This is a genomic window from Streptomyces sp. NPDC097129 (genome assembly GCF_055668065.1).
Window position 1 is genome coordinate 223,806 of the sequence record NZ_JBVOQE010000006.1, and the last position, 56,987, is coordinate 280,792.

At 72.3% G+C, this 56,987-nt stretch carries 52 protein-coding genes and 1 tRNA gene (2 of these 53 cut by a window edge); 33 read left to right on the plus strand and 20 right to left on the minus strand.

The features are described from left to right. Together AC0B9F_RS19495 and AC0B9F_RS19500 are read right to left on the minus strand one after the other, a co-directional pair. Positions 1–1,176, minus strand: partial view of an MFS transporter gene (locus tag AC0B9F_RS19495; protein WP_472004187.1) — the 5' portion only. The gene continues 117 nt to the left of window position 1, outside the view; 1,176 of the gene's 1,293 nt are visible here — the first part of the coding sequence; its start codon is at positions 1,174–1,176; its stop codon lies beyond the left edge, outside the window. A 269-nt stretch (positions 1,177–1,445) separates the two neighbouring features. Then, a complete protein-coding gene (locus AC0B9F_RS19500) occupies positions 1,446–2,966 on the minus strand; it encodes a potassium/proton antiporter (RefSeq protein WP_472004572.1) in 1,521 nt (506 codons plus the stop codon). A gap of 193 nt (positions 2,967–3,159) precedes the next feature. Between AC0B9F_RS19500 and AC0B9F_RS19505 the strand changes: the two genes are divergently transcribed. Continuing rightward, a complete protein-coding gene (locus tag AC0B9F_RS19505; RefSeq protein WP_472004189.1) occupies positions 3,160–5,991 on the plus strand; it encodes a penicillin acylase family protein in 2,832 nt (943 codons plus the stop codon). Positions 5,992–6,053: 62 nt separating this feature from the next. Here AC0B9F_RS19505 and AC0B9F_RS19510 read toward each other — a convergent pair whose 3' ends face one another. Then, positions 6,054–6,653, minus strand: a complete 600-nt coding sequence (locus AC0B9F_RS19510; protein ID WP_472004574.1) for a 5-formyltetrahydrofolate cyclo-ligase — start codon at positions 6,651–6,653, stop codon at positions 6,054–6,056. Positions 6,654–6,766: 113 nt separating this feature from the next. Between AC0B9F_RS19510 and galU the strand changes: the two genes are divergently transcribed. From galU to AC0B9F_RS19545, 7 genes are all read left to right on the plus strand, one after another. After that, positions 6,767–7,669: a UTP--glucose-1-phosphate uridylyltransferase GalU gene (gene galU / locus AC0B9F_RS19515; protein ID WP_472004191.1), complete on the plus strand. Its 903-nt coding sequence runs from the start codon at positions 6,767–6,769 to the stop codon at positions 7,667–7,669. Positions 7,670–7,674: 5 nt separating this feature from the next. Then, positions 7,675–8,997, plus strand: a complete 1,323-nt coding sequence (gene glp / locus AC0B9F_RS19520; RefSeq protein WP_472004193.1) for a molybdotransferase-like divisome protein Glp — start codon at positions 7,675–7,677, stop codon at positions 8,995–8,997. Between the two features lie 86 nt (positions 8,998–9,083). After that, positions 9,084–9,596, plus strand: coding sequence for a cyclic pyranopterin monophosphate synthase MoaC (gene moaC, locus AC0B9F_RS19525; protein WP_361628239.1), 513 nt, complete (start codon positions 9,084–9,086; stop codon positions 9,594–9,596). Continuing rightward, positions 9,593–10,099, plus strand: a complete 507-nt coding sequence (locus AC0B9F_RS19530; RefSeq protein ID WP_472004195.1) for a MogA/MoaB family molybdenum cofactor biosynthesis protein — start codon at positions 9,593–9,595, stop codon at positions 10,097–10,099. The genes moaC and AC0B9F_RS19530 overlap by 4 nt, the downstream gene beginning before the upstream one ends. A gap of 20 nt (positions 10,100–10,119) precedes the next feature. Further along, the gene (locus AC0B9F_RS19535) at positions 10,120–10,755 is read left to right on the plus strand and encodes a GNAT family N-acetyltransferase (RefSeq protein ID WP_472004197.1); all 636 of its coding nucleotides are present in this window, start codon (positions 10,120–10,122) and stop codon (positions 10,753–10,755) included. 179 nt (positions 10,756–10,934) lie between these two features. Next, positions 10,935–12,119 (plus strand): divisome protein SepX/GlpR, encoded by a 1,185-nt coding sequence (gene sepX, locus AC0B9F_RS19540; RefSeq protein ID WP_472004199.1) that lies wholly within the window; start codon positions 10,935–10,937, stop codon positions 12,117–12,119. 73 nt (positions 12,120–12,192) lie between these two features. Beyond that, positions 12,193–12,266, plus strand: a tRNA-Ala gene (locus tag AC0B9F_RS19545). A gap of 72 nt (positions 12,267–12,338) precedes the next feature. On the opposite strand, the gene AC0B9F_RS19550 is transcribed toward AC0B9F_RS19545, so the two are convergent. Genes AC0B9F_RS19550 through AC0B9F_RS19565 form a run of 4 tightly spaced genes read right to left on the minus strand, consistent with a single transcriptional unit; the run spans position 12,339 to position 15,557 of the window. Next, positions 12,339–13,562, minus strand: coding sequence for a site-specific integrase (locus AC0B9F_RS19550; RefSeq protein WP_472004200.1), 1,224 nt, complete (start codon positions 13,560–13,562; stop codon positions 12,339–12,341). Beyond that, positions 13,559–13,765: a helix-turn-helix domain-containing protein gene (locus AC0B9F_RS19555; protein WP_472004201.1), complete on the minus strand. Its 207-nt coding sequence runs from the start codon at positions 13,763–13,765 to the stop codon at positions 13,559–13,561. The genes AC0B9F_RS19550 and AC0B9F_RS19555 overlap by 4 nt, the downstream gene beginning before the upstream one ends. After that, positions 13,762–15,153: a replication initiator protein RepSA gene (gene repSA / locus AC0B9F_RS19560; protein WP_472004576.1), complete on the minus strand. Its 1,392-nt coding sequence runs from the start codon at positions 15,151–15,153 to the stop codon at positions 13,762–13,764. The genes AC0B9F_RS19555 and repSA overlap by 4 nt, the downstream gene beginning before the upstream one ends. 26 nt (positions 15,154–15,179) lie before the next feature. Further along, a complete protein-coding gene (locus tag AC0B9F_RS19565; protein ID WP_472004203.1) occupies positions 15,180–15,557 on the minus strand; it encodes a hypothetical protein in 378 nt (125 codons plus the stop codon). A gap of 177 nt (positions 15,558–15,734) precedes the next feature. On the opposite strand from AC0B9F_RS19565, the gene AC0B9F_RS19570 reads away from it, so the two are divergent. The 3 genes from AC0B9F_RS19570 to AC0B9F_RS19580 all read left to right on the plus strand — a co-directional run bounded on the left by AC0B9F_RS19570 (position 15,735) and on the right by AC0B9F_RS19580 (position 18,403). Next, positions 15,735–16,100 carry a GntR family transcriptional regulator gene (locus tag AC0B9F_RS19570; RefSeq protein WP_472004205.1) on the plus strand — a complete coding sequence of 122 codons (366 nt, stop codon included), beginning with the start codon at positions 15,735–15,737 and terminating at the stop codon, positions 16,098–16,100. Positions 16,101–16,255: 155 nt separating this feature from the next. Further along, positions 16,256–17,488 (plus strand): XRE family transcriptional regulator, encoded by a 1,233-nt coding sequence (locus AC0B9F_RS19575; RefSeq protein ID WP_472004207.1) that lies wholly within the window; start codon positions 16,256–16,258, stop codon positions 17,486–17,488. Between the two features lie 591 nt (positions 17,489–18,079). After that, positions 18,080–18,403 (plus strand): hypothetical protein, encoded by a 324-nt coding sequence (locus AC0B9F_RS19580; RefSeq protein ID WP_472004208.1) that lies wholly within the window; start codon positions 18,080–18,082, stop codon positions 18,401–18,403. Between the two features lie 255 nt (positions 18,404–18,658). Here the strand turns inward: AC0B9F_RS19580 and AC0B9F_RS19585 are convergent, their stop codons facing one another. Together AC0B9F_RS19585 and AC0B9F_RS19590 are read right to left on the minus strand one after the other, a co-directional pair. After that, positions 18,659–21,115, minus strand: coding sequence for an FtsX-like permease family protein (locus AC0B9F_RS19585; protein ID WP_472004210.1), 2,457 nt, complete (start codon positions 21,113–21,115; stop codon positions 18,659–18,661). After that, on the minus strand, positions 21,109–22,002 hold the full coding sequence (locus tag AC0B9F_RS19590) for an ABC transporter ATP-binding protein (protein ID WP_472004213.1): 894 nt from the start codon (positions 22,000–22,002) through the stop codon (positions 21,109–21,111). Before AC0B9F_RS19590 ends, AC0B9F_RS19585 begins: the two co-directional genes overlap by 7 nt. 167 nt (positions 22,003–22,169) lie before the next feature. Between AC0B9F_RS19590 and AC0B9F_RS19595 the strand changes: the two genes are divergently transcribed. After that, entirely contained in the window at positions 22,170–23,504 is a 1,335-nt protein-coding gene (locus AC0B9F_RS19595) for a sensor histidine kinase (protein WP_472004215.1), read from the plus strand. A gap of 25 nt (positions 23,505–23,529) precedes the next feature. Next, entirely contained in the window at positions 23,530–24,198 is a 669-nt protein-coding gene (locus AC0B9F_RS19600) for a response regulator (protein ID WP_472004217.1), read from the plus strand. 19 nt (positions 24,199–24,217) lie between these two features. Here the strand turns inward: AC0B9F_RS19600 and AC0B9F_RS19605 are convergent, their stop codons facing one another. Beyond that, entirely contained in the window at positions 24,218–24,694 is a 477-nt protein-coding gene (locus AC0B9F_RS19605; RefSeq protein WP_472004219.1) for a GNAT family N-acetyltransferase, read from the minus strand. Positions 24,695–24,772: 78 nt separating this feature from the next. Here AC0B9F_RS19605 and AC0B9F_RS19610 point away from each other — a divergent pair, with 78 nt between their 5' ends. After that, entirely contained in the window at positions 24,773–25,576 is an 804-nt protein-coding gene (locus AC0B9F_RS19610; protein ID WP_472004223.1) for an exodeoxyribonuclease III, read from the plus strand. 16 nt (positions 25,577–25,592) lie between these two features. Here the strand turns inward: AC0B9F_RS19610 and AC0B9F_RS19615 are convergent, their stop codons facing one another. After that, complete coding sequence (locus AC0B9F_RS19615) at positions 25,593–26,213, minus strand: MerR family transcriptional regulator (protein ID WP_472004578.1); 621 nt, start codon at positions 26,211–26,213, stop codon at positions 25,593–25,595. 176 nt (positions 26,214–26,389) lie between these two features. Between AC0B9F_RS19615 and AC0B9F_RS19620 the strand changes: the two genes are divergently transcribed. The 4 genes from AC0B9F_RS19620 to AC0B9F_RS19635 all read left to right on the plus strand — a co-directional run bounded on the left by AC0B9F_RS19620 (position 26,390) and on the right by AC0B9F_RS19635 (position 30,092). Further along, complete coding sequence (locus tag AC0B9F_RS19620) at positions 26,390–27,928, plus strand: flavin-containing monooxygenase (RefSeq protein ID WP_472004227.1); 1,539 nt, start codon at positions 26,390–26,392, stop codon at positions 27,926–27,928. After that, positions 27,925–28,896: an alpha/beta fold hydrolase gene (locus tag AC0B9F_RS19625; protein WP_472004231.1), complete on the plus strand. Its 972-nt coding sequence runs from the start codon at positions 27,925–27,927 to the stop codon at positions 28,894–28,896. The genes AC0B9F_RS19620 and AC0B9F_RS19625 overlap by 4 nt, the downstream gene beginning before the upstream one ends. Continuing rightward, a complete protein-coding gene (locus AC0B9F_RS19630; RefSeq protein ID WP_472004235.1) occupies positions 28,893–29,777 on the plus strand; it encodes an SDR family oxidoreductase in 885 nt (294 codons plus the stop codon). The genes AC0B9F_RS19625 and AC0B9F_RS19630 overlap by 4 nt, the downstream gene beginning before the upstream one ends. 87 nt (positions 29,778–29,864) lie before the next feature. Further along, positions 29,865–30,092, plus strand: coding sequence for a hypothetical protein (locus AC0B9F_RS19635; protein ID WP_472004238.1), 228 nt, complete (start codon positions 29,865–29,867; stop codon positions 30,090–30,092). 75 nt (positions 30,093–30,167) lie between these two features. Here AC0B9F_RS19635 and AC0B9F_RS19640 read toward each other — a convergent pair whose 3' ends face one another. Continuing rightward, entirely contained in the window at positions 30,168–33,404 is a 3,237-nt protein-coding gene (locus AC0B9F_RS19640) for a S41 family peptidase (RefSeq protein WP_472004580.1), read from the minus strand. Between the two features lie 197 nt (positions 33,405–33,601). Between AC0B9F_RS19640 and AC0B9F_RS19645 the strand changes: the two genes are divergently transcribed. From AC0B9F_RS19645 to AC0B9F_RS19665, 5 genes are all read left to right on the plus strand, one after another. Further along, positions 33,602–34,201 (plus strand): TetR/AcrR family transcriptional regulator, encoded by a 600-nt coding sequence (locus tag AC0B9F_RS19645; RefSeq protein ID WP_472004582.1) that lies wholly within the window; start codon positions 33,602–33,604, stop codon positions 34,199–34,201. 99 nt (positions 34,202–34,300) lie between these two features. After that, the gene (locus tag AC0B9F_RS19650) at positions 34,301–36,550 is read left to right on the plus strand and encodes an MMPL family transporter (RefSeq protein ID WP_472004240.1); all 2,250 of its coding nucleotides are present in this window, start codon (positions 34,301–34,303) and stop codon (positions 36,548–36,550) included. Positions 36,551–36,789: 239 nt separating this feature from the next. Further along, positions 36,790–37,314 (plus strand): YbaK/EbsC family protein, encoded by a 525-nt coding sequence (locus AC0B9F_RS19655; protein ID WP_472004242.1) that lies wholly within the window; start codon positions 36,790–36,792, stop codon positions 37,312–37,314. Continuing rightward, positions 37,311–38,156: an EamA family transporter gene (locus AC0B9F_RS19660; RefSeq protein ID WP_472004244.1), complete on the plus strand. Its 846-nt coding sequence runs from the start codon at positions 37,311–37,313 to the stop codon at positions 38,154–38,156. Before AC0B9F_RS19655 ends, AC0B9F_RS19660 begins: the two co-directional genes overlap by 4 nt. Positions 38,157–38,319: 163 nt before the next feature. Beyond that, positions 38,320–38,598: a DUF1876 domain-containing protein gene (locus AC0B9F_RS19665; protein WP_472004245.1), complete on the plus strand. Its 279-nt coding sequence runs from the start codon at positions 38,320–38,322 to the stop codon at positions 38,596–38,598. Between the two features lie 24 nt (positions 38,599–38,622). On the opposite strand, the gene AC0B9F_RS19670 is transcribed toward AC0B9F_RS19665, so the two are convergent. The 5 genes from AC0B9F_RS19670 to AC0B9F_RS19690 all read right to left on the minus strand — a co-directional run bounded on the left by AC0B9F_RS19670 (position 38,623) and on the right by AC0B9F_RS19690 (position 43,012). Then, on the minus strand, positions 38,623–39,780 hold the full coding sequence (locus AC0B9F_RS19670; RefSeq protein WP_472004247.1) for a serine hydrolase domain-containing protein: 1,158 nt from the start codon (positions 39,778–39,780) through the stop codon (positions 38,623–38,625). 140 nt (positions 39,781–39,920) lie between these two features. After that, a complete protein-coding gene (locus tag AC0B9F_RS19675) occupies positions 39,921–40,388 on the minus strand; it encodes an HIT family protein (protein ID WP_472004249.1) in 468 nt (155 codons plus the stop codon). Positions 40,389–40,426: 38 nt separating this feature from the next. Then, positions 40,427–41,185 (minus strand): energy-coupling factor ABC transporter ATP-binding protein, encoded by a 759-nt coding sequence (locus tag AC0B9F_RS19680; protein WP_472004250.1) that lies wholly within the window; start codon positions 41,183–41,185, stop codon positions 40,427–40,429. Positions 41,186–41,193: 8 nt separating this feature from the next. Then, positions 41,194–41,955 carry a cobalt ECF transporter T component CbiQ gene (gene cbiQ / locus AC0B9F_RS19685; protein WP_472004252.1) on the minus strand — a complete coding sequence of 254 codons (762 nt, stop codon included), beginning with the start codon at positions 41,953–41,955 and terminating at the stop codon, positions 41,194–41,196. A gap of 1 nt (position 41,956) precedes the next feature. Next, entirely contained in the window at positions 41,957–43,012 is a 1,056-nt protein-coding gene (locus AC0B9F_RS19690; RefSeq protein ID WP_472004254.1) for an energy-coupling factor ABC transporter permease, read from the minus strand. 198 nt (positions 43,013–43,210) lie between these two features. Between AC0B9F_RS19690 and AC0B9F_RS19695 the strand changes: the two genes are divergently transcribed. Beyond that, positions 43,211–43,543, plus strand: coding sequence for an SsgA family sporulation/cell division regulator (locus AC0B9F_RS19695; RefSeq protein WP_472004256.1), 333 nt, complete (start codon positions 43,211–43,213; stop codon positions 43,541–43,543). 24 nt (positions 43,544–43,567) lie between these two features. Here AC0B9F_RS19695 and AC0B9F_RS19700 read toward each other — a convergent pair whose 3' ends face one another. The 3 genes from AC0B9F_RS19700 to AC0B9F_RS19710 form a co-directional block, all read right to left on the minus strand. Then, complete coding sequence (locus AC0B9F_RS19700) at positions 43,568–45,238, minus strand: penicillin-binding transpeptidase domain-containing protein (RefSeq protein ID WP_472004258.1); 1,671 nt, start codon at positions 45,236–45,238, stop codon at positions 43,568–43,570. 122 nt (positions 45,239–45,360) lie between these two features. Then, positions 45,361–46,992: a penicillin-binding transpeptidase domain-containing protein gene (locus tag AC0B9F_RS19705; RefSeq protein WP_472004259.1), complete on the minus strand. Its 1,632-nt coding sequence runs from the start codon at positions 46,990–46,992 to the stop codon at positions 45,361–45,363. Positions 46,993–47,152: 160 nt separating this feature from the next. Further along, positions 47,153–48,895, minus strand: coding sequence for a dolichyl-phosphate-mannose--protein mannosyltransferase (locus tag AC0B9F_RS19710; protein WP_472004260.1), 1,743 nt, complete (start codon positions 48,893–48,895; stop codon positions 47,153–47,155). Positions 48,896–48,981: 86 nt separating this feature from the next. On the opposite strand from AC0B9F_RS19710, the gene rsmI reads away from it, so the two are divergent. The 9 genes from rsmI to AC0B9F_RS19755 form a co-directional block, all read left to right on the plus strand. Beyond that, the gene (gene rsmI, locus AC0B9F_RS19715; protein ID WP_472004262.1) at positions 48,982–49,845 is read left to right on the plus strand and encodes a 16S rRNA (cytidine(1402)-2'-O)-methyltransferase; all 864 of its coding nucleotides are present in this window, start codon (positions 48,982–48,984) and stop codon (positions 49,843–49,845) included. Between the two features lie 290 nt (positions 49,846–50,135). Continuing rightward, positions 50,136–50,570 carry a hypothetical protein gene (locus AC0B9F_RS19720; RefSeq protein WP_472004264.1) on the plus strand — a complete coding sequence of 145 codons (435 nt, stop codon included), beginning with the start codon at positions 50,136–50,138 and terminating at the stop codon, positions 50,568–50,570. A gap of 92 nt (positions 50,571–50,662) precedes the next feature. Continuing rightward, positions 50,663–51,562: a TatD family hydrolase gene (locus AC0B9F_RS19725; RefSeq protein ID WP_472004266.1), complete on the plus strand. Its 900-nt coding sequence runs from the start codon at positions 50,663–50,665 to the stop codon at positions 51,560–51,562. A gap of 104 nt (positions 51,563–51,666) precedes the next feature. Continuing rightward, entirely contained in the window at positions 51,667–53,034 is a 1,368-nt protein-coding gene (locus AC0B9F_RS19730) for a ubiquitin-like domain-containing protein (protein WP_472004268.1), read from the plus strand. Positions 53,035–53,079: 45 nt separating this feature from the next. Beyond that, the gene (rsmA, locus tag AC0B9F_RS19735) at positions 53,080–53,988 is read left to right on the plus strand and encodes a 16S rRNA (adenine(1518)-N(6)/adenine(1519)-N(6))-dimethyltransferase RsmA (RefSeq protein ID WP_472004270.1); all 909 of its coding nucleotides are present in this window, start codon (positions 53,080–53,082) and stop codon (positions 53,986–53,988) included. Next, a complete protein-coding gene (locus AC0B9F_RS19740) occupies positions 53,985–54,881 on the plus strand; it encodes a 4-(cytidine 5'-diphospho)-2-C-methyl-D-erythritol kinase (protein WP_472004272.1) in 897 nt (298 codons plus the stop codon). The genes rsmA and AC0B9F_RS19740 overlap by 4 nt, the downstream gene beginning before the upstream one ends. Positions 54,882–55,043: 162 nt before the next feature. Next, positions 55,044–55,928, plus strand: coding sequence for a glycosyltransferase family 2 protein (locus tag AC0B9F_RS19745; protein ID WP_472004274.1), 885 nt, complete (start codon positions 55,044–55,046; stop codon positions 55,926–55,928). Positions 55,929–55,973: 45 nt separating this feature from the next. Continuing rightward, the gene (locus AC0B9F_RS19750; protein ID WP_472004276.1) at positions 55,974–56,486 is read left to right on the plus strand and encodes a hypothetical protein; all 513 of its coding nucleotides are present in this window, start codon (positions 55,974–55,976) and stop codon (positions 56,484–56,486) included. Further along, positions 56,483–56,987: the 5' portion of a hypothetical protein gene (locus AC0B9F_RS19755; RefSeq protein ID WP_472004279.1), read on the plus strand. The gene runs 1,826 nt beyond the window's last position; only the first 505 of its 2,331 coding nucleotides appear in the window; its start codon is at positions 56,483–56,485; its stop codon lies off the right edge, out of view. Before AC0B9F_RS19750 ends, AC0B9F_RS19755 begins: the two co-directional genes overlap by 4 nt.

The window sequence follows — 56,987 nt, forward strand, 5'->3', positions numbered from 1 at the left end:
GCCCATCGGCACCAGGAACCCGGCGCCGCCCCAGAAGTGGTCCTCCAGCTGCCCGGCGACCGTCACGGCCGCGGCCTGGCCGAGGGCGACCGCGCCGGTCAGCCAGGTGAAGGCCTCGGTGCGCGCCCCGGCCGGGACCAGGCTCTCGACGAGGGTGTAGCCGGTGATCAGGGCGGGCGCGATGCACATGCCGACGAGCAGCCCGAGGCCGGCGAGCAGCAGCGCCGAGTGCGCGGTCCACAGCGCGGACGCGGTGAGCGCGAGGGCGGTGTAGCCGATGACGAGGCGGCGCTGCGGGGCGACCTTCCAGGCGATGGCGCCGCAGACGACGCCGGAGATCATGTTGCCCGCGGCGAAGACGCCGTAGAGCACGCCGTTCAGGCCGGGCTCGCCGATCGACTCGGTGAAGGCGGCCAGCGACACCTGCATGCCGCCGAAGACGGAACCGATGCCCAGGAACGTCACGATCAGCACGCGCACGCCGGGCACGCGCAGGGCGGGCACGTGCTGCACGCGCGTGTGCTCGCCGCCGGCGTGGACCTGCGGCTGGGTGCTCTTCTGCGCGGCGAACAGCAGACCGCCGACCAGGGTCAGCGCGGCCTCCGTCACCAGACCGGCGGCGGGCGCCACCGCGGTGCACAGCGCGGTCGCCAGCAGCGGGCCGACCACGAAGGTCAGCTCGTCGGTGACGGACTCGAAGGCGGCGGCGGTGCTCATCAGGGGGGAGCCCTTGAGCTTCACACCCCAGCGGGCCCGCACCATGGGGCCGACCTGCGGCACCGAGGCACCCGTCGGCACGGCCGCCACGAACAGCGCCCACAGGGGGGCGTGCGCGAGAGCGAGCGCGGTGAAGGTGAGACCGGACAGGGAGTGCACGATCACACCGGGCAGCAGGACGGCGCGCTGGCCCAGGCGGTCGGCGAGGCGGCCGCTGTAGGGCGCGAACAGGGCCATCGACACGCCGGTGACGGCGGCCGCGGCGCCGGCCGCGCCGTAGGAGCCGGTGGTGTGCTGCACGAGCAGCACGATGGAGAGGGTCAGCATCGCGAACGGCTGGCGTGCCGCGAAGCCGGGGAGCAGGAAGGTCCAGGCGCCGCGGGTGCGCAGCAGCTGCCCGTAGCCCGGGCGGGCGGCAGTAGCCGCCTTCTTCTTCTCCGAGGTGACCGTGGACGCCACGGCCCGTGCCTTTCTGCCGCCTGGTAGCGCGGCCGCCTTGTAAGGGGCCGTGCGCCGAGAGCTGTCCTCTTGCGCGGACTGCGGTAGATGCCGGGCCCCACGGTGAGGGGCTGCACGGCCGCCATACGGTCGCGCCAGCTCTGCGTCAGGCAGAGTTGGTTCGATCAGGGGTGCGCCTTTATCGTACAGGGTTTCCGCCAGATGTCCCTGTGAAAACGAGCACCGTCAGCACCTCAGCCTGCGATTGCCGAGTTCTCGGCTTGGGCGCGTCACCGCTTGTCGTCGCCGGTCCCCAGCCAGTCGGCCAGCTTGCCGCCGTGGGCGACCGCGCGCAGCCGGCGCTCGGCCGCGTCGCGCACCGGGTCGGTGGTGACGACGAGCAGTTCGTCGCCGCGCCGCAGCACGGTCGTGGGCAGCGGCACGAAGGACGTTCCCTCGCGCACCACGAGGGTGACCGCGGCGCCCGGCGGCAGGCGCAGCTCGTTGACCTCGACGCCGTGCATCCTGGAGCCCGCGGGGATGTCCACGGACAGCAGGTGGCCGCGCAGCCGCTCCAGCGGCGCCGACTCGATGCCGAGGTCGGCGGTCTCCGTGTCGTCGCCGAGGCGCAGCAGCCGGGCGAGCCAGGGCAGGGTCGGGCCCTGGAGCAGGGTGTAGACGACGACCAGGACGAACACGATGTTGAAGACGCGGCGGCTGCCGGTGACGCCGTTCACCATCGGGATGGTCGCCAGGATGATGGGCACGGCGCCGCGCAGCCCCGCCCACGACATCAGCGTCTGTTCCCGCCAGGGCACCCGGAACGGTGTGAGGCACAGCAGGACGCTCAGGGGGCGGGCCAGCATGGTCAGCACCAGCCCGATGATCAGGGCGGGCCACACGTCGTCGCCCAGCTCGTGCGGGGTGACCAGGAGACCGAGCAGGACGAACATGCCGATCTGCGCGATCCAGCCGAGCCCTTCGGCGAAGCCCCGGGTGGCGGGCCAGTGCGGCAGCTTGGCGTTGCCCAGCAGCATCGAGGCGAGGTAGACGGCGAGGAATCCGCTGCCGTGGGCCAGGGCGCCCGCGGCGTACGCGGAGACCGCGATGGCCATGACGGCGATCGGGTACAGGCCGGAGGCGGGCAGGGCGACGTGCCTGAGGCCCCAGGAGCCGATCCAGCCGACCGCCAGTCCGACGGCCGCGCCGATGGCCAGTTCGAGGGCTATCTCGCCGACCAGGACGTACCAGTGCTCGACCGGGCCGGCCGTGGAGAAGGCGACGACCAGGATGACGACGGGGGCGTCGTTGAATCCGGACTCCGCCTCCAGCATGCCCGTCACGCGCGCGGGCAGCGGGATCCGGCGCAGGACGGAGAAGACCGCCGCCGCGTCGGTCGAGGACACCACCGCACCGATGATCAGTGCCTGCCGCCATTCCAGGCCGACGAGGTAGTGCGCGCCCGCCGCCGTCACGCCCACGCTCACCGCGACCCCGGCCAGCGCCAGCGCGGAGGCGGCCGGCAGGACGGGTTTGATCTCCTTCCACTTCGTGCCGAGTCCGCCCTCGGCCAGGATCACGACCAGGGCGGCGTACCCGATGACCTGGGTCATCGCGGCGCTGTTGAAGTGGATGTGCCCGATGCCGTCCTGGCCCATGAGGATGCCGATGCCCAGGTAGACGAGCAGGCTGGGCAGTCCGCTGCGCGAGGAGATCCGGACTGCCGCCACGGCGACGAGCAGGACGAGCGAGCAGACGAGCAGGAGCTGGTTGAGGTGGTGGACAGTCAGCGGCCGTTTCCTTCCTGCGATCTTCTGATTACTTCGTTACCTTACCTAACTCTTGACGATTTCTTGACGCTCGTCGGGGCAAGATCGATCGTCCGCCCCGGCTGGTTGCCGCCTCCGCGTCAAGTGCCATCGGGCCCTGCGCCTATGGTTGCTCCAGCGCTCAGTTAAAAGCACAGCCGAACCTGCCGCTCGCGTTAGGACAGCAAGGACAGCGATGCCCCCGAACACCACCGCCACAACGGGTGACAAGCCCGGCAAGTCCGGCAGGAAGAAGGGGCGCAAAGCCCGTCTTATCGTGCTCGTCCTGGTGCTGGCGGTCATCGGCGGCATCGGCTGGGGCGGGTACTGGTCCGTCAGCACCGTCCGGGCGTCCCTGCCGCAGACCAAGGGATCGATCACGCTGCAGGGCCTGTCGGGCCCCGTCGACGTCAAGCGCGACGGCTACGGCATCCCGCAGATCTACGCCTCCTCCGACGCGGACCTGTTCATGGCACAGGGCTTCGTCCAGGCGCAGGACCGGTTCTACGAGATGGACGTGCGCCGGCACATGACCTCCGGGCGCCTGTCGGAGATGTTCGGCAAGAGCCAGGTCGACAACGACGCCTTCCTGCGCACCCTGGGCTGGGACCGCGTCGCCCAGCAGGAGTACGACACCAAGCTGTCCGCCTCGACGAAGAAGTACCTCCAGGCGTACGCCAAGGGCGTCAACGCCTACCTGGCCGGCAAGGACGGCAAGGACATCTCCCTGGAGTACGCGGCGCTGGGCTTCAGCAACGACTACAAGCCCGCCCAGTGGACGCCGGTCGACTCCGTGGCGTGGCTGAAGGCGATGGCCTGGGACCTGCGCGGCAACATGCAGGACGAGATCGACCGCGCCCTGATGACCAGCCGCCTCGGCCCCCAGCAGATCGCCGACCTCTACCCGCAGTACCCCTACGACCGCAACAAGGCGATCGTCCAGGAGGGCGGGTACGACGAGCTGACCCACTCCTTCGAGCAGGGGAAAAGCAGCGGCAGCGGCAGCGCCACGGGCGGCTCCGGGTCCTCGCTGAACGGCACCGCAAGCGGCTCGGGGAGCGGCGCCGGCACCGGAACGGGCGCCGGCACCGGAACGGGCACCGGCACCTCCTCCGGCGCCGGCCTGCAGAGCCAGCTCACGGGCCTGTACAAGGTCCTGGACGACGTCCCCACGGCCGTCGGCGTCAACGGCAACGGCATCGGCTCCAACTCCTGGGTCGTCTCCGGCGACCACACCATCACCGGCAAGCCGCTGCTCGCCAACGACCCGCACCTGTCGGCCTCGCTGCCGTCCGTCTGGTACCAGATGGGCCTGCACTGCCGCAGCGTCTCCAGCGCCTGCCAGTACGACGTCACCGGCTACACCTTCGCCGGCATGCCCGGCGTGGTCATCGGCCACAACAAGGACATCGCCTGGGGCATGACCAACTCCGGCGTCGACGTCAGCGACCTGTACCTGGAGAAGGTCACCGGCGACGGCTACCTGTACGGCGGTAAGGTCAGGCCGTTCGCCACGCGCGAGGAGACCATCAAGGTCGCCGGCGGCGAGACCAAGAAGATCGTCGTCCGGCAGACCCAGGACGGCATGCCCCTGCTGTCCGACCGCGACGACGAACTGGTCAAGGTCGGCAAGAAGGCCACCGTCGACACCGCGGCGCCCGACCGCGGCGACGGTTACGCCATCGCCCTGAAGTGGACCGCGCTGCAGCCCGGCACCTCCATGGACGCCGTCTTCGCGATGGACCGGTCGACGGGCTGGAACGACTTCCGTGACGCGGCGAAGCTGTTCGACGTGCCGTCACAGAACCTGGTCTATGCCGACAGCAAGGGCGCCAAGGGCAACATCGGCTACCAGCTCCCCGGCAAGATCCCCACGCGCGGCAAGGGCGACGGCTCGCTCCCGTCCCCGGGCTGGGACCCGAAGTACCGCTGGACCGGCTACATCGACTTCGACAAGCTGCCCTACGAGTACAACCCCGAGCGCGGCTACGTCGTCACCGCCAACCAGGCCGTGGTCGACGCGGACAAGTACCCCTACACGCTGACCACCGACTGGGGCTACGGCACCCGCAGCCAGCGCATCGCCGACCTGATCGAGTCCAAGATCAAGGGCGGCGGCAAGATCTCCACCGACGACATGCGCCAGATGCAGCTCGACAACAGCAGCGAGATCGCCAAGCTGCTCGTGCCGGCGCTGCTGAAGATCGACGTCGGCGACAAGGACGTCCGCCAGGCGCAGGAATTGCTGGAGGGCTGGGACTACACCCAGGACGCCGACTCGGCGGCCGCCGCGTACTTCAACTCCGTGTGGCGCAACATCCTGAAGCTGGCCTTCGGCAACAAGCTGCCCAAGGAGCTGCGGGTCGAGGGCCAGTGCCTGTGGGTCGACCCGGTCAACACCACCGGCCCGGTCGACGACACCGACAAGGTGCGCGAGTGCGGTCAGCGCGACGCCGACCAGGCGCAGCCCGACGGCGGCGACCGCTGGTTCGAGGTCGTGCGCACCCTGATGGACAAGCCGGACAGCGACTGGTGGAAGACGCCGAGGTCGGGCACGCGCCCCGCGGCGCACAACCGCGACGAGCTGTTCAAGCGGGCCATGATCGACGCCCGCTGGGAGCTGACCGCCAAGCTCGGCAAGGACATCGACACCTGGAGCTGGGGCCGGCTGCACCGCCTGTTCCTGAAGAACCAGACACTCGGCACCGAGGGCCCCGGCATCCTCAAGTACGTCCTCAACCGTGGCCCGTGGAAGCTCAGCGGCGGCGAGGCGGCGGTCAACGCCACCGGCTGGAACGCCGCCGGCGGCTACGGCGTCGTCTGGGTGCCGTCGATGCGGATGGTGGTCAACCTCGACAATCTCGACAAGTCGCGGTGGATCAACCTCTCCGGCGCCTCCGGCCACGCCTACAGCGCCCACTACACCGACCAGACGGACAAGTGGGCCCAGGGCGAACTGCTGCCGTGGTCGTTCTCACCCGACGCGGTCGACAAGAGCACCAGCGACACGCTCGTGCTGAGGCCGTGACCGGCTGAGCACAGGCGAAGGGCCCTCCACGCGCGCGTGGAGGGCCCTTCGGCGTGTGCGGGTCAGGGCGCGAAGAAGCGGCGCACCCCGGACGGGGTGACCACCGCGTGCACCGGCCGGTCGTGCGGCTCCTTGGGCACGCGCGCGACGACCTCCGCGTCGTACAGCAGCACCACCAGCGCCGGCCGGGCGCCGGCGCGTTCCAGCCGTGCGAGCACCCGGTCGTAGGACCCGCCGCCGCGTCCCAGGCGCATCCCGCGCGCGTCGACCGCGAGCCCCGGCAGCAGCACGACGTCGGCTCCGGTCACCGCCTGCGGGCCGAGCCGCTCCCCGGCGGGTTCCAACAGCGCCATCTTCCCGCCATGTTGCACGCGCGTGAGGGAGTCCCCGCCGGTGTACTCGCCCCAGTCCAGGTCGTTGTCGTCGAGCAGCGCGGGAAGCAGGACGCGCACGCCCCGCGCGCGCAGCGTGTCCAGCAGCGCGAGTGTGCCGGGTTCGGTGCCCACGGAGACGTACGCCGCGACCGTGCGCGCGTGCGCCAGCTCCGGCAGGTCCAGGGCGCGTTCGGCGAGGGCGGACGCGGCATACGTCACATCGGCCGGGGTCAGGGCGTCCCTCGCCGCCAGGAAACGCCGCCGTACGGCTCGTTTGCCGCTCTCCATGCCCGGCCCGATTTCGCCCACTTGTCGCTCCCGTACCGTTCTCTTCTGCTCATATGAGCGCTCATGTCCGGGAGTCGCGGGAGGGCCCTCGCACACCGGTTAAGGTGGCGGGCATGACCCAGTCGCACCCCAGGATCAACAAGGCTGTCATCCCCGCGGCAGGCCTCGGTACCCGGTTCCTGCCGGCCACCAAGGCCACGCCCAAGGAGATGCTGCCGGTGGTCGACAAGCCGGCGATCCAGTATGTGGTCGAGGAGGCCGTCACCGCGGGCCTCGACGACGTCCTGATGATCACGGGCCGCAACAAGCGCCCGCTCGAGGACCACTTCGACCGCAACTACGAGCTCGAGTCCGCCCTCGCGGCGAAGGGCGACCGGGAGCGGCTCGCGAAGGTGCAGGAGTCCAGCGACCTGGCGACCATGCACTACGTGCGCCAGGGGGACCCCAGGGGTCTCGGCCACGCCGTGCTGTGCGCCGCCCCGCACGTCGGCCAGGAGCCGTTCGCCGTCCTCCTCGGCGACGACCTGATCGACCCGCGCGACCCGCTGCTGCAGCGGATGATCGAGGTCCAGGAGCAGCGCGGCGGCAGCGTGATCGCCCTCATGGAGGTCGCGCCCGAGCAGGTCCACCTCTACGGCTGCGCCGCCGTCGAGGCCACCGAGGACGGCGACGTCGTCAAGGTGACCGGCCTGGTGGAGAAGCCCGACCCGGCCGACGCCCCGTCGAACTACGCGATCATCGGCCGTTACGTGCTCGACCCCGGCATCTTCGGCATACTCCGCACCACCGAGCCGGGCCGCGGCGGCGAGATCCAGCTCACCGACGCCCTGCAGCAGCTCGCCGAGGACGAGAAGGCCGCCGGCCCCGTGCACGGCGTCGTCTTCAAGGGCCGCCGCTACGACACCGGCGACCGCGGCGACTTCCTGCGGGCCATTGTCAGACTGGCGTGCGAACGTGAGGACCTGGGCCCGGACTTCCGGACCTGGCTCCGCAGTTACGTCACCGAGGAGATGTAGCCACCTTGAGCAGCGCCGCCTCCCGCACCCCGGGCCCCGACCACCTGTGGTCGGTGGACGAGCACCTGGAGGACATCCTCACCACCGTGCGCCCCCTGGAGCCGATCGAGCTGCAGCTGCTCGACGCCCAGGGCTGCGTACTGGTCGAGGACGTCCCGGTGCCGCTGTCCCTGCCGCCCTTCGACAACAGTTCGATGGACGGCTACGCGGTGCGGGTCGCGGACGTGGCGGGCGCGAGCGAGGAGTTCCCGGCGGTCCTGGAGGTCGTCGGGGACGTCGCGGCGGGCCAGGCCGACCTGCTGCATGTGGGCCCCGGCCAGGCCGCCCGCATCATGACCGGCGCCCCGCTGCCGCCCGGCGCGGAGGCCGTCGTCCCCGTGGAGTGGACCGACGGCGGACTCGGCGAGGGCCCCGTGACCGGCATGCGCGCGCGGGCGCTGGCCCCGGAGGGCGCCGAGGGGCACGTACGCGTGTACCGGCCCGCTAAGGCACGCGCGCACGTACGCGCGGCCGGCAGCGACGTCAAGGCCGGCGACCGCGCTCTTGCGGCGGGCACCGTGCTCGGCCCGCCGCAGATCGCCCTGCTCGCCGCGATCGGCCGCGGCACGGTCCGGGTCCGCCCGCGCCCCCGCGTGGTCGTGATGTCCACCGGCAGCGAACTGGTCCAGCCCGGCGAGCAACTGGCGCCCGGTCAGATCTACGACTCCAACAGCTTCGCCCTCACCGCCGCCGCCCGCGACGCCGGCGCCATCGCCTACCGGGTGGGCGCCGTCGCCGACGACGCCGAGACGCTGCGCTCCACCATCGAGGACCAGTTGGTGCGCGCCGACCTCATGGTGACCACGGGCGGGGTGAGCGTCGGGGCGTACGACGTCGTCAAGGAGGCGCTGTCGCACGTCGGCGACGAGGACGAGGCGGGCGGCGGTGTGGAGTTCCGCAAGCTCGCCATGCAGCCCGGCAAGCCCCAGGGCTTCGGCTCGATCGGCCCCGACCACACCCCGCTGCTCGCGCTGCCGGGCAACCCGGTGTCGTCGTACGTCTCCTTCGAGCTGTTCGTGCGGCCCGCCATCCGCACCCTGATGGGACTTCAGGACGTGCACCGGCCGAAGGCGACGGCGACGCTGTCCGCCGACAGGCCGCTCACCTCCGCCAAGGGCCGCCGGCAGTTCCTGCGCGGCGTCCACACCGACGGCACGGTCACCCCGGTGGGCGGCTCCGGATCGCATCTGATCGCGGCTCTCGCGCAGGCCAACGCCCTGATCGTGGTGCCCGAGGATGTCGAGTCCGTCGCGCCCGGCAGCGAGATCGAAGTCGTCCTGCTCGGCTGAGTGCTCCCGGCCCGAGGTACGGTGTCGCGCACAACACAGGCCCGCGCGCCGCAATGCGCCGGGCCCGGACCGGGAGCGCCACCACCATGACTGTGCCCAACCGGGGGGAGACCCCCGGACAGCCCGTGCAGGACCGTCTGACGCACATCGACGACGCGGGTGCCGCCCGCATGGTCGACGTGTCGGGGAAGGACGTGACCGCGCGCACGGCTCGCGCCAGCGGCCGCGTCCTCGTCTCGCCCCGCGTGGTCGAGCTGCTGCGCGGCGAGGGTGTCCCCAAGGGGGACGCCCTGGCCACCGCGCGGATCGCCGGGATCATGGGAGCCAAGCGCACCCCCGACCTGATCCCGCTGTGCCACCCGCTCGCGGTGTCCGGTGTGAAACTGGACCTGTCGGTCGCGGACGACGCCGTGGAGATCTCGGCCACAGTGAAGACGACGGATCGTACGGGCGTCGAGATGGAGGCCCTCACCGCGGTCTCCGTCGCCGCGCTCACCGTGATCGACATGGTCAAGGCGGTCGACAAGGGAGCGGTCATCACGGACGTGCGGGTGGAGCACAAGACAGGCGGCAAGTCCGGCGACTGGAGCAGGGCATGAGCTACCGGGCCCTGGTCGTGACGGCCTCCAACCGGGCCGCCGCCGGTGTGTACGAGGACCGGGGCGGGCCATTGATCACCGATGCCCTCGAGCGCCTCGGTTTCGACGTCGACGGCCCGCGCGTGGTGCCCGACGGCGACCCGGTGCGCGACGCCCTGCGGGCCGGCGCCGAGGACGGCTACGACGTCGTCGTGACCACCGGCGGCACCGGACTCTCGCCCACCGACCGCACCCCGGAGGCCACGCGTGCGGTGATCGACTACGAGGTGCCGGGCATCGCGGAGGCGATCCGCGCGTTCGGCCGGGACAAGGTGGCGACGGCGGCGCTGTCGCGGGGACTGGCCGGTGTCGCCGGGCGGACCCTGATGGTCAACCTGCCGGGGTCGACGGGCGGCGTGAAGGACGGCCTGGCCGTGCTGGAGCCGCTGCTGGTGCACGCCGTCGACCAGATCCGCGGCGGCGACCACCCCAGACCCGGCGCCGGACAAGGGGGTGCGAGCTGAACGGCTCGACCTGGCCCGCGGTGCTGGCCGAGGGGGATGTCGTCCTGCGGCCCATAAGGATGCGCGACCAGAGCGCCTGGCGCGAGGTCAACCGGCGCAACCGGGACTGGCTGCGGCCGTGGGAGGCGACCATCCCGCCGCCCACGCCGACCGGGCCGATCGCGCACCGGCCGACCTACCGGCAGATGGTGCGGCACCTGCGCCGCGAGGCGCGCGCGGGCCGGATGCTGCCGTTCGTCGTCGAGTACCAGGGGCGGCTGGTCGGGCAGTTGACGGTCGCCGGGATCACCTGGGGATCGATGTGCTCGGGTCACGTCGGCTACTGGGTGGACGAGTCGGTGGCCGGCCGTGGCGTGATGCCGACGGCCGTGGCGCTCGCCGTCGACCACTGTTTCCGGAACGTGGGTCTGCACCGTATCGAGGTGTGCATTCGCCCGGAGAACGGGCCCAGCCGCCGGGTGGTGGAGAAACTCGGATTCCGCGAGGAGGGGCTGCGGCCCCGCTATCTGCACATCGACGGCGCCTGGCGCGACCATCTCGTCTTCGCGCTGACGGCCGAGGAAGTGCCGGAGGGCCTGCTGGCCCGCTGGCAGCGCACCCGGACACGGAACGGCACGTCGCACCGCTCGCAGAACAGCCCGGGGAATCACGGCTAGGAAATTGAATATGTGTTCGAAATTGATCGGCTCGTGACCGTCTCGGGCGGTGAATTCCGGGTCGCGGTGGCCCGCTGATCGCATCGGTCACAAAAAAAGTTCGAAATATCAGCCAGATCGTGCGACACACCGGCTCAATTGGCGGATGGCCTCGCGCAAACCCCTCTACCGTGTGAGACGTGAGCAGCAGCGGCCTCATCTACGCAGTCATTGTCGGGGCCTGGGCCGCCTACTTGGTGCCGATGTGGCTCCGTAGGCAGGACGAGCTGAACGAGGCCCGTCCGACGGAACGCTTCAGCACCGCCATCCGGTTGCTGTCCGGACGGGCGGGCATGGAGCGCCGATACGCCAAGGACCTGCGGGCGCGCTCCGCCGACGAGGAGGAGCCCGACCTCGCCGCCCCGGACGCCGTCACCGACACGGTCGACGTCCGGGCCTTCGCCGTACCCCCGGCCCGCCCGCACACCCAGCAGGCGGCCCGGGCGCAGGCGTACGAGTACGACGTACCGGAGTACGAGCCGGAGAGTGAGACGGTGCACGAGCCCGCGCCCGCACCGGCGCGCGCCCGGGTGCCGGAAGCCCGGCGCGCGCCCTCCGCTCAGACGGCCGCCGCGCGCGCCCAGCGCATGAAGGTGCTCGCCCGTCGCCGTCGCACCACCGTGCTGCTCTTCCTCGCCTTCACCCTCGGCGCGATCGTCGCCGCGGTCGGCGGGCTCGCCCTCCTGTGGGCGCCCGGCGTGCCCGCCGTGATGCTCAGCGCGTACATCGTCTACCTGCGCCGGCAGGAGCGTCGCCGCTTCGCCTACCAGATGGACCGCCGCATGGCCGAGGTCGCCGCCCAGCGACTGCGCGAACGCCAGCCACGCCGGCGCACGCCCGTCGGCACCGGCGCGCCCGCCGACGCCGAGGAGCCCCACGTAGGCCACGACACCGCCACCGACCCCGGACTGTCGGCGCTCGCCGCCGACCGGCGCGCGCTGGTCGAGCAGACCGACCACGCCGAATGGGTCGACCAGCAGCGCGAACGGCAGCGGCGGCCCGGTCACGGCGACAGCTGGGACCCGGTGCCGGTGCCCCTCCCCACCTACGTCACCGCCCCGGTCGCCCCGCGCGCCACCGCGGACGTCGACCTCGGCGCCCCGGACGCGTGGAGCTCAGCACGCTCCAGCGCGGTCGCTCCGGAACCGGCGGCCGAGGAGCCCGGCGCGGACGACGCGTCCTGCGGCGCGGAGGACCGGCCGGCGGCCGACGACCGCAGCGACGCGCGCCGCGCGGCCTCCGCACGCCGGGCGCGCGAGCGCGGCCGCACCCCCCTCTTCGACCAGTACGAGGACGGCGACCGGCCGCGCGCGGCCAACGAGTGACCCCGGCGTTCGCCCTGCCGGGAGCGGATTTCCGAGCACGCCGCGGGGGATGCTAAAGTTTCACTCGTTGCAAGGGCCTGTGGCGCAGTCCGGTAGCGCACCTCGTTCGCATCGAGGGGGCCAGGGGTTCAAATCCCCTCAGGTCCACGCAGCTCAAAGCCCCGGTTGGGATCTCCCGACCGGGGCTTTGACGTGTCGTACAGCAGCGAAGTACAGCAACTACTTCGGAGCTTGCTTCCCGAGATGCTTGCCCAGCTTCCGCAGTGCGCGGCGGGTCGCCTCGGACGGAACGTGCGTGTACACCTCCATGGTCACTGCGATCTTGCTGTGACGAAGGATCTGCATGGCGACGCGAGGGTGTACGTCCAGGGCGGCCAGCAGCGAGCCGCAGGTGTGCCGGGTGTCGTGCAGCCGGATTCGACGGACGCCGGCGCGGGCGGAGCGGTCCATGAACCGGCGGTTGAAGTTCCTTGGTTCGAACGGCGTGCCATAGCGAGTGGTGAAGACGAAGTCGTTGGCCGTCCACAGCTCACCGGCCGCCTGCCTGGAAAGCTCCTGCTCTTTCCGTCGCAGCTGGAGGGCCGTGACGCAGATCTCAGGAAGCGGGAGCGTCGCCGTCGACGCCTCGGTCTTGGTCTCGTCATGAACCAAGCGCCGGTTGATCCGCTGTAGCTGCATCTGCACCGTGATCTCGCCCGCGTCCAGGTTGACGTGTTCCCAGGTGAGCCCGAGTACCTCACCACGCCGGAAGCCCAGAACCAGGATCAGCACGTAGGCCGCGTACAGCGGGTCATGGGCCGCACTCGCCGCCTCAAGGAACTGCCTAGCCTCTTCGACGGACCACGGGTGCCGCTTCGTCTTCCGAGCCGACCGGACCTTGACCAGGGCCGCGACGTTCTTCGAGATCAGTTCCTCTGTCATCGCGTTGGTCAGCGCCGACCGCAGAACGGCGCGCGCGTCTTGGACCGTGCGACGGGAGGGGAGCCGCTCGCAGCATTGGCCGGCGGCGCAGCAACGCGGAGTGTCCCGCTTGGCGTCGAGGCCCTGAGCGCAGCACTGGCACTGTTCCAGTAGGCCGTTCACCCAGTTCCGCACATCCCGCACGGTGAGCTTGTCGAGCCGCTTCGAACCCAGGCCCGGGACGATGTAGAGCCGGACGTGCATCGCGTAGGTCTCGGCCGTCTTGGGCTTGAGGTCAGGTTCCACGACCTCCTTGAGCCACCGGGCCAGGTACTGAGCCAGCGTCGGCGTGGACGTGGCTACCGGCCCCTCCTTGGCCTCAGCGTGGAGTTTGATCCACTTGTCGTGGACCTCCTCACGAGTCTTGCCGTAGACGTACTTGCGCTTGCGCTTGCCTTCCGGGGTGTCGACCCAGACGTACGCGGCAAAGCCGTTCTTGTACGGGTAGATCGAGCCCTCTCCGTTGCCGCGCTTCCCGGTCATGCGGACACCACCTCAGCCTGGGCTGCGACGTGCTGAACGTACTCATCCACCCAGGCCGGGAGGATGCGCCGGTTGCGACCGATCTTGACGGAACGGATCTCCCCGGTGAGGACGAGCATCTTGGTCTTGGACAGGCCGAAGCCGAGCATCTCGGCTACTTCCGCCGTGGTGTACCACTTGCGCGTGATCACAGCCGTGGTCATGCTGCGGCTTCCTCCCATTCGAGTTGGTCTTGCAGGGCTTCGCGTGCTGTTTCTCGGTTCAGTCGGATCTCCTTTGCGATGGTGGCGGCGAGCCAGGATTCGCCGGGGGTGTGGCCTTGTCCGGCGTAGGTCCAGTGGGCGAGCACGAGCGTGGAGCCCTCCGCGTCGTCGAGGTCTTCGGAGAGCCCGCGTTCACGGCGTTCCTGTCGGGCGCGGTAGTCGGCGCGCACCTGGCGGAGGGCGCCGAGGGTGGTGGAGTAGCGACGGGACTTGGTGGAGAAGTGGCCGCGGAAGCCGAGCATGTGAGCCCAGCGCCACAGCAGCCGCTCGGGGTAGGCGTCATCGAGCGCCCGGCAGGCTTTGATCAGACGGCGGGCGTGGTCGGGTACGGACAGCTTGTCGAGTTCCGACAGCTCCCCGATGCGGCTGTCTACGGTGCCGGTGGTCTCGGCGGCTTTGGTCGCGTACTTGGCGACGTAGGAGGCCACGGCCTGTTCGGTCAGCTCCTCATGCCCGAGTGCGCCGATGGGTTGTACGTCGACCTGGGCGCCCCACCGCAACGTGCGGGCGGGGAAAGCGCCGGCGGGAGGGACGGGCACGGTGACCCGGACGGCAGCGGCACGGATCGCGTCGTCGAGGAGGGCGACGGTGGCCCAGGCGGGGGGCGTGGAGTCGGGACCGGTCGGGCCGTCGAGCCGAATCACGGCGTGGAAGTGGACGGAGCCGCGTTTCTGGAACTCTGCGACTTTGCCGAAGGAGACCCGGCACACCTCCTTCATGGCCGTCTGGGACAGGCCCGCGCGGGCGGCAATCTCGCGGCGCAGGTAGATCGTGAAGCGCCGCCACAGGTCCCCGGCGTGGTTGTTCCACAGCACCGCACCGGCGTAGTCGTACGTCTCCGTGTCCAAGGCCGTGCCAAGGGCGGGATCGCCCTCGCCGTGGCGAGCCCCGCAGCGGCAGCGGCCGGAGTCGGGCCGGTTGTGGACCGGGCCGAACGAGGGGGCGGTGAGGGTCGCGAAGACGCGGGGGTGATCCCGGACGGTGGCGGGTACGTCCTTGCGTTCGTCTCCGGTGATCCCGGCCCGGATCAGGTGGTAGGTGTCCCCGGCGTAGGTCCAGGCGCAGGCAGGGCAGCGGGAGGCTCGCCGGTTGCCGCAGGCGACCCGGAGCATCCCACCCGGCTCCTGCTCGGTGCTGTACGAGTAGAGCACGTCGCCGGTCGCGCGGTCGCGGGTGACGGTCTGCCCGCGAAGGCGGATGGGGTTAGAGCAGCCGCCGGTACGGCGGATCTGTTCCTCCCAGCGGTCGAAGCCGGGCGCGTTCGCCACTCGGAGCAGGTCGGCCAGGGTGATGGGGTCGGTGCCCAGGGAGGCCGCAGCACCAGCCACGGCCTCGGGGGCGACGGGGAAGGCGGTCACGCGGCTACCGCCTCACGGGCCATGGCCTTGAGGTGCCGGCGGACCGAGGCCATCAGCCGGTTGGGCAGGGAGCAGTGGATCAGCCGGTAGTTGTCGAACCGCTCGTAGTGAGCCGCCCAGGTCTCTGACGTCGTGGCGTCGTCGGCGCACTGCTGCCAGAAGGCGACCAGGTGGCACGTGTTGCGGACCAGCTCCGAGATGCCCAGTCGGTTGGCACCGTCGACCATGAACGCGGCGAGTTTCGCGGGGTCCGGGCGGCGGGTGTTCACGTAGTCCGAGGCGTACAGCGCCAGGACCAGGGACACGTCCGGCAGCTGCGCAATCGCAGTCGGGGAAAGCAGCTCAGTGTGCGTGGCGGGCAGCGTCGCGGGCATGATGGAAGCTCCCTTCAAGGGACGAAGGAGGGCGGCGATCTGCTTGGCGGTAGGTGCGTCGCCCTCCGGGTATCTGCGGCTCGGCCGCATGACATAGCTTGCTATATGGCAGGCTAGATCACAAGAGGTAGTGCGGCATAGGGTGTGCTATGTCGACAGGCTCGGTACGCTCGGCGCATGACGGTTGAAGCCCACGACCCCAGGCCCAAGAAGGTGCAGATCGCTGACGCCTTGCGTGAGGAAGTTGCGACTCTGCCGCCGGGGCACCGACTCGCTTCGTTGCGCGAGTTGGCCGAGCGGTTCAAGGTCACCACGGTGACGGTGGGGAACGCGCTCAAAGTGCTTGCCGATGAAGGCGTGATCGTCTCGGTTCCTACGCGGGGGTACTTCGTGCAGTCCCCGCCGAATCGCGGCGAAGCCGGGCAGAAGGCCGACGGGCCGGTTAACCGAGATGAGATCAACGCTATCCACTCCGAGATCCAGCAACTTGCTGCCCGAGTAGCCGAGTTGGAGAAGCGCGCTCAGTCCCCGAGCAGTACCTGACTGGTGATCCACCATCCGTGGAACGCAGTCGATGTGCTAGGGACAGGCGTGGTGTCACTGGGGGACATCCGTAGTGCCAACCCCCTGTCACCCCCCGTGTCACCAGGTCTCTAGATGCCAGACTCGAAGGCAAGCACCGGATGGGAGGGCAGCACATGAGCGACGAACGGCCGGCATGGGCGCGACGGCTCGCCTCGGAGCGCGAAGCCCGGCAGTGGTCACAAGCTGAAGTGGTGGCTGCGCTACGGGCGCATGCTCCGAAGCCTCTGCCGGAGGGCGCCAGCATGGTGCGGCAGTGGAAGCGCTGGGAGTCCGGCGAGGTCATGCCGAGCGACTTCTACAAGCCGATCATTGCGGCCACCTTCGGGACGGTCACTCACGCGATCTTCCCCGTAGCCGGGCAGCGAGACGGAAACGCCGAGATCGTTGCCGTTAGCGGCATGGAGACGCTCGACATCATCAGCCGGTTGCAGGCATCCGACGTCGACAACGCGACGCTTGATGCGCTCCGGATCACGACCGATCGACTGTGCTCCGAGTATCCCTATCTGCCCAGTGCCCAGCTTGCTGCCGAAGGCAGGCAGTGGCTCAAGCGAGTGGCCGGCCTTCAGTCCCAGCGGCTCACGCTGTCGCAGCATCGCGAGATTCTCGCCCTGTCCGGATGGCTCGCGCTCCTGATTGGCTGCGTCGAGTACGACATGGGCGACCGGGCCGCGGCGGAAAGCACCCGGAAGGCCGCCCTGTCTTTAGCTCGCGAGGCCGGTAACACAGAGATCGCCGGTTGGGCTCACGAGATGCGCGCTTGGTTCGCCCTGACTACGGGTGACTATCGGGGCATCTTGGCCGCCTCCCAGGCCGGTATCGAAGCAGCACCCACGCACGGCGTTGCCGTACAACTTGCCGCTCAGGAAGCGAAGGGGTGGGCGCGACTCGGTGACCGTCGACAGACTGAGGTGGCGCTGGACCGGGGGCGAAAGCTCCTCGAAGGCATGCCGTATCCCGAGAACCTTGATCACCACTTCGTAGTGGACCCGGCGAAGTTCGACTTCTACGCCATGGACTGCTACCGCCTGCTCGGAGAGGACCGGTTCGCCGACAACCTTGCTCGCGAGGTGATCCGGGCAGGGACCGACTTCGACGGGTCTGAGCGCTCACCGATGCGGATGGCGGAGGCCAGGATCACTCTTGGCGTTGTTGCCGCACGGCAGGGCGACTTGGACCAGGCCGTCAGTTACGGCGAGTGGGCCCTGAAGGGCGACCGGCAGTCTTTGCCGTCCCTGCTGATGGTCAGCCGCGAGCTTGCGGCCATCGTCAACCGGGACTTCGCTGCCGAACCCGCTGGCCGCGAATACCTCGATCACCTGACCGCGCTTAGTCGCGCCAGCTAGAGCCGTTACAGGTTTCTCTACCTCATCAAGGCCCCCGCGCACGGCGCGGGAGCGCGCCGCCTCTGCGGCGCGGCCCGCCTCCTGTCTTCGCCCCGGCTGGCCGCGCCCGGCGGCGCGCAGGCGACTGCGGGGGCGTGAATGGAGGAAACCCTCTGTGGCTGGGGCGGTCGGCTCCACGGCTTTAGGCAGCCACTTTGGGGCGAGCCTCTAAGATCATGGCCCCAACGTCGTGCTTTACCGGGCAGGTCCACAGACTGCCCGACGCGCCGCAAGCTTACGGGGCCATGATCACTCGCCCCAAAGCAGCTCCAGCCCAAAGCCGCTCCACCGACCGCTCGCGCCTCTGCGGCACTCAGGGGGCGAAGCCGCACAATGCTAGGCATGGACGCTGGGACCGCTGCTGTGGTGGGAGCAGGCATTGGTGGCCTATTCGGAGCAGGCGGAGCTGTGTGGTCTGCTTGGCTGGCGGGTCGATCACAAGGACGGACTCAGCACGCACACTGGCGCCGCCAAGGGCGACGCGAGGCGTACAGCACGCTCATTGCGGCAGTTGCGGCCCACAGGGACGCTGTTGACAGCCTCATGACACTCATGGATGACCGTTACAGCCCTGATGACGCTTCGCGAGCGTTTGAACGCGTCAACGAGCGTTTGCCTGCCGTGAAGGGGGCGGAACCGGTGGTAGCTGTGGAAGGCCCTGCCGATGTTGCCTCGCTGGCACGGGAGGTGATGCAAAGCACGGTGAAAACCACCATGACCGTTGACTTCTACGTCACAGTCGCCCAACGGTCCGGCGGGCCAGGCGAGTGCGAGTACGAGGCTAACCGTGTCTATGAGGACTTGATGGAGCTGAACGGTCATCTGAGCAGCTTCACACAAGGGGCCAGGAGCGCGCTGGACTCCGAGCGGCTGTAGACAAGGAGGCTCTCCGGCGGCGCTGCGGTACAGCAGAGAAGTACAGCAACCACGTCGACCGCAGGCGACTGGAACCAACCATCAATGGCTCAATCAGCAGGCCACGTGACCTAAGCGACCGTCCCGCCCGTAGTTCGCATCGAGGGGGCCAGGGGTTCAAATCCCCTCAGGTCCACGCAATGAGAGCCCCGACGATCATCAGATCGCCGGGGCTCTCGTCATTCCCTTTGACGCTGCGGTTCCGCTCTTGCGCGCTCAGCGGCGCAGCGCCGCCGCCGTCGTGGCCGTCGACGACACCACCGCCAGCAGCGCGCACCCGGCCGTCGCCGCACCGAGAGCCGGCCACGGCATCACCAGCGGCGCCGGCGCCGACAACAGCCCCAGGGCAGCGCCCGTACCGGCTGCCGTGACGAAGGTCACCAACAGCCCGAGCAGGGCGCCCGCCGCCACCACCGTCAGCGCCTCCAGCGCCGCCAGCCGCAGGATCTGCCCCCGCGTGGCGCCCGCCAGCCGCAGCGCCGTGAACTCGGCGGCCCGGCCGGACACCGACATGGTCAGGGTGGTGGCGAGCGCCAGGCCCGTGTAGAGCAGGGCGATACCGAGGACCAGGAAGAGACCGAGCCGGGTCGTCCCGGACGTACCCGGCCGGGACGAACGCAGCCACTGCGCGCGCGTGAGGACCGCTACGCCGTCCCCGGGACGGACCCTCGCGCGCAGCGCCGTCGCGATGCCGGCCGGGTCGGCACCGGGGCGTACGCGGACGTCGAGCCGTTCCACGGGCGCGCCGGGAGCGCCGGCCGGGGTGACCCACACGCCGTTGTCGCCGGTGCCGGTGGCCAGGACGGCCGCGACGCGCAACGTCCGGCGGGTGCCGTCGCCGAGCCAGACGGTGACGCGGCGGCCGACGGTGTGCTCGGCCCACTCCTCGGTGACGACGATCGACGCGTCGTCCAGGTCGGCGATCCGGCCGGCCCGCACCGGCAGCCGTACGGTCGCGGCCAGCAGACGGGGATCGGCGGCGTGGGCGTCCGAGGTGACGAGCGCGACGCCGTCCTCCACGGTGTGGACGGCCGTGTCGCGGACGGGGGAGACGGCGGCGCCGGGAAGCGATCGCAGCCGGTCCACCGCCGCCCTGCCGATCCCGCCGGAGACGTCCACGCGCGCGTGCCCCTGCGGCACCACCACGAAGTCCGCCGCCGTCGCCCGGTCCGCCTCCGCCGCCCGCGCCCGCTCCAGCGTCGCCGGGGTGCCGAGCAGACAGCCCGTCAGGGCCACCGTGGCCAGCACCGGTGCGGCGACGGCGGCCGTGCGGCGCAGGCTCGTCGAGGCGTTCTCACGGGCCACCATGCCCAGGGCGCCCGGCAGCCGGGCGGGCAGCCAGGCCAGCAGCCGCACCGACGGTCGCAGCAGCGCCGGGGAAAGCAGCGCGAACGCGCCGATCAGCAGCAGCGGGCGGCTGACGTAGGTCTTGCGGTGCAGCAGGTCGCCCGGGTCGGTGAGCAGCGTGTGGGCGAGCGTCGCGGCGGCGGCCAGCAACAGAGCCGCACCGCACACGCGGCGCCCCCACGTCAGGGCGCTTTTCTCCACCGACGCCTCGCGCAGCGCCTGCGTCGGCGCGGTCCGGCCCGCCCGCCAGGACGCTGCGGCCGCCCCGCTCAGTGCGACCAGCAGCCCCGTCCAGAACGCCCCTTGGTACGGCCACGCGTACCAGGGCAGGCCGGCCAAGTGGAACCAGCCGGGTGCCAGGCCGCCCTCGACCACGCGCGTGACGAGCAGCGGCGCGCCGTACGCACCGAGCACGCACCCCGCAGCCGACGCCGCGACGCCCACCAGCAGCGCCTCCGCCAGCACCGTGCGCCGCACCTGACCCGGTGTCGCCCCCGCGGCGCGCAGCAGGCCGAACTCCCGGCTCCGCTGGGCCACCATGAACGCGAAGGTGGACGCCACGACGAGGACCGACACGAAGCCGCTGACACCGCCCGCCGTACCGAACAGGGCGTTCAGCGCTGTCAGCGCGCGGGCGTCCCGGCCGGGGTCCGGGTCCGCGAGCCGACGCGCGTCACCGGTCAGCACGCGCACGCCGTCCGCGCCGCCCACGGCCCGCCGTACGGCCGCGGGGTCGGCGTCGGCGACCAACTGCACGACGCCGGGGGCGAGGCCGGCGGCACGCGCGTCGGTGAAGAACACCGGGTTCTCGGCACCGCGGGCGTGAACCGTGCCGACCACCCGCAGCACACCGCGGTCGCTGTTGAGGCGCCGGCCCACCGCCGTCCAGCCGCCGGCGGTGACCACCTCGTCGGCCGCGCGGGGCGCGCGTCCCGCGTCCAGCCGGTACGGCGCGAAGCGGGCGACCGGCCACGGGTGGCCCACCAGATCGCCGGGACCGCCCGCGACGCGTACGGCGAAGGAGCGGTCCTCGACGACGTCACCGACCGTGCGCAGCGCGGCCACCGTGGCCGCCGGCACCGCGCGGGGCCGGGTGAGGGGGCGGGTGCGCACACCGGCCGGGGTCGGCACCCGCAGCGTGTCCTGGCCGCGGACCACGGCGGGTGCGGCGGCGAAGCGCTCCGGGCGGTGCCGCGGGGCGTCGAGCGTGGCGGCGAGGGCGAGGCCCATCACGGTGAGCAGCGCCGCGCCGAGGCAGAGGGCGAGGAAGCTGCCCGCGAAGGACACCCAGCGGGTGCGCAGTGTGCGCACGGCGAGACTCAGCACGGGAACACCCCCGCCACACGCGCGTGCGGCGCCCCCGCTTCGGTGTCCACGCGCGCGTGTGGCGCGCCCGCTTCGGTCGGCACGCGCGCGTGCGGCGCGCCCGCTTCGGTCTGCACGCGCGCGTGCCGCGCGTCCCCGTCGGTGGCGCCCGTCTCCGCCTGCGCCTCCAGGCCCGCCAGGTGCGTGGCGATGTCGCCCGCCGACGCCCCGCTCAACTCGCCGTGCACGCGGCCGTCGACCAGGAACACGACCCGGTCGGCGTAGGACGCGGCCACCGGGTCGTGCGTGACCATGACCGTCGTCCCGCCCTGCGCGTCGACCATGCCGCGCAGCAGCTGGAGCACCTCCCGGCTGGAGCGCGAGTCCAGCGCGCCGGTCGGCTCGTCCCCGAAGAGGACCTCGGGGCGGGTGATCAGCGCACGGGCCAGGGCGACGCGCTGCTGCTGGCCACCGGACAGTTCCGACGGCCGGTGCCGGGCCCGAGCGCCGAGGCCGACCTGCTCCAGCGCTTCACGCACGCGTGCCGCACAGGGGCGGCGGCCCGCCAGCCGCAGCGGCAGCGCGACGTTCTGCGCCGCGGTCAGGGACGGCAGCAGGTTGAACGCCTGGAAGACGAACCCGATCCGCTCGCGGCGCAGCAGCGTCAGCTTCCGCTCGCTCAGCCCGGTCAGCTCCGTCCCGCCGAGCCGGACCGAGCCCGAGGTGGGCCGGTCGAGTCCGGCGGCGCACTGCAGCAGCGTCGACTTGCCGGAGCCCGACGGGCCCATCACGGCGGAGAACGTGCCGTGCCGGAAGGACAGCGACACCCCGTCCAGCGCCGTCACGCCGTCGTCCGGGGTGCCGTATCGCCTGCTCACGGCGGTCAGTTGGATCGCGTCGGTGGTCATCCGGCCTTCCGTCCCCACTCGTTCGAATCGCACAGGGACAAGCCAACCGGCGCCGGACGCCCCAGTCGGTCGGGCAGGGGCGAGACTTGGGGTAGGGCCAGGCATACCCCCCGCCCACCCGCTGGACCGATGGCGGCGAGAGGCCCCCCGCTCCTACCGTGACCGGCATGCAACCGCGCACCGTCTGGCAGGCCCTGGGCCGCCCCCGCTATCTGCTGACACCCTGGCCCTGGCGCGCCGCCGCCTACCTGGTGTCGGGCGTGGCCCTCGGGGTCGCCGTGCTCGTGTCGCTGCTGACCCTGGTCGCGGTCGGCGGCGCGCTGGCGCTCGTGCTGGTCGGGCTGCCGCTGCTCGCCGCCGTCCCGCTCACCGGGCTGCCCGTGGCCGCGCTCGAACGGCACCGGCTGCGCCTGGTCGCCGACGGCCCGGCCCCCGGCGGACGCGCCGCACCCCCCGAGCCCGGGCTGCGCAGCTGGCTGACCACCCGGCTCCGGGAACAGGCCACCTGGCGCGAACTCGGCCACGCGCTGCTGTGCGCGGCACTGCTGTGGCCGGCCGAGGCGCTGGCGGTGACCGTCGCGGTGCTCTTCCCGCTGGCGATGGCGGCGACCCCGCTGCTCATGGCGACGGCCGGCGGCGGCCGGGAGGCGAAAGTCCTCAAGACGTGGACAGTGACCGGCTGGCCGGCCGCGTGGGGCGTGGCCGTCCTCGGCGTCCTGCTGCTCGCGGCCGGCGCCTACGTCCTCGGTGCCGCGGCCGGGGCCCGGGCCGGACTCACCCGGCTGCTGCTCGCGCCCCGCGAGCCGGAACTCGGCGCACGCGTCGCGGAACTGGCCCGCTCCCGCAGCCGGCTGGTCGACGCGTTCGAGGCCGAGCGGCGCCGCATCGAGCGGGACCTGCACGACGGGGCGCAGCAGCGGCTGGTGGCGCTGACGATGACGCTGGGCCTCGCCCGCCTCGACGCACCGCCCGGCCCGCTCGCCGAGCAACTGGCCCGGGCGCACGAGCAGGCCGGCGCCGCCCTCGCCGAACTGCGGGAGCTGATCCACGGCATCCACCCCCAGGTCCTCGCCGACTACGGCCTCGCGGCGGCCGTCGCCGACGCCGCCGACCGCAGCCCGGTCCCCGTTCAGGTGCGGTTCGACCTGCCGGGACGGCTGCCCGGCGCGGTGGAGGCCGCCGCGTACTTCGTGGTGTGCGAGGCCCTCGCCAACGTCGCCCGGCACAGCGGGGCGAGCCGCGCCGAGGTGTGCGGCGGGCACACCGGCGGACGGCTGACCGTCGAGGTGCGCGACGACGGCCGCGGCGGCGCGGACGCGGCTCGTGGCAGCGGGCTCACCGGGCTCGGGGACCGGTTGTCAGTGGTCGATGGAAGACTTTCCGTGTCGAGCCCGCCGGGCGGAGGGACGGTGCTGCGCGCGGAGATCCCGTGCGCGGTGCGCGCCGACGCCCCGGAAGGCGGGACGGCCGCGCGGGTCGCCACGGGGGAGCGATCCGGGTGAGGGGCGGGACGGACGGGGGGACGTGATGGGTGAGAACAGGGGCGGGCGGGCGCTGCGGGTGGTCCTGGCCGAGGACAGCGTGCTGCTGCGGGACGGGCTGACCGCTCTGCTCACCCGGTTCGGGCATCGGGTGGCGGCGGCCGTCGGGGACGCGGACGCGCTGCTCGCCGCGGTCGCCGGGCACGAGCCGGACGTGGTGGTGACCGATGTGCGGATGCCGCCGGGCCAGACCGACGAGGGGCTGCGCGCGGCGGTCCGGCTGCGCACCGAGCGGCCCGGGCTGCCGGTGCTGGTGCTCAGCCAGTACGTGCAGCGGGCGTACGCCGCCGACCTGCTCGACTCCGGGGACGGCACCGGGGTCGGCTATCTGCTCAAGGACCGGGTGGGGCAGGTCGAGCAGTTCGTGGACGCCCTCGCCGAGGTCGCCGCCGGCGGCACGGTGGTCGATCCCGAGGTCGTACGGCAGTTGCTGCGCCGCCGCCGGGATCCGCTCGCGCGGCTCACCCCGCGCGAGCGGGAGGTGCTGGCGCTGGTCGCGGAGGGCAGATCCAACGGCGCGATAGCCCGGCGGCTGGTCGTGTCCGAGGCCGCGGTGGGCAAGCACATCGGCTCCATCCTCACCAAGCTGGACCTGCCGCCCGCCGAGGACGTGCACCGCCGGGTGCTGGCGGTGCTGGCGTTCCTGCGGGAGTGAGCGGGAACACAAAGGCCGGCTACAGGGTCTTGGCGAAGCAGCGGCTCTCCTCGTGGAAACGGTAGTAGCCGAACTTCTCGCAGGGCTCGTAGCCGCAGGAGGTGTACAGGGCGATGGCCTCGGGCTGCTTGGTGCCGGTCTCCAGGACCATGCGGACGCGGCCCGCCGCGCGGGCGTCCTCCTCCAGGGCGGCCAGCATCCGCCGGGCCAGCCCGCGGCCGCGCGCGTCGGCGACCACGTACATCCGCTTCAGTTCGGCGTCGCCGTCCCGGTTGCCCTCGTGGTTCGCGTCCTGCCGGCGCCAGCCGCCGGTGGCCACGGGCCGCTCGTCGGCGTCGTACACGATGAAGTACACGCCGTTCGGCGGCTCGAAGTCGGACGGGTCCAGCACGGTGGCGTCGCCGCCGTCGCCGTAGCGCTCGTGGTACTCGGCCTGGACCTCGTCGTTGAGTTTGACGGCGTCAGGGTGGTCGAAGGGGACGCGACGTATAAACATGCCAGGTATCGTACTTCTATGCGGAGGTGTGGTCCCGGGTTGTGAGGACCTGGACCAGTGTGCCGGTATCGTGCCGGGGTGCTGACTGTGACCACCGTGAATGTGAACGGGCTGCGGGCCGCCGCCAAGAAGGGCTTCGTGGAGTGGCTCGCCCGGACGGAGGCGGACGTCGTGTGCCTCCAGGAGGTGCGCGCCGAGCCGCATCAGCTGCCCGAGGAGGTCCGGGAGCCCGAGGGCTGGCACGTCGTGCACGCCCCGGCCGCCGCCAAGGGCCGGGCCGGCGTCTCCCTGTACACCCGCCGCGAGCCGGACCGCGTCCGCGTCGGCTTCGGCTCGTCGGAGTTCGACGGCAGCGGCCGTTACGTCGAGGCCGATCTGCCGGGAGTCACGGTCGCCTCCCTCTACCTTCCCTCCGGCGAGGTCGGCACCGAGCGGCAGGACGAGAAGGTGCGCTTCATGGGCGAGTTCCTGGCGTACCTCAAGGAGCTGCGCGAGCGGGCCGCCGCCGACGGCCGCGAGGTGCTGGTCTGCGGCGACTGGAACATCGCCCACCAGCAGGCCGACCTGAAGAACTGGCGCGGCAACCAGAAGAACTCCGGCTTCCTGCCGGAGGAACGCGAGTGGCTGAGCCGCGTCCTCGCCCCGTCCGAGGGCGGCTACGTCGACGTCGTACGCGCCCTGCACCCGGACGTGGAGGGCCCGTACAGCTGGTGGTCGTACCGGGGGCGGGCCTTCGACAACGACAGCGGATGGCGCATCGACTACCACGTCTCCACGCCCGGCCTCGCAGCGAAGGCCGTCAAGGGGTTCGTCGAGCGCGCCGCCAACCACGCCGAGCGCTGGTCGGACCACGCGCCCGTGACGGTCGTCTACGACCGCTGACCCGAACGGCGGGGACCTAGTCCCGCTTGCTGAGGCGTCGGTCCAGGGCCAGGGAGAGTTCCGCCTCCACCACGCTGCGGGCCAGGGGGCGCAGGCGGTGCAGGCCGGAGTCGCCGGTGTGGCGTTGGATCAGGGTGGTGAAGAGTTCGGCGAGGGCGTCGGCGTGTTCGCGGACGCGGGCGCCGGCCGCCAGGACCTCGGCGAGCGGGATGCCCTCGCGGACCAGGGCGGAGGAGACGTCCAGCAGGCGCCGGCTGATGTGGACGATCTCGTCGCCGTCGGTGCCGAGGTAGCCGAGGTCCATCGCGGCGGCGAGGTTCTCGGGGGTGACCTCGCCCTCGAAGCGGGCGGCGAGTTCCTCCGGGGTGAGGCGGACCGGTTCCTCCTCGGTGGGGGTGCCGATGCCGATCAGGTCGGCGACGTTGCGGCCCTGGTCGAGGGCCTCGGCGAGTTCCGCGATGCCGTTCAGGGTGTGGCCGCGTTCCAGCAGGGCGGCGATGGTGCGCAGCCGGGCGAGGTGGTGGTCGTCGTACCAGGCGATGCGGCCCTCGCGGCGGGGCGGCGGGAGCAGTTTGCGTTCGCGGTAGAAGCGCAGGGTGCGCACCGTGATGCCGGCCAGCCGCGCCAGCTCCTCCATGCGGTACTCACGATTGTCGGCCACGGGAGGAGCCTATGGTCTACCGCCGGTAACTTTCCTCGCCCGCCCCCTACCCATCAGTACGGAGCTCCTCTACTCTCCCCATTGCGCCAGTGTTCACTGGCAGAGTCTGGCAGGGACCGCAGAGTCCAACAGCGATGCGCGGAGGCTTCGGGATGGCCCACGAACACGAGCATGTACGGGTGGCGGTGATCGGCTCCGGGTTCGGCGGGCTCGGCGCCGCCGTGCGGCTGCGACGCGAAGGGATCACGGACTTCGTCGTCCTGGAGCGCGCCGGCAGCGTCGGCGGCACCTGGCGCGACAACAGCTACCCCGGGTGCGCCTGCGACGTTCCCTCCCACCTGTACTCCTTCTCCTTCGCGCCCAACCCCGACTGGCCGCGCACCTTCTCCGGGCAGGAGCACATCCGCGCCTATCTGGAGCACGTGACGGACACCTTCCGGCTGCGGCCGCACCTCCGCTTCGACTCCGAGGTCAAGCGGATGACCTGGGACGCCGAGCAGCTGCGGTGGCGCATCGAGACCGCGTCCGGGGACCTCACCGCCGATGTCGTCGTGTCCGCCACCGGGCCGCTGTCCGATCCGAAGATCCCCGACATCCCGGGGCTCGACTCCTTCCCGGGCAAGGTCTTCCACTCCGCCCGCTGGGACCACGACCACGACCTCACCGGCAAGCGCGTCGCCATGATCGGCACCGGCGCCTCCGCCATCCAGATCGTGCCGTCCATCCAGCCGAAGGTCGGCCGGCTCACCCTCTTCCAGCGCACCCCGGCCTGGGTGATGCCCCGCGTCGACCGGGCGATCAGCGGCGCCGAGCGGTGGCTGCACCAGCAGCTGCCCTTCACCACCAGGGCCCGCCGCGGTCTGCTGTGGGGCATCCGCGAGCTCCAGGTGCAGGCCTTCACCAAGCACCCCGACGAGCTCGGCTTCGTCGAGCAGCTCGCCAAGCGCAACATGGCCCGCGCCATCAAGGACCCGGCCCTGCGCGCCAAGCTCACCCCGGACTACCGCATCGGCTGCAAGCGGATCCTGCTCTCCAGCACCTACTATCCGGCGCTCGCTCAGCCCAATGTCGATGTCGTCGCCAGCGGGCTCGCCGAGGTGCGCGGCTCCACGGTGATCGCCGCCGACGGCACCGAGACCGAGGTGGACGCGATCATCTTCGGCACCGGGTTCCATGTCACCGACATGCCGATCGCCGAGCGGGTGGTGGGCGCGGACGGGCGCACCCTCGCCGAGCACTGGAGCGGCGGCATGGAGGCCCTGCGGGGCGCCACGGCCGCCGGGTTCCCGAACTGGATGACGATCATCGGGCCCAACACCGGCCTCGGGAACTCCTCGATGATCCTCATGATCGAGTCCCAGCTGAACTACCTGGCCGACTATCTGCGCCAGTTGAACGTCCTCGGAGGCCGCGCCGCCCTCGACGCCCGCCCGAGCGCCGTGGGCGCCTGGAACCGGCGGGTGCAGGAGCGGATGAAGCGCACGGTGTGGAACACGGGCGGCTGCACCAGCTGGTACCTGGACGCGAGCGGCCGCAACACCACCATCTGGCCGGGGACGACCAGCGAGTTCCGCCGGGCGACGCGACGGGTGGACCTCGCGGAGTACGTCGTCCTGCGGCCACCGGCGACGACGTCGGCGCCGAAGACCGAGGTCACCGCGGTGACCGACGGCGCGGAGGTGACCGCGTGAGCCGCCCCGCCCACGTCACCTCGGGCCCCTACGCCCCGCCGGCCCCCGCCCGCACCCTCACCGTCACCTCCGCCGACGGCGCACGCCTCCATGTGGAGGTGCACGGACCGGACGACGGCCCCGCCGTCGTCCTCGCCCACGGCTGGACCTGCTCGACGGCGTTCTGGGCGGCGCAGATCCGGGCGCTGTCCGCCGACCACCGCGTCATCGCCTACGACCAGCGCGGCCACGGCCGCAGCCCCGCGTCCGCGGCGTGCAGCACCGACGCCCTCGCCGACGACCTCGAAGCCGTGCTCGGAGCGACCCTCGCGCCCGGCGAGCGGGCGGTGATCGCCGGGCACTCCATGGGAGGCATGACCGTGATGGCGGCGGCCGGGCGCGCGAAGTTCCGCGAGCACGCGGCGGCCGTCCTGCTGTGCAGCACCGGCAGCTCCCGGCTGGTCGCCGAGTCCACCGTCGTACCGATGCGGGCCGGGCGGCTGCGGACCTGGCTGACCGGCCGCGTCCTCGGCTCGCGGGCCCCGCTCGGACCGGTCACGCCGCTCGGACTGCGGATCCTCAAGTACGGGACGATGGGCCCCGGTTCGGCCCCGCACATGGTGCAGGCGTGCGCGCACATCGTGCACGGCTGCCCCCGCAAGGCGCGGTACGCCTGGTCGCGGGTGCTGGAGCTGCTCGATCTCGACCACGGCGTCAGGGAGTTGACGGTGCCCACCGAGGTCGTCGCCGGCACCGCCGACCGGCTCACCCCGCCGGCCCACGCCCGGTCCCTGGCCGCCGCGCTGCCCGACTGCGCCGGGCTGACCGAGCTGCCCGGCATCGGCCACATGACCCCGATCGAGGCGCCCGAGCTGGTCGCCACCCGGATCAGGGAACTGGCCGCCGCCCACGTCACCGCACCCGCAGAGCATGTCACCGCACCCGCAGAGCACGTCACCGCACCCGCGGAGCTGGAGGAGAGCGCATGAGCAAGGTGAGTCTTCAGGGGCAGGTCGCGGTCGTCACCGGGGCCGCGCGCGGGGTCGGTGAGCTGCTCGCCCGCAAGCTGTCGGTGCGCGGCGCGAAGGTGGCCCTGGTCGGTCTGGAGCCGCAGGCGCTGAAGGAGGTGTCCGAGCGGCTGCACAGCGAGAGCGCCTACTGGCACGCCGACGTGACCGACCACGAGGCGATGGCGCGGGTCGCGCAGGAGGTCAAGGCACGGTTCGGCAAGGTCGACATCGTGGTGGCGAACGCCGGGGTGGCGACGGGCGGTCCGTTCGTCGACTCCGACCCGGACGCCTGGCGGCGGGTGATCGAGGTCAATCTGATCGGCTCGGCGGTCACCGCCCGCGCCTTCCTGCCGGTGCTGATGGAGAGCCGCGGCTATCTGCTCCAGGTCGCCTCGCTCGCCGCGATGACGCCGGCGCCGATGATGACGGCGTACTGCGCGTCCAAGTCGGGTGTGGAGGCGTACGCGCACAGTCTGCGCGCGGAGGTCGGCTACCGGGGTGTGCGGGTGGGCGTGGCCTATCTGTCGTGGACGGACACCGACATGGTGCGCGGCGCCGACCAGGACGAGGTGATGCGGGAGCTGCGGCAGCGGCTGCCGTGGCCGTCCAACAAGACCTATCCGCTGGGCCCGGCCGTGGACCGGATCGTCGCCGGCATCGAGCGCCGCTCGGGCCATGTGTACGGGCAGTGGTGGCTGCGCGGGATGCAGGGCGTGCGCGGCTACCTGCCGGCCGTCATCGGCACCGTGGGGCAGCGGGAGATGCGGAGGTTCGCGGACCGGCTCCAGGGCATGCGTTCCGGCCTCGTCGGCGCAGGTGGCGCGGCCGATGAACAGGAGCGGACTACGCTGCGTAACTGATCGACATGCGCAGGGTCACCGCCCGTGTGAATCTGGTCGAGGCCCCCCAGGGGGCGACTGAATCAGCCACCACAGGAGTGAACCCACATGGGCATGAAGGACAAGTTCCAGGACCAGGCCGACAAGCTGCAGGAGCAGGCTCGCCAGCGCGGCGAGCAGGCCCGCGACAAGGGCGAGCAGGGCCGCGAGAAGCTGGGCAACCGCGGCTCGCAGCAGCCGCAGGACCGCTCGCAGCGTGAGCGCGGCCGCCAGGGCATGGAGGACGCGGAGCAGGAGCTGGACGAGCGCTTCGACCGCGACGAGGACATGATCTGACCTCGGCCTGACCGGTACGGCGTGGGGTGCCCGGACTTCTCGGGCACCCCACGTTCGTGTACGCCCACCCGGTGGTCACTGCCGTGGCGGCAGCTTCGGCCGGGACCGGTCGGGGACGTTGCGGTAGTCCGGCGGGGACGCGGGCGGGTGGGTCCGCAGCAGGTCCAGGGCCAGCTGGACGGCGTCGTCGAGCTGGGCGTAGCGGCCCTCGGCCCAGTCCAGCGGGGTGCGCAGGGCCTCGACGTCGGGGATGACCCCGTGGTTCTCGATGGACCAGCCGTAGGCGTCGAACCAGGCCGCGTTCATCGGTACGGTGATCACGGAGCCGTCGCCCAGGCGGTGCCGGCCGGTCATGCCGACCACGCCGCCCCAGGTGCGCTGGCCGACGACCGGCCCCAGTTTCAGCAGCTTGAACGCGGCCGTGATCATGTCGCCGTCCGAGGAGGTCGCCTCGTCGGCGAGTGCGACGATCGGCCCGCGCGGGGCGTTGGAGGCGTACGACACGGGCTGGGCGTTGCGGGTGAGGTCCCAGCCGAGGATGGTGCGGGTGAGTTTCTCCACGACCAGTTCGCTGATGTGGCCGCCGGCGTTGCCGCGCACGTCCACGATGAGCGCCGGCCGGGACATCTCCATGCGCAGGTCGCGGTTGAACTGGGCCCAGCCGGAGCCGCCCATGTCGGGGATGTGCAGATAGCCGCACTTGCCGCCGCTCAGCTCGCGCACGACCTCGCGGCGTTTGGCGACCCAGTCCTGGTAGCGCAGGGGCCGTTCGTCGATCAGCGGCACGACGGCCACCCGCCGGGAGTGCGCCTCCGCACCCTCTTCCCCCTCGGCGACGCTGAACGTCAGCTCCACGGTCGTCCCGCCCGCGCCGGCGAGCAGCGGATACGGCCCCGTCACCGGGTCCACCGCGCGGCCGTCGACGTGGGTGAGGGCGGCGCCCTCGCGGATGCCGGTGCCGGCGAGCGGGGAGCGGGCCTTGGAGTCGGAGGAGTCGCCGGGCAGGATGCGTTTGATCCGCCAGAGGCCGTCGCGGCACACGAAGTTGGCGCCGAGCAGGCCCTGCCAGCGCTGGTAGTGCGGCGGGCCCTCGTTGCGGCGGGCGGCGGTGACGTAGGCGTGCGAGGTGCCGAGTTCGCCGAGCACCTCGCGCAGCAGGTCGGCGAACTCGTCGGGGGAGGCGACCCGTTCGACCAGCGGGCGGTACTGGGCGAGCACCGCGTCCCAGTCGATGCCGCTCATGCCGGGGTCCCAGAAGTAGGCGCGGATGAGCCGGCCGGCCTCCTCGAAGGACTGGCGCCACTCGGCGGGCGGGTCGGCCTCGTGCAGGATGCGGCGCAGGTCGATCCAGACCGTCGAGTCGCTGTCGCCGGGCTCGGTGGAGGGGAGAGCGCGCAGCTCGCCCTCGTCGACGACGACCAGCCGGGTGCCGTCGCCGCTGACCGCGAAGTAGTCCAGGTGGCCGACGAGTTCGGTCTTCTTCGCCTTGGCGAGGTTGAAGTACTCCAGGGTGGGGCGGCCGGTGGTGTCGTCGGGGTTGACGAAGGTCTCCCCCAGCGCCCCGGAGATCGGCCAGCGCAGCCAGACCAGACCGCCGCCGGCCACCGGGTACAGCGCCGAGTACTTGGAGGCGATCACCGGGAAGGGCACGACCCGGCTCGCCAGCCCCTCCACCTCGACGGTCACCTGCCCGCCGGCGCCCTCGTCGTCCACCGGGTCCAGCCCTCCGGCGGCCGGCCGGCCCTCGGGGCTCAGCGCGAACGGGGAGGGGGTGGCCGACGACAGCGGCACGAGGTAGGGGCGGCAGCCGAGCGGGAAGGACAGGTCGCCGGTGTGCACGTCGTACACCGGGTCGAAGCCGCGCCAGGACAGGAAGGCGAGGTAGCGGCCGTCGCGGGTGAAGACCGGGTTCTCGTCCTCGAAGCGGCCGTTGGTGACGTCGACGATCAGCCGGTCCTTGATGCGGGCCATCTTGATCTGCCGCAGGGACCGCCCGATGCCCGGATGGGACCAGGTCAGCCACGCCCCGTCCGGGGAGAAGGACAGGTCCCGCACGGGCCCGTTGACGGACCGGATCAGCTCGGTGACCTCGCCGCCGGACTCCTCGTCCGTGTCCAGGAGCAGCAGCCGTCCGTCGTGCGAGGCGATCGCGAGCCGTTCGCCGTCGGGGTCGGCGATCATCTCCAGCACCCGGCCCAGCGCGCCCGAGGCCATCCGGCGCGGGGCGCGCTCACCGGTGGTGCGGGGCAGGTAGGCGATCTCGACCGCGTCCTCGCCCTCGGCGTCGGTGACGTAGGCGACCTGCCCGCCGGAGCCGAGCATCTCGGGCAGCCGGACGCGGACGCCGGGGGTGTCGGCGATGGTGCGGGCGGGGCCGTCGCGGTGGGTGAGCCAGTACAGGCTGCCGCGCACCACGACGGCGCTCGCGCGGCCCGTCTCGTCCACGCCGAGGCCGTCCACGTGCTGCGCGGCCGGCACCTGGTAGGGCCGCCGCCCCGTGCGCGGGCCGCTGAGGCGGACGTCCAGGCGGCGCGGTTCGGAGGCGGGGGAGAGGTCGTCGACGATCCACAGCTCGCCCGCGCACTGGTAGACGACCCGGTTGCCGTCGGCGGCGGCGTTGCGGGCGTAGAAGGCGTCGTGGTCGGTGTGGCGGCGCAGGTCGGAGCCGTCCTGGGCGCAGGAGTAGAGGTTGCCGACGCCTTCGTGGTCGGAGAGGAAGGCGATGCGGTCGCCGACGAACATGGGCGAGGCGAGGTGGCCGCCGATGTCGGCGAGCAGCCGGCGCCCGTGCAGCCACAGCCGTCCCATGGCGCCGCCCCGGTACCGCTTCCAGGACGCCGGTTCGTGCGGCGGGGTGCCGGTGAGCAGCAGTGACTTGCGCTCTCCGGCGAGGTCGGCGACCTGGACGTCGGTGACCGGGCCCCAGGGCAGCTTGCGGCCCGGATCGCCCTGGGTCGTGATCTTGTAAGCCCAGGTGAAGTAGGAGAACGGCTCGCCGTGCGAGGCGACCGCGAGGATGTCGCCGTCGGGGGTCCAGCCGGTCACCCGGGTGTCGGAGCTGCCCCAGTAGGTGAGCTGGCGGCTGGTGCCGCCGTCCACCGGCTCCAGGTGGATCTCCGGGTCGAGGGTGCGCCAGCTGGTGTAGGCGACGAGGCTGCCGTCGGGGGAGAAGCGGGGGTGGCCGGCCTTGGTGCGGTCGGCGGTCAGCCGCCAGGCGCGCTCCCGTCCGTCGAGCGGGGCCAGCCACAGGTCGTCCTCGGCCACGAAGCACAGCAGATCGCCGTGGAGGTGGGGCATGCGCAGATAGCTCACACTCCCCATGCTTTTCCGCTCGGGGGGCCCGGGCAACTCGTGTGCCGGCCCGGCACGGGACCTTTATACGGTCCTCACGACCGTGACCCACAACACGAACGAAACCGTTTCGTTTCGCTTGGCTTGTGCGATACGTTGACCGTGTACGCAACCGTGTCGTCGAAAGCGCGAGCAGGAGCAGGAGGGCGGTGACCGGGATGACCGAGGTCGCGGCGGCACGTCGCAGCCGCATCACCCCCGAGCGCGAGGCCGAGTTGTACGAGGCCGTGCTCGACCTGCTCCGCGAGGTCGGCTACGACGCCCTCACCATGGACGCCGTCGCCGCCCGCACCCGCTCCAGCAAGGCCACGCTCTACCGCCAGTGGGGCGGCAAGGCCGAACTGGTCGTGAAGGCCATCCGGCACACCAAGCACGGCCGGATCGACGAGATCGACACCGGCTCCCTCCGGGGCGACCTGCACGCCCTGGTGCGGCTGGAGGACGACTGCACCATCCAGCAGAACTCCGCGCTCATGCGGGGCGTCGCCATGGCGATGCACCACAACGCGGACCTGAGGGAAGCGTTCCGGGCCCAGCTCGTCGAACCCGAGATGTCCGGCTTCCACCAGGTGATCCAGCGGGCGATCGACCGCGGCGAGGTCCGCGCGGACTGTCCCGCGCTCGGCTTCCTGCTGCACATGATGGTCGGCGGCTTCGCCACCCGGGCGCTGCTCGACGACCAGCCGCCCACGCAGGCCTTCCTCACCTCGTACATCGACGCCGTGGTCCTCCCCGCCCTCGGCGTCCCCACCTGCTGACAGTCCCCTCCCAGCAAGCCCACCCCTGACGTCTCCGCTCACGTCGTCGGGCTGATCATCCCTGCCCTGAAACCACGACTTGACCGGGAGTACGCCCTCGTGGCCACGTTCCTCTACAAACTGGGCCGCCTCGCCTTCAGGCGACGGCACTTCGTCGCCCTGATCTGGGTGGCGCTGCTGACGCTCGCCGGCGTCGGCGCCGCCTCCGCGCCCGCGGCGGGCAGCACGTCCTTCTCGATACCCGGTACGGAGGCCCAGAAGGCCTTCGACCTGCTCGAACAGCGCTTCCCCGGGGCCAGCGCCGACGGCGCCACCGCCCGCGTCGTCTTCAAGGCGCCCACCGGGCACACGATGACCGACGCCGCCACCAAGGCGACGGTCGAGAAGACCGTGGACGAGCTGTCCACCGGCTCCGAGGTCGCCTCCGTCGCCGACCCGTACCAGGGGCACGCCGTCAGCAAGGACGGCTCGATCGCGTACGCCTCGGTGAAGTACAAGGTCTCCGGCATGGAGCTCCAGGACTCCTCGCGGGACGCCCTGAAGGCCGCCGCGCAGCACGCGCGGGACGGCGGGCTGAGCGTGGAGATCGGCGGTGACGCGCTGTCCGCGGCGCCCAAGACCGGGGGCACCGAGATCATCGGCATCGGCATCGCCGCGGTCGTCCTCGTCATCACCTTCGGCTCGCTGCTCGCGGCCGGGCTGCCGCTGCTCACCGCGATCATCGGCGTCGGCATCGGCGTCTCCTCGATCACCGCGCTGGCCAGCACCCTCGACCTCGGCTCCACCACCTCCACCCTGGCGTCGATGATCGGCCTCGCGGTCGGCATCGACTACGCCCTGTTCATCGTCTCCCGCTACCGCGCGGAACTCGCCGAGGGCCGCACCCGCGAGGAGGCCGCCGGCCGGGCCGTCGGCACGGCGGGCTCCGCGGTGGTCTTCGCCGGCCTGACCGTCGTCATCGCCCTGGTCGGCCTGTCGGTCGTCAACATCCCGATGCTGACCAAGATGGGCGTCGCCGCCGCGGGCACGGTCGCCATCGCCGTCCTCATCGCCCTCACCCTGATCCCGGCGCTGCTCGGCTACGCCGGCCGCCGTGTCAAGCCGGCCGGCCAGAAGAGCAAGCTGCTCGGCGGCGGCCGCGCCAAGGCCAAGGCCGCCGCCCAGGACGCCACCAAGGCCGCGGCCAAGGACGCCTCCGGCAAGCCGAACATGGGCACCCGCTGGGCCAGCTTCGTCGTACGCCGCCCGGTCGCCGTCCTGCTGCTCGGCGTCGTCGGCCTCGGCGCGGCGGCCGTCCCGGCGGCCTCCCTGGAGCTGGGCCTGCCCGACGACGGCTCCCAGCCGGTCTCCACGACCCAGCGGCGGGCCTACGACCTGCTGTCCGAGGGATTCGGTCCCGGGTTCAACGGGCCGCTGATGGTCGTCGTCGACGGCAAGGACGCGAGCGCGCCGGGCACGGCCTTCGACAAGGTCGCCGCCGAGATCAAGGGCATGAAGGACGTCGCGGCGGTCGTCCGGAGCAAGCCCAACAAGGCCGGCGACACGGCCACGATCACGGTGATCCCGGCCTCCAAGCCGTCGTCCACGCAGACCGAGGACCTGGTCCACGCCATCCGCGACAAGGGCGCGGACATCACGTCCGACACCGGCGCCAAGGTGCTCGTCACCGGCTCCACGGCGATGAACATCGACGTCTCGCAGAAGCTCAACGACGCCCTCGTGCCGTACCTGGTGCTGGTCGTGGGCCTGGCGTTCCTGCTGCTGATCGTGGTGTTCCGCTCGATCCTCGTCCCGCTGAAGGCGGCCCTCGGCTTCCTGCTGAGCGTGCTCGCGGCCCTCGGCGCCGTCGTCGCGGTCTTCCAGTGGGGCTGGCTGTCCGGCCTGATGGGCGTCGAGCAGACCGGCCCGGTCATGTCGATGATGCCGATCTTCATGGTCGGCGTGGTCTTCGGCCTCGCGATGGACTACGAGGTGTTCCTCGTGACCCGGATGCGGGAGGCGTACGTCCACGGGGAGAAGCCGAGCCAGGCCGTCGTCACCGGCTTCCGGTACGGCGCGCGGGTCGTCACCGCGGCCGCCGTCATCATGATCGCCGTGTTCTCCGGGTTCATCGGCTCCAGCGAGGCGATGGTGAAGATGATCGGCTTCGGCCTGGCCATCGCGGTCTTCTTCGACGCCTTCATCGTCCGTATGGCGCTCGTCCCGGCCGTCCTGGCGCTGCTGGGCAAGCGGGCCTGGTGGCTGCCGAGGTGGCTGGACCGCGCCCTGCCCAACGTCGACGTCGAGGGCGAGGGCCTGCGCACCGCGGGAGACGCCGGGCACGGGGACAAGGAGCTGGTGCGCGCCTGACGCGCCGCACCCGGCCAGGCCGCCGGTGAGGGTTCCGTGGGGACGGGGCGCCCTCACCGGCTTCCTCGTGCTCCCGGGCCCTCGGCGGTCAGGCTTCCCTGCCGCTCCCTCGCCCGGCGTGAGGCGGGCCACGGTCCCTCCGCACCCCGCGTGACCTGGGCCAGGGTCCCTTCGCACCCCGCGTGACCTGGGCCATAAGCGGTCGCGTGCCCCCTGCACGCACCACTAGCGTGCGGGGCATGACGACGACAGCCGCCACTGACGCCGACGGCGCCGGGAACTCCGGCGCTCACCCCCTGTTCGCCCAGGCCCTGCTCGCCATGGGCCTCACCGATCTGCCCCCGCGCATCCGCCGCTTCCCCGACGCCACCCGCACCGCCGCCGAGGCCGCCGCCGCGATCGGCTGCGAGCTGAGCCAGATCTGCAAGTCGCTCATCTTCGCCGCCGACGGCGAGCCCGTGCCGGTGCTGATGGACGGGGCGTCCCGGGTCGACGTCGAGCGGGTGCGCGCCGAGCTCGGCGCCGAGCAGGTCACACGGGCCCAGCCGGACGTCGTCCGGGAGGCCACCGGGTACGCCATCGGCGGGGTGCCGCCCTTCGGGCACCGTACCCGCACCCGGGTCCTCGCCGACCGCTCGCTGCTCGCGCACGACGTCGTCCGGGCCGCCGCCGGCACCCCGCACACGGTGTTCCCGATGGCGCCGGGCGACCTCGTCGCCCACGCCGGCGCCACCCTCGTGGACGTGCGCGAGCGCACCTCGTGACCCCGGTCGTCACCGTGGCCGTTCTGCTCGCCGCCGTCACGCACGCCGGCTGGAACGCCATCGCGCACCGCATCACCGACAAGCTGGTCGCGTTCACGCTCATCGCCGGCGGCGGAATGCTCATCGGGCTGGCACTGATGCCGTTCGCGGCCTTCCCGGCGGCCGCGGCCTGGCCGTATCTGCTGGGCTCCGCGGTCATCCACATCGCCTACAACGCGCTGCTGATGCGCTCCTTCCGGCTCGGCGACTTCGGGCTGGCCTATCCGATCGCCCGCGGCTCGGCGCCGCTGGTGGTGACCGTGCTCGCCGCGCTCTTCGCGCACGAGGTGCCGAACGGCTGGGCCGCCGCCGGGGTCGCCGTGTCCTGCGCGGGACTGTCCGGGGTCGCCCTGTGGGGGATGCGCGGACGCCGGCCGAACTGGGCGGCGATCGGCGCGGCCCTCGCCACCGGCCTCACCATCGCCGGGTACACGGTCGTCGACGGGCTCGGGGTGCGGGCCTCCGGGTCCTCCCTCGGGTACATCGCCTGGCTGATGGCCGCCCAGGGCGTGGTGATCCCGGCGTACGCCGTGCTGCGCTGGCGCGGGCGGACGGCGGCCGTGCTCAGGCCGTACGCGGTGCTCGGCCTGCTGGGCGCCACGCTGTCCGTCTTCGCCTACGGGCTGGTGCTGTGGGCGCAGACCAAGGCGGACCTCGCGCCGATCGCGGCTCTGCGCGAGTCGTCGATCATCGTGGGCGCGGCGATCGGCGCGGTGTTCTTCAAGGAGCGTTTCGGCGCGCCCAGGATCGCCGCGGCGGGCCTGCTGGTGGTCGGGATCGGGCAGATGCTGCACGCCGGATAGGGCCGATACCGCCGGCCGGACAGGGCCGATGCCGCACGCCGGGCAGGGCCGATGGCGCCGGGGACAGTGCTGCTGCCGCGTGCCGGACAGGGCCCGGCCCGGCTGGATGCGTCGCGGCGTCGTGAGGAGCACCCTGGAAGCAGATGCTCCGGAGGTGATCCTGATGACCATGCACACCGCTGTGGGATGGCACGTGGAACTGGAGTTCAGCGAGGACGACCAGCGCACGCGCGCGGTGGCGATGGTGCGGCTGCCCGACGGCTCGGAGGTCCGGGCCCACGGCAGCGCCACCCGCCACCGCACGGACTCCAATCAGCCCCGGGTCGGGGAGGAGATCGCCGGTGCGCGGGCGCTGAACGAGCTGGCGATGCGGCTGCTGACGAAGGCGCACGACGAGATCGACGGCGCCTCCGGCCGGATGTCGCACCCGATCCACGTGTGAGGGCCCGCGCCGGGGAACGGCTGGTCAGGCGAGCGCGCCGCGCACCGCCCGCACCAGCGCCTGCGCCCTCGGGTCCGCCGTCACGCTCTGCCGGAACCCGTTGGTGACATAGCCGAAGGCGATGCCCGAGGCCGGGTCGGCGAACCCGAGCGCGCCGCCGCGGCCGGGATGGCCGAAGGAGCCGTCGGCGAGCAGCGGGGACGCGCTGCCGTGCAGCATGTAGCCGAGCCCGAAGCGGGTGTTGACGACCAGCACCCGGTCCGGGCCGGCCGACTGCTCGCCGCGCGCCAGCTCCATGGTCCGCGGGGCGAACAGGCGCCGGCCGCCGTCCACGTCGCCGATCAGCGCGGCGTAGAAGCGGGCCAGGCCGTCGGCGGTGGCGATGCCGTTGGAGGCGGGCAGGCAGGCCGCGCGGTAGGCGGGATCGTTCTCGTCGGGGGCGGGGGTGATGGCGCCGAAGGCGCGGCGGGTGAGGGAGGCGGGGTCGGCGTAGGCGTCGGCGACGGCGCGCTTGGGGCGGGTCTTCAGGCCGTTCGTCTCGGGCGCCTCGACGGGGCCGACGCGGCCCACGCGCGCGTGGGCGCTCTCCGGCAGCCCGAGCCACAGGTCGGCGCCGACGGGCCGGGCGATCTCGTCGGCGATCCACTCGCCGATCGGCCGCCCGGTGACGCGGCGCACCAGCTCGCCGGTCAGCCAGCTGTAGGTCTGCGCGTGATAGCCGTGCTCCTCGCCGGGCTCCCACGCCGGGGCCTGCGCCGCGACCGCCTCGGCGCCGAGGGCGGGGTCCGCCGCCTCGGCCGGGGTCAGCGGGCGGTCCAGGACGGGGACGCCGGCCCGGTGGGCGAGCAGGTGCCGCACCAGGGTGTGCTCCTTGCCGGCCGCCTTGTACTCGGGCCAGTAGGCGCCGACCGGCGCGTCCAGGTCCAGTACGCCGCGCTGGTGCAGCAGCAGGAGGACGGCCGCGGCGACGCCCTTGGTGGCGGAGCGCACGATCTGCGCGGTGCCCCGCTCCCAGGGCTGTGTGCCGTCGACGTCACGGGCGCCGCCCCACAGGTCGACGACCTTGTGCCCGTCCCGGTAGACGGCCACCGCGGCGCCCTTCTCCCCGAGCGCCGCGAAGTTGCGGGCGAACGCCTCCCTGACCGGCTCGAAGCCCTCGGCCACCGCTCCGTGCACGTCCACGTCCGCACTTCCCTCCGACTCGCCTGCGACGCACCGGGTAACACCGGCGGACGGCCTGCGATTCCTTGGCACCGGGCCCCGGTAAGGATCGTTATACCGATGTTGCCGGGGATGGCGTCCAATGAGGGCCCGCCTGGGCGTCAGCCGAGAGCCGCCCTCAGCTCATCACAGACCCGCTCCACTTCCGCCTTCCCGGGCACGTACCCGGCACGCCCCATGGCCACCTGCAGCGCCGGCCCGAAGGCGTCGTACCGGCTCACGTCCTCCCCGCGCACGGGCTGCACGACGAAGTGCAGATGGCCGGGGACGCCACCGGCGTGCGACCAGAGGCACACATAGACCTGTTCCGGAGCGACGACCTCGGTGACCGCGGCGCTCACCCGCTGCAGCAGAGGCCCCAGCTCGCCGGACTCCCGGGCGGTCAGCTCGGCGACATGGGTCACGTGGCGTGCCGGCTTGACCACGAGGGTGCCCAGGCCGAGCGGGCCGACGCAGTGCTCGACGACCCAGCACCCGCTGCGCAGCAGCGTGCCGCCCGGCAGGTGGGCCCTCCCCGTCATCAGGTCGCACGCCAGGCAGCCGGCGCGCGGTGCCGCCTCAGTGGTCATCGCCCCTCCTCGTCCGGGCCTTCCCTCGCCGGGGTGCGTCACGCGCCCGTCGTCACCGAGCGGGGGTCGAAGCCGAAGGGCAGTTCCAGGCGGTGGGCGCGCATCAGTTCCTCGTCGGCGAGCAGCTCGGCCGTCCTGCCGTCCGCCGCGATCACGCCGTCGCTGAGGATCATCGAGCGCGGGCACAGCTCCAGGGCGTAGGGCAGGTCGTGCGTGACCATCAGGACCGTCACGTCCAGGGAGCGCAGGATGTCGGCGAGCTCGCGGCGCGAGGCGGGGTCGAGGTTGGAGGACGGCTCGTCCAGCACGAGGATCTCCGGCTCCATCGCGAGGACGGTCGCGACCGCGACGCGGCGGCGCTGGCCGAAGGAGAGGTGGTGCGGCGGGCGCTCCTTGAAGTCCAGCATGCCGACCCGCTCCAGCGCCCGGTCCACCCGCTCCTGAAGCGCCGCGCCCTTCAGCCCGGCGGCGGCCGGCCCGAACGCGACGTCCTCGCGGACCGTCGGCATGAACAGCTGGTCGTCGGGGTCCTGGAAGACGATGCCGACCTTGCGCCGGATCTCGGCCATGTTCCGCTTGTCCACGCCCAGCCCGGCGACCTTCACCGTGCCGGTCCCGCCGGACAGGATGCCGTTGAGGTGCAGCACGAGGGTCGTCTTGCCGGCGCCGTTCGGCCCGAGCAGCGCGACCCGCTCGCCCCGGGCGAGGGTGAAGTCGACGCCGAACAGGGCCTGGTGCCCGTCGGGGTACGCGAAGGCCAGTCCGGCCACGTCCAGTGAAGGTGTCACAGGAACCATCGAAGGTGTCACAGGAACCATCCCAGCAGACAGACGAGCAGGGCCGAACAGGGGAGGGCGAGGGCGTGACGCCACTGCGCCCGCGAGGCGGTCACCTCGTCGATCACCGGCATGGAACCGGCGTATCCGCGGCTGACCATCGCCAGGTGCACCCGCTCCCCGCGTTCGTAGGAGCGGATGAACAGCGCGCCCGCCGACTTCGCGAGGACGCCCCAGTGCCGTACTCCCTTGGCCTCGAAGCCGCGGGACTCGCGGGCGATGCGCATGCGCCGCATCTCGTCGGTGATGACGTCGCCGTAGCGGATCATGAAGGACGCGATCTGCACCAGCAGCGGCGGCAGCTTCAGGCGCTGCAGGCCGAGGAGCAGTTCGCGCAGCTCGGTCGTCGAGGCCAGCAGGACGGACGCGGCGACGCCGAGGGTGCCCTTGGCGAGCACGTTCCACGCCCCCCACAGGCCGTTGACGCTCAGCGACAGCCCGAGGACGTCGACCCGCGCGCCCTCCGCCACGAACGGCATGAGCACCGCGAACGCGACGAACGGCACCTCGATCAGCAGCCGCTTGAGCAGGAAGGCGGCGCCCACGCGCGCGTGGTACGCGACGACGCCGAGCAGGGCGGCGTACAGGGCGAACGCCCACATCGCCTCGCGCGGCGTCGACACGACGACGACCACGAAGGCGAACGCGGCGGCGAGCTTGGTGTGCGGCGGCAGCGCGTGCACCGGCGTGTGCCCGTGCCGGTAGAGCCGGTGGGCGTGCCCGGCGCCCATGTCAGACGTTCTCCACGGTCGTGGACGCCGGCGACACGTCGTCACCGCGGCGCCGGCGCACGGCCCAGAACACCGCGCTGCCCGCGACGACCGTCACACCGACGCCGATCACCCCGGCGAGGCCGCCGGAGAGCCGGGCGTCGCCGATGTCCTTCACGCCGTAGCCGGCGAGCGGCGAGTCGTCGGAGGCGTGCGGCTTGGCCTTGTGGTCGATGCCCTGGTCATGCGCGACCTTCTCCAGCCCGTCGGGGCTGGCGGAGGCGTAGAAGCTCACGAAGCCGGCGAGGACGAGGGAGGTGACCAGTCCGGTGATCCACAGCTTGCGCCGCGAGGTGCGCGCCGCGGCGGGCACGGTGACCGGCGCCGGGGCGTCCACCAGCTCGCCGTTCACCTTGAGCTTCAGCCGCTGCCGGAGCCCGCGCGCCCCGTACACCAGGTCCGGGCGTACGGCGATGACGGCGCCGACGGTCAGCGCGGTGATCGCGGCCTCGCCGATGCCGATGAGGACGTGCACGCCGATCATCGCGGTGGCGACCTTGGACAGGGACACGTCGGTGGTGCCGCCGAGGGCGTAGATGGCGGTGAAGGCGACCGCGGCGGCCGGCACGGAGATCAGCGCGGCGGCGAAGGAGGCGACGGTGACCGAGCGGCGCCTGCGGGGCAGCACCTTCACCAGGCCGCGGAAGACGGCGTAGGCGACGACGGTCGTGACGATCGCCATGTCGGTGATGTTCACGCCGAGCGCGGTCAGACCGCCGTCGGCGAAGAGGATGCCCTGCATCAGCAGCACGACGGAGACGCACAGCACGCCGGTGAAGGGGCCGACGAGGATCGCGGCGAGACCTCCGCCCAGCAGGTGGCCGCTGGTGCCGGCCGCCACGGGGAAGTTCAGCATCTGTACCGCGAAGATGAACGCGGCGACCAGGCCGGCCAGCGGCGCGGTGCGTTCGTCCAGTTCACGGCGGGCGCCGCGCAGGCTCACGGCTATCGCGCCGGCGGCGACGACGCCGGTCGCGGCGGAGACCGGGGCGTTGATGAATCCGTCAGGTACGTGCACCGTTCGATGATAGTGGCTTAATGCGAATGACTTGCAAGAGCGAGTCGCTGGTCAGTCGCCGGTCACCGGTCGTCGTGGGGCCGTCACGTCAGATGTGAGATGGCGCTCAACAGGGCGTGAGCCGTCTCATGTGGGACATTGGTAAAGGAAGCGGATGAACAGCTTTCACATAGGTCACTGACTGTAAGGGGCCGTCCGATGTCCGTAGTCGAGCAGTACGCGCGAGCCCACATCGTCACGGACGCCGAGGACGAGGACGCGGCGATACCCGTCGTCCTGCGCTACGACCCCGAGGCCGACCCCCGCTCGGTGCGTGTCGGCCTGCCCGGCACCGACGAGTGGACGTTCTCCCGCACCCTGCTGGAGCAGGGCCTGCGCGCCCCGGCCGGCACCGGCGAGGTCCGGGTGTGGCCCTGCGGGCGCGTCGGCGCCGTCGTGGAGTTCCACTCCGCGCGGGGCGTCTCCGTCGTCCAGTTCGAGACGAAGACGCTGCTCCGCTTCCTGCGGCGCACCTATCTGGCCGCCGTCTGAGCCTGCGGCCCGCGTCGCGCGGTCTCAGCCCATCTTCAGCAGCGCCGCCACGATCGGCCCGGCCGTGTCACCGCCGTGGCCGCCCGCCTGCACCACACCGGCCGCCGCCAGATCGCCCTTGTACGCCGTGAACCAGCCGTTCGGCTTGTCCTGGCCGTCGACCTCCGCCGATCCCGTCTTGGCGCCGTAGTCCGGGCCGAGCCCCGACATCGCCTCGGCCGCCGTACCGGCCGCCGCCGTGTACCGCATCAGCTCCCGCAGCTGCGCCAGCGTCGACGGCGACAGGGTGCGCGAGGCGTGGGCGAGGCTGCGGCCGTCCACGTCCGGGGAGACCAGGTAGGGCTGGTGGAAGGAGCCGGACTGCACGGTCGCCGCGACCGAGGCCATGTTGAGCGGGTTCATCCGCACCCCGCCCTGCCCGATCAGCGAGGCCGCCTTCTGCGCCGCCGACTGCACCGGCACCGCGCCGTCGAAGGACGGCACACCGAGCGACCAGTCGTTCATCGACAGACCGAACACCTGCTGGGCCTGTTTCGTCAGGTCGTCGTTGTCCAGCTTGCCGGCCTGGCTGATGAAGGCCGTGTTGCAGGAGCGCGCGAAGCTCGCCTTGAACGTGCCGTTCTTGATCTCGAACTCGTCGTCGTTCTGGAACTTCCAGCCGCCGTAGGTGAAGTACTTCGGGCACGGGTGCTGCTTGTCCACCGACGCCAGGCCCTTGTCGATCAGCAGCGACGACGTGATGATCTTCATGGTGGAGCCGGGCGCGAGCGAGCCCTGCAGCGCGGTGTCGAAGCCGTGACCGTTGTTGGCGACGGCGAGGATCTCACCGGTCGAGGGGCGCAGCACGACCACCGAGGCCCGCGCCCGCTTCGCCACCTGCTGCTCGGCCGCCGCCTGCAGCCGCGGGCTGAGCGTCGTCCGCACCGTGCCCGGCGTGCCCTTGCGCAGCTCCAGCAGCGTCTTGTCGGAGAGTTTCTTCGCCTTCGACGCCGTGCCGCGCACGATCCGCAGCTCGATGCCCGCCTTGCCGCCGGCCTTCTTGCCGTACTTCTCGCGCAGCCCGTCCAGGACCGATCCCAGCGACGGGTACGTGGCCGCGGTGATCTCGCCGCCCGCGCGGTCCAGTGCCTTCACCGGCGGCGTGCCCGACTCGCCGGTGACCAGGGTGTCGCCGTCCGAGAGGCCGGGATGGACGACGGAGGCGTGCCAGTCGACGTAGGGCTTGCCGTCGTCGGCGCGCCGCACCACGGTGAGCGCGCTGCTGTAGGCGAGCGGCTTGCTGACGCCCTGGTAGGACACCGTGCCCTTGACGGTGAACGGCACCTTGGCGCCCTGCGGCACGCCCGGGGTCACGGTGACGCCCTGGATGTGGGCGTCCTTGGCGTAGCCGGTCAGCAGGGCGGTCGCGGCCGCGGCGTCGGAGGTGGCGGCGGCCGCCTGGGGCAGACGGCCCTGCTGCCAGGACGTCAGGAAGGTCCGGGCGGTGGTGGTGACCTCGGCCGCGGACAGCGGGCCCGTCCTGACGGCCTTCTTGTGGGCCGCGGGCTGCGCCGCCGTGTTGTCCTCGGCCGCCGCGCCGCCGCCGTACAGCGCGTACGCGCCGATCCCGGCTCCGCCGACCACCACGGCGATCATCCCGCCGACCACGGCGGGACCGGTCCTCCGTCGCTCGGCGACGCGTCGTCTCTTGCCCACTGCTCCCTGTTCCTCCGCGCGTTCTCCAGGACGCCGCAAGGCCCCTGGCTCCCCTGCCCCCGTCGCCCTCACCCATCCCAACGACGGCGACCAGCCTAGGGTCCCGTCCTGTGGGGGTGACGTCAGCCGCCCACTCGTAGCACGCTTGCGACAATCGGTCCGGCCGCGTCGCCGCCGTGTCCACCCTCCTGGGTCATCGCCGCGGCCGCGACGTCCCCCCGGTAGCCGGTGAACCAGCTGTTGGACCTGTCCTGCCCGTCGACCTCCGCCGAGCCGGTCTTGGCGCCGATCCGGCCGCTCAGCCCGGCCATCGCCCGGGCGGCGGTGCCGCTGGTCGCGGTGCGGTTCATCATGGCGCGCAGTTGCCGCACGGTGTCCGGCGACAGACCGCGCGCCTGGGCCAGTTCACGGTCGTCCAGGCTCCGCGGCACGAGCACCGGCTGGTGGAAGGCGCCCGTCATCGCGGTCGCCGTGACCGAGGCCATGTTCAGCGGGCTCATCTGCACCTGGCCCTGGCCGATGAGGCCGGCCGCCTTGTCGGGGCCCTCGACGGCCGGGACGGAGCCGTCGAAGGACGGGATGCCGGTCTGCCAGTTGTCCTGCCCCAGACCGAAGCGCTCGGTGGCCTCCTGGTTCAGCGACTCGTTCTTCAGCTGCTTCACGTACTTGATGAAGGCGGTGTTGCAGGAGCGGGCGAAGCTGTCGGCGAGGGTGGCGCCGGGCTGCGCCTTCATGCCCTTGAGGTTGTGGAAGGTCTGGCCCTCCCACAGCACGTCGTCGGGGCAGGGCGCGGGCCCGTTCGCCGTGGTCAGGCCGTTGTCGATGAGCGTGGCCGCGGTGACGATCTTCATCGTGGAACCGGGCGCCAGCTTGCCGAGGAAGGCCGCGTTGAAGCCGTCGCCGCGGTGGTTGGCGACCGCCAGCACCTCGCCCGTGCTCGCCTTGACCGCGACCACCGAGGACTCGGCGTAGTCGCGCACCGCCTTCTCGGCGGCGGCCTGCACGGGCGCGCTCAGCGTGGTCGTCAGCTTGCCCGCCCTGCCCTCGGCGAGGGTGAGGAGGGTGGTGTCGGCGGTGCCCGCGTCGGCGTGATGGATGCTGAGTTCGACGCCTGGGGTGCCGCCCGCCGTGTCGCCGTACTTGGCGCGCAGTTCGTCCAGGATCGGGCCGAGCGAGGGGTACGTCGCCTTCGTCAGGACCGCGCCGTCGCGGTCCACGGCCTCGACCGGCGGCGCGGCCGCCTCACCGGTGACCAGGAGGTCGTCCATGCCGGTCAGCCGCGGGTGCACCACGGACGGCTGCCAGTCCACCAGCGCCCGCCCGGTGGTCAGCCCGCGCACGACGGTGAGCCGGCTGCTGTAGTCCAGCGGCTTGCTGCGGCCGTTGTACGCCACCGTCGCCTTCACCGTGAACGGCACGGTGGCGCCGCTCACCGGCCCCGGAGTGATCCGTACGCCGGTGATGTGGGCCGCCTGACCGTAGGAGGTCAGCAGCGGCTCGGCCTTCGTCGCGTTGTTCGTGTACGACGCCGCCTCGGCCGCCTGCCCCTTCGCCCAGGCCGCGAAGAAGTTCCGCGCGGTCTCCTGGACCTCGTCACCGCTGGGCGGTCCCGTCTTCACCGGCGCGGGGCCGCCCGCCGCGCTGCCGCCGGTGTCGCTGAGCGCCGAGACGACGTTGTACGCCCCGTAGCCCGCTCCGCCCACCATCGTGGCCAGCACCGCGGTCACGATCCCGGCCTTCACCCCCGTACGCATGACGCGTCCCTCCCCGTGTCTTCCCTCCGCCTCCGCCCACGCGTAATTGAACGTGTTCAAAGACCGTGTCCTCCGCACTGTATGCGGATCACGGGCCCGGCGGGGCGGCAGTTCCGGGAAGTTGTCCGAAGCGAGACGCCAAGCGCTCAGTCAATCCGTGTCATACCCACGTATCCAGCCACATCCGCGACCGCCACTGGTCGATGGGGATCGCCGTGCCCGTGAACAGGGGCCAGAAGTAGATGAAGTTCCACGCGATCAGGAGCACCAGGACGCCCGCGCTCGTCGCGCCCGCGACGCGGCGGGTGTCGCTCGCGCCGGGTGAGCCGACGACAGCCCCGAGCAGCATCGCCACCGCCAGGCACAGGAACGGCACGAAGACGACGGCGTAGAAGAGGAAGATCGTGCGCTCCTGGTACAGGAACCACGGCAGATAGCCGGCCGCGATGCCGCAGGCGATCGCGCCCGCCCGCCAGTCGCGGCGGAAGAACCAGCGCCACAGCACGTACAGGATCGCGAAGCAGGCGATCCACCACAGCAGCGGCGTGCCGATCGCCAGCACCTCCCGCGCGCACTTGCCGCCCGCGTCCGCCGGGCAGCCGTCCTTGCCGGGCGCCGGGGACTCGTAGAAGTACGACACCGGGCGGCCCAGGACGATCCAGCTCCACGGGTTGGACTGGTAGGTGTGCGGCGAGTGCAGGTTGAGGTGGAACTCGTACACCTCGTGCTCGTAGTGCCACAGGCTGCGCCACCAGTCCGGGAAGAGCCACGACCAGCTGCTGTGCCTGCCGTCGGTGGCGGCCCAGTTGCGGTAGTAGCCGCCCGTGCCGTCGGTGGGGGAGAGGATCCAGCCGAGCCAGGAGGCGAGGTAGGTGACGACCGCCACCGGCACCGTCGCCACGAACGCCAGGCCCAGGTCGTGCTTGAACACGGCCGCGTACGGGTGGCGGGCGCCCGCGACCTTGCGGGAGCCGATGTCCCAGAGCACCGCCATCACGCAGAACGCGGCCAGCACGTACAGACCGTTCCACTTGGTGCCGATCGCCAGGCCCAGCATCAGCCCGGCCAGCCAGCGCCAGGGCCGCAGGCCGAGACCGGCCGTGTCGGCGGTGTGCGCGTCCGGGCGCACCCGGCCGTCGGCGTCCACGGGAAGCGCCGCCGCCAGCCGCTCGCGCGCCTTGTCCCGGTCGACCACCAGGCAGCCGAACGCGGCCAGCACGAAGAACATCAGCACCCCGTCCAGCAGCGAGGTGCGGCTCATCACGAAGTGCAGTCCGTCCACCGCCATCAGCGCGCCCGCCAGGCAGCCGAGGAACGTGGAGCGGAACAGCCGGCGCCCGATCCGGCACAGCATCAGCACGCTGAGCGTGCCGAGCAGGGCCGTCATGAACCGCCAGCCGAACGGGTCGAAGCCGAAGATCATCTCGCCGAGGCCGATGACGTACTTGCCGACCGGCGGATGCACGACGTAGGCGGGGTCCGTCGGGATCGGGACGTGGCCGTTCGCAGAAAGGATCAGGTCGTTGGCGTTCTTGTCCCAGTTGACCTCGAAGCCGCGGTGGACGAGCGCCCAGGCGTCCTTGGCGTAGTACGTCTCGTCGAATATCACCGCCTTCGGGCTGCCCAGGTTCCAGAACCGCATCACGCCCGCCATCAGCGTCACCAGCAGCGGACCGCCCCACCCGGACCACCGGCGGATCCGGTCGGCGAGCACCGGCGGCACGCCCAGCACCTGCCACAGCCGCGGGCTCGGCGCGGCGTACGGCGGCACCAGCCGGTCGTGTACGTCGGCTGCGGGCCGTTCCGCGTAGCCGAAACGGCGCAGCCGCTGCTGCCACGACGGCCGCTGGTCGTGCGGTGCCCGGTCCTGCCGGGTGTCCGTGGAGGACGCGGTACTGGTCACCGCGCCATCGTAGGGAACCGCGCTGTGTGAGTCCCGTGCATGGCCGGGATGCGGCCTCCCGCGGCGCGTCCTGGGAGGATGGGGGCGTGACTGGAACCCTTGTTTTGGCGGGCACCCCCATCGGCGACATCGCGGACGCCCCTGGCCGGCTCGCGGAGGAACTGGCCGGGGCGGACGTCGTCGCCGCCGAGGACACCCGGCGGCTGCGGCGCCTGACCCAGGCGCTCGGCGTGAGCCCCAAGGGACGCGTGGTGTCGTACTTCGAGGGCAACGAGTCCGCCCGCACGCCGGAGCTGGTCGAGGAGCTGGTGGGCGGCGCGCGCGTGCTGCTGGTCACCGACGCGGGCATGCCGTCCGTGTCCGACCCCGGCTACCGGCTGGTCGCCGCGGCCGTCGAGAAGGACATCAAGGTCACCGCCGTGCCCGGACCGTCCGCCGTGCTCACCGCGCTCGCGCTGTCGGGGCTGCCGGTGGACCGGTTCTGCTTCGAGGGGTTCCTGCCGCGCAAGGCGGGGGAGCGGCTCGGGCGGCTGCGGGAGGTCGCCGGGGAGCGGCGCACGCTCGTGTACTTCGAGGCCCCGCACCGGCTCGACGACACCCTCGCCGCGATGGCCGAGGTGTTCGGCGCCGAGCGGCGCGCGGCCGTGTGCCGGGAGCTGACCAAGACGTACGAGGAGGTCAAGCGTGGTCCGCTCGGCGAGCTGGCGGCGTGGGCGGCCGAGGGCGTGCGCGGTGAGATCACCGTGGTCGTGGAGGGGGCGCCCGAGCGGAGCGCGCACGAGGTGGGCGCCGAGGAGCTGGTGCGCCGGGTGCGCGTGCGCGAGGAGGCCGGGGAGCGCCGCAAGGAGGCGATCGCGGCGGTCGCGGCGGAGGCCGGGCTGCCCAAGCGGCAGGTGTTCGACGCGGTGGTGGCGGCGAAGAACGCGGGGGCCCTCGGCGACGGGGCGTGAACCCGCGGCGAGGCGGCGGCGCGAACGGGGGCGAGGCGCCGGCGCGAACCCGTGGCGCGGGGGCGTAAACCCCCTCTGAGCAGGGCGCATCTCGGCTGAGCGTGCGCCCCATGACGGGGTAAACGGCCGTCACCGATGGCAAAGCCCAAACGCACCGAACGGGTCACTTTCGGCAAGGAAGCTCCAAATCGGGTCCAATACTCGACAGGGTCCGTGCGTTCCCGGTCGCGGAAGCGTCCACTTGATGAAGGGACGCACCCGTCCCTGTCCAGCGGACAACAGGAGCTGGCATGAGTGAGATCACAGGGCAGCACGGCCTGCGCGACGGAGCGACGGCCATAGTCCACGAGTCGTACTCCTTCGCCTGCATGCGGTGCGGCACCGGCTGGGAGCAGTCGTACGAGATAGAGCACCACACCGACGCGGACGGCCACGAGTTCGTGCTGTACGTCGCCGACGGGCGCGTCGTGCCCTCGCCGCTGCAGCGGCCCCGGTGCCAGAACTGCGACAGCCATGTGATCCGCATCATGCGGCCCGGGCGCGTGTCCTCGGTCCGCGGGACCGGGCCCGACCTGCACCGGGTGCCGCCCGCCGGACCCCTGGAGGTGCCGCAGGTGCCGGTGGCGCCCGGCGCGGTCACCGCCTCGGAGCTCACCGCCGAGCGGCGGCACTGGCACCTGTCCGACCTCCTGCAGGCTCTCCACCTCCACCGCAAGGCGGGCTGAGCGCCCGGGGCGCCCCCGGGGCGCGGGACGGGCCGGAGGTCCGCGACGCCGGGGCCGGGCCGGGCGGCATGCCCCTTTCGTAGGATCGGGGCATGCCTGCGAACGCCCCCGACCCGGCCGACCCGCGCGACAAGAACGCCGCGCCGCCCCTCCCGGAACCCCTGAGGGTCCCCGTCGCCGACTCCCACACCCACCTCGACATGCAGTCCTGCGCCGTGGCCGAGGCGCTCGCGAAGGCCGCCTCCGTGGGCGTGACGACGGTCGTCCAGGTCGGCTGCGACCTGGCCGGCTCGCGCTGGGCGGCCGAGACGGCCGCGCAGTACGACGCCGTCCACGCGACCGTCGCCCTGCACCCGAACGAGGCCCCGCGCATCGTCCACGGCGACCCCGACGGCTGGTCCCGGCAGGGCGCGCGCACCCCCGGCGGCGACGCCGCCCTGGACGAGGCGCTCGCCGAGATCGACCGGCTGGCCGCGCTGCCGCAGGTCAAGGGCGTCGGCGAGACCGGCCTGGACCACTTCCGCACCGGCCCGGAGGGCAAGGAGGCGCAGGAGCGGTCCTTCCGCGCCCACATCGAGATCGCCAAGCGGCACGGCAAGACCCTCGTCATCCACGACCGGGACGCCCACGCGGACGTGCTGCGCGTGCTGAAGGAGGAGGGCGCCCCCGAACGGACCGTGTTCCACTGCTACTCCGGGGACGCCGAGATGGCGCGGATCTGCGCGAGCGCCGGCTACTACATGTCGTTCGCCGGGAACGTCACCTTCAAGAACGCGCAGAACCTGCGCGACGCCCTCGCCGTCGCCCCGCCGGAGCTGATCCTGGTCGAGACCGACGCGCCCTTCCTGACGCCCGTGCCCTACCGGGGACGGCCCAACGCGCCCTACCTCATCCCGGTCACCGTGCGCGCGATGGCCGCCGTGCGCGGCGTCGACGAGGACACGCTGGCGAGCGCGCTGGGCGCGAACACCGCCAGGGCCTTCGGCTACTGAGCACCTGTTCGCCACCCTCGGTAGCCGCGCCGCTTTGGAGAGTGAGCGCGGCTCCGCTAGGTTCTGGGCCCGATCCGGACCCCTTCGGACCCTGGAGTGGCGGCGTGAACAACTCCCCGTACGCGTACCCGCAGTACTCGCCGTATCAGCCACGGCAGCCGTGGGAGGACACGCAGCCACAGGGCCGGCAGCCCCGGTGGCAGGACCCCGAGCCGTACCCGCCGCAGGACCCCGCCTTCGACCCCTGCACGGCCGAGACCATCGGATACGGCGAGGTCTACGAGCCCCCGGCGGCGGCGCCGGCCGCCCTCGCTCCGCGAACCGTGGCGCACCGCAAGGCCGCGCGCCGGCGCAGAGCGCGCTACACCGGGAGCGCGGACGGCTCCGTGCGCCGCCTGCTGCCGCAGGCCCTGGTCGTCGCCTTCCTCGCCGGCGGCACCACCGCCTTCGTCGCCCAGGACAAGGCCGTCGAGCTGAGCGTCGACGGCGGCCGGCCGCGCACCCTGCACACCTTCGCCGACGACGTGACCGACCTGCTCGCCCAGGAGGGCATCGAGGTCGGCGCGCACGACGTGGTCGCGCCCGGCCCCGGCGCGCACCTGGACGACGGCGACGAGGTCGCCGTCCGCTACGCGCGCCCCGTCCGGCTCACGATCGACGGGCAGCCGCGCGAGGTGTGGACGACCGCGCACACCGTTCAGGAGGCGCTTCAGCAGCTCGGTGTACGCGCGGAGGGCGCCTACCTGTCCATCTCGCGCTCCCGGCGCATCGGCCGTGCCGGGCTCGCCCTCGACGTGCGCACCGAACGCGCCGTGACCGTCATGGCCGACGGGCAGGCCCGCACCATCCGCACCAACGCGGCGACCGTGCGCGAGGCGGTCGAGCAGGCCGGCTTCACCCTGCGCGGCCAGGACACCACCTCCGTCGCACCGGACAGCTTCCCGCGCGACGGGCAGACGGTCACCGTGCTGCGGATCAGCGGCGGCAGGGAGGTGCGGGAGGAGGCGATCCCGTTCCGGGAGGAGCGCACCGACGACCCGTCCCTCTTCCGGGGGACAGAGGTGGTCGAGCAGCAGGGCCGCCCGGGTCTGCGCCGGGTGACGTACACCCTGCGGACCGTCAACGGCGTACGGCTCAAGCCGCGGCGCGAGCGGACGGAGGTGGTGCGCCGGCCGCGCACCCAGATCGTCCGGGTGGGCACCCGGGCGCTGCCGACGTCCGTGCAGGGCGCCGACCAGTTGCACTGGCAGGCGCTCGCGGCGTGCGAGTCCGGCGGCCGGCCCGACGCCGTGGACCCGTCGGGGACGTACGGCGGGCTGTACCAGTTCGACACCCGCACCTGGCACACCCTCGGCGGCACCGGCCGTCCGCAGGACGCGCCCGCGGCGGAGCAGACGTACCGGGCGAAGAAGCTGTACACGCGCAGCGGGGCGAGTCCCTGGCCGCACTGCGGGGCGCGGCTGCACGGCTGAGCGGCCCCGGCCGTGGCGGCCCGCGCGCCCCCGTACCCTTGTCCCGTGAGCAGCCCCACCCCGGACGCCCTGCTGGGCCCCGCCGACATCCGTGAACTCGCGGGCGCCCTCGGCGTCCGTCCCACCAAGCAGCGGGGACAGAACTTCGTCATCGACGCCAACACGGTCCGCCGGATCGTCCGCACCGCCGGCGTCCGGCCCGACGACGTCGTCGTCGAGGTCGGCCCGGGGCTCGGCTCCCTCACCCTGGCGCTGCTGGAGGCCGCCGAGCGGGTCACGGCCGTCGAGATCGACGACGTGCTGGCGTCCGCGCTGCCCGCGACGATCGCCGCGCGGATGCCGGAGCGCGCCGAACGGTTCGCGCTGGTGCACTCCGACGCCATGCACGTCACCGAGCTGCCCGGCCCGCCGCCCACCGCGCTGGTCGCGAACCTGCCGTACAACGTGGCCGTGCCGGTCCTGCTGCACATGCTCGACACCTTCCCGAGCATCGAGCGCACCCTCGTCATGGTGCAGGCGGAGGTCGCCGACCGGCTCGCCGCCGGCCCCGGCTCGAAGGTGTACGGCGTGCCGTCCGTGAAGGCCAACTGGTACGCCGAGGTCAAGCGGGCCGGAGCGATCGGCCGCAACGTCTTCTGGCCCGCGCCGAACGTCGACAGCGGGCTGGTCTCCCTGGTGCGGCGCACCGAGCCGATCAGGACGACGGCCTCCAGGAAGGAGGTCTTCGCGGTGGTCGACGCGGCCTTCGCCCAGCGCCGCAAGACGCTGCGCGCGGCGCTCGCCGGCTGGGCCGGGTCGGCCGCCGCCGCCGAGGCGGCGCTCGTCGCGGCGGGCGTCTCGCCGCAGGCGCGCGGGGAGGCGCTGACCGTCGAGGAGTTCGCGCGCATCGCCGAGGCTGCGTCATCGCGGGGGACGAGCCCCGCAGACCCGAACGAGGAGTCCGTGCAGCAGTGAGCGTCACCGTCCGCGTCCCCGCCAAGGTCAACGTCCAGCTCGCCGTCGGCGCCGCCCGCCCCGACGGCTTCCACGACCTGGCCAACGTCTTCCTCGCGGTCGGCCTCTACGACGAGGTCACCGTCACCGAGGCCGAGGAGCTGCGGGTGACGTGCGCGGGCCCGGACGCCGGGCAGGTCCCGCTGGACCGCACGAACCTGGCGGCGCGCGCGGCGGAGGCGCTCGCCGCGCGGGCCGGCGTCGAGGCGGCCGTCCATCTGCACATCGCCAAGGACATCCCCGTCGCCGGCGGCATGGCCGGCGGCAGCGCGGACGGCGCGGGCGCGCTGCTGGCCTGCGAGGCGCTGTGGAACACGGGCGCCACCCGGGAGGAACTGCTGGAGATCTGCGCCGAGCTGGGCAGCGACGTGCCGTTCAGCCTGGTCGGCGGGGCGGCGCTGGGCACCGGGCGGGGCGAGAAGCTGACCCCGCTCAAGGTCGGCGGCACCTTCCACTGGGTGTTCGCGATGGCCGAGCGGGGCCTGTCGACGCCGGCGGTGTTCCGCGAGTTCGACCGGCTGGCGACGGGCCACGCCATCCCTGAGCCGGTGGCCTCGGAGGCTGTCGCCGAGGCTCTGGCGAAGGGCGACGCGCAGGCGCTGGCCGCCGCCGTCACCAACGACCTCCAGCCGGCCGCGCTGTCCCTCTGCCCCGAGCTGGCGGACACCCTGGCGGTGGGCCGGTCGGCGGGCGCGCTGACGGCGCTGGTGTCGGGGTCGGGCCCGACGACCGGGTTCCTGGTGCGGGACGGGGCGGGCGCCGAGGAGGTCGCGGCGGCGCTGCGGGCGTCGGGCACCTGCCGGAGCGTACGCGTGGCGTCGGGACCGGCGGCCGGGGCGACGGTCCTCGGGTAGGCGTGCGGCCAGGCGATGTCCGTTTAGCCTGGTTTCGCTGTTTTTTGCTCTTGACGTCGAGAGTTCCGGTGGGCACAGTGGGGACGTATACGACGTAAGCGTACATAGGTCACTGACGCAGCACGCTTACATCGGTGGAGGGCTCAACCGAGGAGGGCCCCGATGAGCGCACCAGACATCCCTGTTCCCCCGCCCGCCGGCGGCCGGAGATGGTCGGGCGACGGCCCGGTGAAGCTCTCCATCCTGATGGCGGCGTACAACGAGGAACGGACGATCGAGGCGGCGGTCGATTCGCTGCTCGCCCGGGAGTATCCGTGCGAGACGGAACTGATCGTCATCGACGACGGCAGCAGCGACCGCACTCCGCTCCTGCTGGCCCGGCACGCGAGTCCGCGGGTGATCACCCACCGCCACCCCCACAACCTCGGCAAGGGCGCCGCCCTGATCACGGCGGGGAAACTGGCCACGGGAACGCACATCCTGCCGTTCGACGCCGACCTCGAGTATTCGCCGGACGACATCCCCCGGCTCGTCGAACCCGTCCTCCAAGGGCGCTGCGACGTCGTCTACGGGGCGCGGCTGTTCGGACAGAACACGGTCTACCAGTCCTACCGTTACGCCCTGGGGAACGAGCTGATGACGCTCGTGGCCAACGTGCTCTTCGACGCGCACCTGGCCGACATGCACACCTGTCTGAAACTGATCCCGCTGTCCCTCTTCCGTTCGCTGCACCTGCAGGCGCGCGGCTTCGGACTGGACACGGAGATCACCGCCTGTCTGCTCCGCATCGGCATCCGCCCCTTCGAAGTCCCGGTGAGCTACTACAGCCGCTCGCACGACGAGGGCAAGAAGATCAGCTGGCAGGACGCCGTCGACTGCTTCCGCATTCTGGGCAAGGTCCGCTGCATGCGCAGGGAGCGTGTCGGACCGAGCGGCTCCGCCCCGCGCACCCTGCCGCCCCGGCTGCCCGACTTTCCGGCCGGGCACGGCCTCAGCGGCCGCTGGGCCGCACACCGGCACGCCGCCGGCAGACCCTCCCAGCGTTGACCGGCGGACCGCGGTGGCCGACGGCGCTCAGAAGGAGAAAGCAGCATGAGCCCCTTCCTCGACAGCCTCAAGAAGCCGTCGCAGCAGGAAACGGCGCCCGTCGGCGAGGCGAGTCCGCGGCACCGGCGTCGCCGTCGCCTCGTGTTCGCGCTGCTGCTCGTCCTGGCCGTCGTGGTGGCCCTCCTGGCCACCCCCGCCGTCCGCCGTGAGCTGCGCGCCTCGTTCACCCAGCTGCCGGTCTCCTACAGCGAGCTGTACTTCACGAGCACGCCCGCCGTGCGGCACGCCCAGGTGGTCGTCCCGGTGACGGTCGTCCGCCACGGCGACGGCAAGGGCAGCGACCGGCTCCATGTGTGGCTCGAGTCGTCCGCCGGCCGTACCACGGCGTCGTCCACCACCACGCTCCCCGAGCAGCCGGGCGGCCGCACGGTGACGATCACGCGGCTGCCGCTGCGTGCCGGCGCCCAGGTCGTCCACGCCGCGCTCCTCGGCCACCCCGAATCGCTGCACTTCCGTCTGGGAGCCGGCAGCGCCGCGAACACCAAGGGCTCACCATGACCGCCGTCACCCTCCTCGCGGGACGGCTGGCAGGACGCCGGGTGCTCCTCGGCGGCACCGCCCTCGCCGCTCTCATCGAACTCCTGCCCGGCGCTCCCACCGGACTGCTGGCGCTCGCCGGCCTCTGGCTGCTGCTCGGCGCCCCGACGGTGCTCTGGTACGGCATCGCCGGACGCGTCGTGTCGACCCGGGACGGCCGGGCCCTGCTCGCCGTCGGCCTCAGCGTCCTCACCGCCATGGTCGCCGCCCTGCTGGCGAACACCGCCCTGCCGGCCGTCGGCATCGGGCAGCCGCTCGCCCGCGTGCCCCTCGCGATCGTCTCCGCGCTGGCCGTCGCCGTCCTCGCTCTCGCCGCGGATCCTCCCGCCGAGCGCCTGGGCGACGCCCTCACCCGGTGGCGCGAGGGACGTACCCCCACCCTGCCGCCGGGTCTCCTGCCGGTGTCGGCGCTCGGCGCCCTCATCCTCGTCCTGTCCGTCGCGGGCCCGATCCGGCTGAACA

Bases quoted from the DNA above. Each gene is read 5' to 3' on its own strand.
- AC0B9F_RS19620 (WP_472004227.1), top strand. From the start codon at position 26,390: ATGGCCCACGAACACGAGCATGTACGGGTGGCGGTGATCGGCTCCGGG.
- AC0B9F_RS19615 (WP_472004578.1), bottom strand. From the start codon at position 26,213: ATGGAGGAGCTGGCGCGGCTGGCCGGCATCACGGTGCGCACCCTGCGC.
- AC0B9F_RS19675 (WP_472004249.1), bottom strand. From the start codon at position 40,388: ATGACCACTGAGGCGGCACCGCGCGCCGGCTGCCTGGCGTGCGACCTG.
- AC0B9F_RS19630 (WP_472004235.1), top strand. From the start codon at position 28,893: ATGAGCAAGGTGAGTCTTCAGGGGCAGGTCGCGGTCGTCACCGGGGCC.
- AC0B9F_RS19705 (WP_472004259.1), bottom strand. From the start codon at position 46,992: ATGCGTACGGGGGTGAAGGCCGGGATCGTGACCGCGGTGCTGGCCACG.
- AC0B9F_RS19565 (WP_472004203.1), bottom strand. From the start codon at position 15,557: ATGCCCGCGACGCTGCCCGCCACGCACACTGAGCTGCTTTCCCCGACT.
- AC0B9F_RS19605 (WP_472004219.1), bottom strand. From the start codon at position 24,694: ATGTTTATACGTCGCGTCCCCTTCGACCACCCTGACGCCGTCAAACTC.
- AC0B9F_RS19570 (WP_472004205.1), top strand. From the start codon at position 15,735: ATGACGGTTGAAGCCCACGACCCCAGGCCCAAGAAGGTGCAGATCGCT.
- moaC (WP_361628239.1), top strand. From the start codon at position 9,084: ATGACTGTGCCCAACCGGGGGGAGACCCCCGGACAGCCCGTGCAGGAC.
- AC0B9F_RS19580 (WP_472004208.1), top strand. From the start codon at position 18,080: ATGGATGACCGTTACAGCCCTGATGACGCTTCGCGAGCGTTTGAACGC.
- AC0B9F_RS19555 (WP_472004201.1), bottom strand. From the start codon at position 13,765: ATGACCACGGCTGTGATCACGCGCAAGTGGTACACCACGGCGGAAGTA.
- AC0B9F_RS19645 (WP_472004582.1), top strand. From the start codon at position 33,602: ATGACCGAGGTCGCGGCGGCACGTCGCAGCCGCATCACCCCCGAGCGC.
- AC0B9F_RS19600 (WP_472004217.1), top strand. From the start codon at position 23,530: ATGGGTGAGAACAGGGGCGGGCGGGCGCTGCGGGTGGTCCTGGCCGAG.
- AC0B9F_RS19695 (WP_472004256.1), top strand. From the start codon at position 43,211: ATGTCCGTAGTCGAGCAGTACGCGCGAGCCCACATCGTCACGGACGCC.
- AC0B9F_RS19725 (WP_472004266.1), top strand. From the start codon at position 50,663: ATGCCTGCGAACGCCCCCGACCCGGCCGACCCGCGCGACAAGAACGCC.
- AC0B9F_RS19595 (WP_472004215.1), top strand. From the start codon at position 22,170: ATGCAACCGCGCACCGTCTGGCAGGCCCTGGGCCGCCCCCGCTATCTG.
- AC0B9F_RS19750 (WP_472004276.1), top strand. From the start codon at position 55,974: ATGAGCCCCTTCCTCGACAGCCTCAAGAAGCCGTCGCAGCAGGAAACG.
- AC0B9F_RS19680 (WP_472004250.1), bottom strand. From the start codon at position 41,185: ATGGTTCCTGTGACACCTTCACTGGACGTGGCCGGACTGGCCTTCGCG.
- cbiQ (WP_472004252.1), bottom strand. From the start codon at position 41,955: ATGGGCGCCGGGCACGCCCACCGGCTCTACCGGCACGGGCACACGCCG.
- AC0B9F_RS19665 (WP_472004245.1), top strand. From the start codon at position 38,320: ATGACCATGCACACCGCTGTGGGATGGCACGTGGAACTGGAGTTCAGC.
- AC0B9F_RS19745 (WP_472004274.1), top strand. From the start codon at position 55,044: ATGAGCGCACCAGACATCCCTGTTCCCCCGCCCGCCGGCGGCCGGAGA.
- AC0B9F_RS19505 (WP_472004189.1), top strand. From the start codon at position 3,160: ATGCCCCCGAACACCACCGCCACAACGGGTGACAAGCCCGGCAAGTCC.
- AC0B9F_RS19575 (WP_472004207.1), top strand. From the start codon at position 16,256: ATGAGCGACGAACGGCCGGCATGGGCGCGACGGCTCGCCTCGGAGCGC.
- AC0B9F_RS19550 (WP_472004200.1), bottom strand. From the start codon at position 13,562: ATGACCGGGAAGCGCGGCAACGGAGAGGGCTCGATCTACCCGTACAAG.
- AC0B9F_RS19530 (WP_472004195.1), top strand. From the start codon at position 9,593: ATGAGCTACCGGGCCCTGGTCGTGACGGCCTCCAACCGGGCCGCCGCC.
- AC0B9F_RS19655 (WP_472004242.1), top strand. From the start codon at position 36,790: ATGACGACGACAGCCGCCACTGACGCCGACGGCGCCGGGAACTCCGGC.
- AC0B9F_RS19635 (WP_472004238.1), top strand. From the start codon at position 29,865: ATGGGCATGAAGGACAAGTTCCAGGACCAGGCCGACAAGCTGCAGGAG.
- AC0B9F_RS19590 (WP_472004213.1), bottom strand. From the start codon at position 22,002: ATGACCACCGACGCGATCCAACTGACCGCCGTGAGCAGGCGATACGGC.
- galU (WP_472004191.1), top strand. From the start codon at position 6,767: ATGACCCAGTCGCACCCCAGGATCAACAAGGCTGTCATCCCCGCGGCA.
- AC0B9F_RS19720 (WP_472004264.1), top strand. From the start codon at position 50,136: ATGAGTGAGATCACAGGGCAGCACGGCCTGCGCGACGGAGCGACGGCC.
- AC0B9F_RS19510 (WP_472004574.1), bottom strand. From the start codon at position 6,653: ATGGAGAGCGGCAAACGAGCCGTACGGCGGCGTTTCCTGGCGGCGAGG.